The sequence below is a fragment of the Pseudomonas sp. MWU13-2517 genome, assembly GCF_023242545.1.
In the GTDB taxonomy this organism is placed as follows: Bacteria; Pseudomonadota; Gammaproteobacteria; order Pseudomonadales; family Pseudomonadaceae; genus Aquipseudomonas.
Map to the genome: position 1 here is coordinate 1 of NZ_JALMFA010000012.1, position 57,671 is coordinate 57,671.

41 protein-coding genes and 1 riboswitch (1 of these 42 running past the window's edge) are annotated in these 57,671 nt (G+C 60.8%); of the genes, 26 read left to right on the top strand and 15 right to left on the bottom strand.

Translation table 11 applies throughout. The features are described from left to right. The coding region (locus tag M5B97_RS18040) for a methyl-accepting chemotaxis protein (RefSeq protein ID WP_248732222.1) at positions 1-1,460 on the bottom strand (1,460 nt) is incomplete at its 3' end. Between the two features lie 276 nt (positions 1,461-1,736). Between M5B97_RS18040 and M5B97_RS18045 the strand changes: the two genes are divergently transcribed. Together M5B97_RS18045 and M5B97_RS18050 are read left to right on the top strand one after the other, a co-directional pair. Then, positions 1,737-1,967: a hypothetical protein gene (locus M5B97_RS18045; protein WP_123716174.1), complete on the top strand. Its 231-nt coding sequence runs from the start codon at positions 1,737-1,739 to the stop codon at positions 1,965-1,967. Continuing rightward, positions 1,964-2,254: a cell division protein ZapA gene (locus M5B97_RS18050; protein WP_123716173.1), complete on the top strand. Its 291-nt coding sequence runs from the start codon at positions 1,964-1,966 to the stop codon at positions 2,252-2,254. The genes M5B97_RS18045 and M5B97_RS18050 overlap by 4 nt, the downstream gene beginning before the upstream one ends. On the opposite strand, the gene M5B97_RS18055 is transcribed toward M5B97_RS18050, so the two are convergent. Beyond that, positions 2,251-4,053: an acyl-CoA dehydrogenase gene (locus tag M5B97_RS18055; RefSeq protein WP_248732223.1), complete on the bottom strand. Its 1,803-nt coding sequence runs from the start codon at positions 4,051-4,053 to the stop codon at positions 2,251-2,253. The genes M5B97_RS18050 and M5B97_RS18055 overlap by 4 nt on opposite strands. Positions 4,054-4,223: 170 nt before the next feature. Continuing rightward, the gene (gene putA / locus M5B97_RS18060) at positions 4,224-8,177 is read right to left on the bottom strand and encodes a trifunctional transcriptional regulator/proline dehydrogenase/L-glutamate gamma-semialdehyde dehydrogenase (RefSeq protein ID WP_248732224.1); all 3,954 of its coding nucleotides are present in this window, start codon (positions 8,175-8,177) and stop codon (positions 4,224-4,226) included. A gap of 29 nt (positions 8,178-8,206) precedes the next feature. Between putA and M5B97_RS18065 the strand changes: the two genes are divergently transcribed. The 4 genes from M5B97_RS18065 to M5B97_RS18080 all read left to right on the top strand — a co-directional run bounded on the left by M5B97_RS18065 (position 8,207) and on the right by M5B97_RS18080 (position 13,085). After that, on the top strand, positions 8,207-8,545 hold the full coding sequence (locus tag M5B97_RS18065; RefSeq protein WP_248732225.1) for a hypothetical protein: 339 nt from the start codon (positions 8,207-8,209) through the stop codon (positions 8,543-8,545). 93 nt (positions 8,546-8,638) lie between these two features. Next, positions 8,639-10,123: a sodium/proline symporter PutP gene (putP, locus tag M5B97_RS18070; protein ID WP_134661046.1), complete on the top strand. Its 1,485-nt coding sequence runs from the start codon at positions 8,639-8,641 to the stop codon at positions 10,121-10,123. A 203-nt stretch (positions 10,124-10,326) separates the two neighbouring features. Continuing rightward, complete coding sequence (gene tssI, locus M5B97_RS18075; RefSeq protein ID WP_248732226.1) at positions 10,327-12,333, top strand: type VI secretion system tip protein TssI/VgrG; 2,007 nt, start codon at positions 10,327-10,329, stop codon at positions 12,331-12,333. A gap of 26 nt (positions 12,334-12,359) precedes the next feature. After that, complete coding sequence (locus M5B97_RS18080; RefSeq protein WP_248732227.1) at positions 12,360-13,085, top strand: DUF4123 domain-containing protein; 726 nt, start codon at positions 12,360-12,362, stop codon at positions 13,083-13,085. Here M5B97_RS18080 and M5B97_RS18085 read toward each other — a convergent pair. Beyond that, positions 13,071-14,348, bottom strand: a complete 1,278-nt coding sequence (locus tag M5B97_RS18085) for an O-acetylhomoserine aminocarboxypropyltransferase/cysteine synthase family protein (protein WP_248732228.1) — start codon at positions 14,346-14,348, stop codon at positions 13,071-13,073. The genes M5B97_RS18080 and M5B97_RS18085 overlap by 15 nt on opposite strands. A gap of 174 nt (positions 14,349-14,522) precedes the next feature. Between M5B97_RS18085 and rlmJ the strand changes: the two genes are divergently transcribed. Further along, on the top strand, positions 14,523-15,359 hold the full coding sequence (gene rlmJ, locus M5B97_RS18090; RefSeq protein WP_123716165.1) for a 23S rRNA (adenine(2030)-N(6))-methyltransferase RlmJ: 837 nt from the start codon (positions 14,523-14,525) through the stop codon (positions 15,357-15,359). A 181-nt stretch (positions 15,360-15,540) separates the two neighbouring features. Here the strand turns inward: rlmJ and msrA are convergent, their stop codons facing one another. The 4 genes from msrA to aceE all read right to left on the bottom strand — a co-directional run bounded on the left by msrA (position 15,541) and on the right by aceE (position 23,559). Continuing rightward, a complete protein-coding gene (msrA, locus tag M5B97_RS18095) occupies positions 15,541-16,188 on the bottom strand; it encodes a peptide-methionine (S)-S-oxide reductase MsrA (RefSeq protein ID WP_123716164.1) in 648 nt (215 codons plus the stop codon). 72 nt (positions 16,189-16,260) lie between these two features. After that, a complete protein-coding gene (locus M5B97_RS18100) occupies positions 16,261-18,954 on the bottom strand; it encodes a GGDEF and EAL domain-containing protein (protein WP_248732229.1) in 2,694 nt (897 codons plus the stop codon). A gap of 304 nt (positions 18,955-19,258) precedes the next feature. Next, complete coding sequence (gene aceF / locus M5B97_RS18105; protein WP_248732230.1) at positions 19,259-20,902, bottom strand: dihydrolipoyllysine-residue acetyltransferase; 1,644 nt, start codon at positions 20,900-20,902, stop codon at positions 19,259-19,261. A gap of 11 nt (positions 20,903-20,913) precedes the next feature. After that, positions 20,914-23,559, bottom strand: coding sequence for a pyruvate dehydrogenase (acetyl-transferring), homodimeric type (gene aceE / locus M5B97_RS18110; protein WP_134661040.1), 2,646 nt, complete (start codon positions 23,557-23,559; stop codon positions 20,914-20,916). Positions 23,560-23,941: 382 nt separating this feature from the next. Here aceE and glnE point away from each other — a divergent pair, with 382 nt between their 5' ends. The 8 genes from glnE (at position 23,942) to M5B97_RS18150 (ending at position 34,016) form a co-directional block, all read left to right on the top strand. After that, positions 23,942-26,881 carry a bifunctional [glutamate--ammonia ligase]-adenylyl-L-tyrosine phosphorylase/[glutamate--ammonia-ligase] adenylyltransferase gene (gene glnE / locus M5B97_RS18115; RefSeq protein WP_248732231.1) on the top strand — a complete coding sequence of 980 codons (2,940 nt, stop codon included), beginning with the start codon at positions 23,942-23,944 and terminating at the stop codon, positions 26,879-26,881. 188 nt (positions 26,882-27,069) lie between these two features. Next, entirely contained in the window at positions 27,070-28,104 is a 1,035-nt protein-coding gene (gene waaF / locus M5B97_RS18120) for a lipopolysaccharide heptosyltransferase II (protein WP_248732232.1), read from the top strand. Position 28,105: 1 nt separating this feature from the next. Further along, a complete protein-coding gene (waaC, locus tag M5B97_RS18125) occupies positions 28,106-29,167 on the top strand; it encodes a lipopolysaccharide heptosyltransferase I (protein ID WP_248732233.1) in 1,062 nt (353 codons plus the stop codon). Further along, positions 29,167-30,291, top strand: coding sequence for a glycosyltransferase family 4 protein (locus M5B97_RS18130; protein WP_248732234.1), 1,125 nt, complete (start codon positions 29,167-29,169; stop codon positions 30,289-30,291). Before waaC ends, M5B97_RS18130 begins: the two co-directional genes overlap by 1 nt. After that, positions 30,288-31,094 (top strand): lipopolysaccharide core heptose(I) kinase RfaP, encoded by an 807-nt coding sequence (gene rfaP, locus M5B97_RS18135; RefSeq protein ID WP_134661036.1) that lies wholly within the window; start codon positions 30,288-30,290, stop codon positions 31,092-31,094. The genes M5B97_RS18130 and rfaP overlap by 4 nt, the downstream gene beginning before the upstream one ends. Next, entirely contained in the window at positions 31,094-31,828 is a 735-nt protein-coding gene (locus M5B97_RS18140) for a lipopolysaccharide kinase InaA family protein (protein ID WP_123716156.1), read from the top strand. Before rfaP ends, M5B97_RS18140 begins: the two co-directional genes overlap by 1 nt. Further along, positions 31,825-32,577: a lipopolysaccharide kinase InaA family protein gene (locus tag M5B97_RS18145; RefSeq protein WP_134661035.1), complete on the top strand. Its 753-nt coding sequence runs from the start codon at positions 31,825-31,827 to the stop codon at positions 32,575-32,577. Before M5B97_RS18140 ends, M5B97_RS18145 begins: the two co-directional genes overlap by 4 nt. Next, positions 32,577-34,016, top strand: a complete 1,440-nt coding sequence (locus tag M5B97_RS18150; protein WP_248732235.1) for a lipopolysaccharide kinase InaA family protein — start codon at positions 32,577-32,579, stop codon at positions 34,014-34,016. Before M5B97_RS18145 ends, M5B97_RS18150 begins: the two co-directional genes overlap by 1 nt. 248 nt (positions 34,017-34,264) lie before the next feature. On the opposite strand, the gene M5B97_RS18155 is transcribed toward M5B97_RS18150, so the two are convergent. Continuing rightward, positions 34,265-36,346, bottom strand: coding sequence for a TonB-dependent receptor (locus M5B97_RS18155; protein ID WP_248732236.1), 2,082 nt, complete (start codon positions 36,344-36,346; stop codon positions 34,265-34,267). Between the two features lie 173 nt (positions 36,347-36,519). Between M5B97_RS18155 and M5B97_RS18160 the strand changes: the two genes are divergently transcribed. From M5B97_RS18160 to M5B97_RS18185, 6 genes are all read left to right on the top strand, one after another. After that, entirely contained in the window at positions 36,520-36,840 is a 321-nt protein-coding gene (locus M5B97_RS18160; protein WP_248732237.1) for a YceK/YidQ family lipoprotein, read from the top strand. A 144-nt stretch (positions 36,841-36,984) separates the two neighbouring features. Further along, complete coding sequence (locus tag M5B97_RS18165) at positions 36,985-38,742, top strand: carbamoyltransferase (RefSeq protein ID WP_248732238.1); 1,758 nt, start codon at positions 36,985-36,987, stop codon at positions 38,740-38,742. Continuing rightward, positions 38,743-39,639: a GNAT family N-acetyltransferase gene (locus M5B97_RS18170; protein ID WP_248732239.1), complete on the top strand. Its 897-nt coding sequence runs from the start codon at positions 38,743-38,745 to the stop codon at positions 39,637-39,639. It abuts the gene before it with no gap. Next, complete coding sequence (locus M5B97_RS18175; RefSeq protein ID WP_248732240.1) at positions 39,636-41,042, top strand: PIG-L family deacetylase; 1,407 nt, start codon at positions 39,636-39,638, stop codon at positions 41,040-41,042. The genes M5B97_RS18170 and M5B97_RS18175 overlap by 4 nt, the downstream gene beginning before the upstream one ends. 86 nt (positions 41,043-41,128) lie before the next feature. Continuing rightward, positions 41,129-42,277 carry a glycosyltransferase gene (locus M5B97_RS18180; RefSeq protein ID WP_123716149.1) on the top strand — a complete coding sequence of 383 codons (1,149 nt, stop codon included), beginning with the start codon at positions 41,129-41,131 and terminating at the stop codon, positions 42,275-42,277. Continuing rightward, positions 42,274-43,155: a glycosyltransferase gene (locus M5B97_RS18185; RefSeq protein ID WP_248732241.1), complete on the top strand. Its 882-nt coding sequence runs from the start codon at positions 42,274-42,276 to the stop codon at positions 43,153-43,155. The genes M5B97_RS18180 and M5B97_RS18185 overlap by 4 nt, the downstream gene beginning before the upstream one ends. Before the next feature lie 54 nt (positions 43,156-43,209). On the opposite strand, the gene M5B97_RS18190 is transcribed toward M5B97_RS18185, so the two are convergent. Continuing rightward, complete coding sequence (locus M5B97_RS18190) at positions 43,210-45,066, bottom strand: bifunctional O-antigen ligase/aminoglycoside phosphotransferase family protein (protein ID WP_248732242.1); 1,857 nt, start codon at positions 45,064-45,066, stop codon at positions 43,210-43,212. Positions 45,067-45,224: 158 nt separating this feature from the next. Between M5B97_RS18190 and msbA the strand changes: the two genes are divergently transcribed. Together msbA and hldE are read left to right on the top strand one after the other, a co-directional pair. After that, positions 45,225-47,030, top strand: coding sequence for a lipid A export permease/ATP-binding protein MsbA (msbA, locus tag M5B97_RS18195; RefSeq protein WP_134661024.1), 1,806 nt, complete (start codon positions 45,225-45,227; stop codon positions 47,028-47,030). 128 nt (positions 47,031-47,158) lie between these two features. Then, positions 47,159-48,583, top strand: coding sequence for a bifunctional D-glycero-beta-D-manno-heptose-7-phosphate kinase/D-glycero-beta-D-manno-heptose 1-phosphate adenylyltransferase HldE (hldE, locus tag M5B97_RS18200; protein WP_123716147.1), 1,425 nt, complete (start codon positions 47,159-47,161; stop codon positions 48,581-48,583). A 34-nt stretch (positions 48,584-48,617) separates the two neighbouring features. On the opposite strand, the gene M5B97_RS18205 is transcribed toward hldE, so the two are convergent. The 4 genes from M5B97_RS18205 to M5B97_RS18220 form a co-directional block, all read right to left on the bottom strand. Continuing rightward, complete coding sequence (locus tag M5B97_RS18205; protein WP_123716146.1) at positions 48,618-49,583, bottom strand: metal ABC transporter ATPase; 966 nt, start codon at positions 49,581-49,583, stop codon at positions 48,618-48,620. A gap of 41 nt (positions 49,584-49,624) precedes the next feature. Continuing rightward, entirely contained in the window at positions 49,625-50,437 is an 813-nt protein-coding gene (locus M5B97_RS18210) for an aldo/keto reductase (protein ID WP_248732243.1), read from the bottom strand. Beyond that, a complete protein-coding gene (locus tag M5B97_RS18215) occupies positions 50,434-51,603 on the bottom strand; it encodes an FAD-dependent oxidoreductase (protein WP_134661022.1) in 1,170 nt (389 codons plus the stop codon). The genes M5B97_RS18210 and M5B97_RS18215 overlap by 4 nt, the downstream gene beginning before the upstream one ends. A gap of 125 nt (positions 51,604-51,728) precedes the next feature. Continuing rightward, positions 51,729-52,064, bottom strand: coding sequence for a multidrug efflux SMR transporter (locus tag M5B97_RS18220; RefSeq protein WP_123716143.1), 336 nt, complete (start codon positions 52,062-52,064; stop codon positions 51,729-51,731). Positions 52,065-52,167: 103 nt separating this feature from the next. Here M5B97_RS18220 and M5B97_RS18225 point away from each other — a divergent pair, with 103 nt between their 5' ends. Together M5B97_RS18225 and waaA are read left to right on the top strand one after the other, a co-directional pair. Then, positions 52,168-53,058: a LysR family transcriptional regulator gene (locus tag M5B97_RS18225; RefSeq protein WP_123716295.1), complete on the top strand. Its 891-nt coding sequence runs from the start codon at positions 52,168-52,170 to the stop codon at positions 53,056-53,058. A gap of 23 nt (positions 53,059-53,081) precedes the next feature. Beyond that, positions 53,082-54,362, top strand: coding sequence for a lipid IV(A) 3-deoxy-D-manno-octulosonic acid transferase (waaA, locus tag M5B97_RS18230; protein WP_248732244.1), 1,281 nt, complete (start codon positions 53,082-53,084; stop codon positions 54,360-54,362). Between the two features lie 111 nt (positions 54,363-54,473). Here waaA and M5B97_RS18235 read toward each other — a convergent pair whose 3' ends face one another. Beyond that, the gene (locus M5B97_RS18235; RefSeq protein WP_248732245.1) at positions 54,474-55,913 is read right to left on the bottom strand and encodes a TolC family outer membrane protein; all 1,440 of its coding nucleotides are present in this window, start codon (positions 55,911-55,913) and stop codon (positions 54,474-54,476) included. A 196-nt stretch (positions 55,914-56,109) separates the two neighbouring features. Further along, positions 56,110-56,215, top strand: a riboswitch (TPP riboswitch). Between the two features lie 146 nt (positions 56,216-56,361). On the opposite strand from M5B97_RS18235, the gene thiC reads away from it, so the two are divergent. After that, positions 56,362-57,671: the 5' portion of a phosphomethylpyrimidine synthase ThiC gene (gene thiC / locus M5B97_RS18240; RefSeq protein WP_123716140.1), read on the top strand. It continues 595 nt past the right edge of the window; 1,310 of the gene's 1,905 nt are visible here — the first part of the coding sequence; its start codon is at positions 56,362-56,364; its stop codon lies beyond the right edge, outside the window.

Genomic DNA, 57,671 nt, shown 5'->3' on the forward strand with positions numbered 1-57,671 from the left:
GCTGCGCTGGCGATCACCAGGTTGCGCTCGTTGATCTCGATGATCGCCGTGTTGATGGTGTCCAGGGACATTCCTGCACCCTTGGCGATGTTCAACGTGGATTCGGCGCGTTCGGTACTGTTGCGCATTGAGTCCACGGCATGTTCGGTACCGGTCTGAATGCTGCCGATCATGCGTTCGATCTCACTGGTCGATTGCTGGGTGCGATGGGCCAGCGCCCGCACTTCGTCGGCGACCACGGCGAAGCCACGACCGGCTTCACCGGCACGCGCCGCTTCAATCGCCGCGTTCAAGGCCAGCAGGTTGGTCTGGTCGGCCAGGCCGCGGATCACGTCCAGCACCTTGCCGATGTCACGCGATTCGTTGGCCAACTCACCAATCAGTGTGGCGGTGGCTTGCACGTCGCCGCTCATGCGTTCGATGGCACTGACGGTTTCCTGCACCAGATCACGGCCGTCGCCGGCCGACGTGGTGGCGGCGCGCGAGGCTTCGGAGGTGCTGACCGCGTTGCGTGCGACTTCTTCGACGGCGCTGGTCATCTCGTTGACGGCGGTGGCGGCTTGTTCGATTTCGTTGTTCTGCTGGGTCAGGCCGCGAGCGCTCTCGTCGGTGACGGCGTTCAGCTCTTCGGCAGCGGACGCCAGTTGGGTGGCGGAACCGGCAATGCGTTGCAGGGTGTCGCGCAACTTGTCCTGCATCTTGGCCATGGCGGCCAGCAGGCGGCCGGCTTCGTCGTGGCCGTCGACCTTGATAGGGCGCGTCAGGTTACCTTCAGCCACTTCTTCGGCCGCTTCCAGAGCCTGGGAAATCGGCACGGTGATGCTGCGGGTCAGCAACCAGGCGAAGAGCAATGTCAGCCCGGTGGCGATGACCAGCAGGCCCACGACCAGGTCAAAGGCCATGTCGTATTGGTCCTTGGCTTGCTGGTTGGCGGCATTGGCGTCGTTGTTATTGATGTCCAACAGGCGGGTCAACACGGCATTGACCTGCTCGGAGTTGCTCAGCAATTCCGTGTTCAGCAGGTCGCGCAACGCTTCGATTTGATTGGCGCGAGACAGGCTCTTCATGCGCTCTTCAATCTGGTGGTACTGGCCCAGCAGGCGAACGTACTCGTCGTAGGCATTGCGTTCTTCAGTGCTGCTGATCAGTTTTTCGTAGATGGCCTGGGCTGCGCGGATCTGCTGGTTGCGCACTTCGAAGGCATCCAGGGTCTTTTGTTGCACGTCCGGCTCGCGGTTGGTCAGCAGGCGGTACGACAGCACTCGCAGGCGCAGGGTCAGCTGGGTGAACTCGTCCAGTGCGCGAATGCTGGGCACGCTGCTCAGGGTAATGGCTTCGGTGGCTGCACGGATCTTGCTCATCTGATTCAAGGCGAACACACCGAGAAGCAACATCAGCGCGCCAATAAACGCGAAGCCGAGAAAAGCCCTCGGAGCGATATTCATATTACGAAGAGACATGCGGGAATCCTGGGGGAAGCGCGATCCATGCGGCCGTGAGACGGGGTATGTATTCGCTATCGGCCATGCGACTAAAGTCTTAAGGGCGTGCGCGCTTTTGTCGCATCGGACGAGGGGTTGAACGGATTCAGGAACCAGATGGGGGAATTGCAGTCACTAAGGCTCGAAAGTGCGGCCCGCCCCCTAAAAAACGGGCTGTGCGCCAGGGATAAGCCTGGCATCCGAGGTGAATTTTCTTTATCGTCACCGCCCTTTGAAAAAGCCCGAGAAATCAAAATGTTAGAAGCATCTCTCAGCCAATTGGAACAACTGGTCAGCGACCTGGTACAGCAGAACCAGGATCTGCTGGGCAGCAACGAATCCCTCAAGGCGGAACTGGCCCGCGCCAAGGACGAAAACGACAGCCTGCAACTGAGCCTGATGGAGCAGGAAGAAAAGCACGGTGCCACCGCGGCTCGCATCCAGGCGTTGGTTGAGCGTGTGAGCGCAGGGCCTGTCGGCGCATGAGTGAAGGGATAAAGGTCGTTTCGATTCTCGGAGAGGATTACTCGATCAAGGCTCCGGCCGGGGAAGATCAAACCCTGATGCACGCCGTGACCCTGCTCAAGGCATCCTTGGCCACCACCAAGAAAAAGTACCCGACCCTGATCGGTGACAAATTACTGGTGCTGGCTGCGCTGAACCTGTGCGCCGATCAGATCGAAATGCAACAGCGTCACCAGCAGGAACTCGACCGTTACCAAGAGCAAGTCAGCGCCACGGTCGAAGTGATTTCCAAGGCAATCCAGCCTTAGAACCAATCATCCTGCATCCCCAGGCACGTATCGTCGCGTGCCTCCAGAATCGCCAGTTCATGATGGCAGCTCGGCACTTCCCAGGTCAGGAAGTACCGGGCGGCCTGGAGCTTGCCTTTATAGAAGGCGACATCGGCCGCATTCCCCTTGACCAGTCCTTCCTGCGCACGTATTGCCTGCTCCAGCCAGCGCCAGCCGATCACTGTATGCCCGAATACTTTCAAGTACAGCGCCGAGTTCGCCAGGCTGCTGTTGACCTTGCCTTGGGCCAGATCCGTCAGTAGGCCGATCGTCACGCTTTGCAAGCGGTTGACCAGTTGTTCCAGTGGCTCACGCAATGCGGTCAGTGAGGGGTATTCCTGTGCCCGTGCGCCCGTCTCGGCGATCAGCCGGATCAACTGCTTGAGACCTGCACCGCCGTTCTGCGCCAATTTGCGCCCGAGCAAGTCCAGGGACTGAATGCCGTGAGTCCCTTCGTGGATCGGGTTCAGACGGTTGTCGCGGTAATACTGCTCAACCGGGTATTCACGGGTGTAGCCGTGGCCACCCAGAATCTGGATCGCCAGTTCATTGGCCTTGAGGCAAAACTCCGACGGCCAGGATTTGACGATGGGCGTGAGCAAGTCCAGCAGTTCATGGGCTTGTTTGCGCTCGGTTTCGGTGTCCAGTGTGGTGGTGTCGTCGAACACGCGTGCGGCGTAGAGGCCGAGGTCGAAGGCGCCTTCCACGTAGGACTTCTGGGTCAGCAGCATGCGTTTGATATCGGCGTGCTGGATGATCGATACGGGGGCAGTCGTGGGGTCTTTGCTGTCGGGCAAGCGACCTTGCGGACGCTCGCGCGCATAATCCAGTGAATAAAGGTAACCGGCATACCCGAGCATCACGGCACCCATGCCGACGCCGATGCGTGCCTCGTTCATCATCTGAAACATGCAGCTCAGGCCCTGGTGCGGTTTGCCCACCAGATAGCCGACACAGTTGCCGTTATCGCCGAAGTTAAGCGCGGTGGAGGTGGTGCCGCGCCAGCCCATCTTGTGAAACAACCCGGCCAGCAGCACATCGTTGCGCGCGCCCAGGCTGCCATCGTCGTTGACCAGGAACTTGGGCACGATGAACAGCGAAATGCCCTTCACCCCCGGCGGCGCATCCGGCAGCTTGGCCAGCACCATATGCACGATGTTTTCCGACAGCGGGTGGTCGCCGCCGGAGATGAAGATCTTATTGCCCTTGAGTCGATAAGTACCGTCGGCTGCCGGTTCTGCACGTGTACGAATATCCGACAGCGACGAGCCTGCGTGGGGCTCGGTGAGGGCCATGGTGCCGAAGAATCGGCCGTCGATCATCGGTTGCAGAAAGCGCTGTTTCTGTTCCTCGGTGCCGAAGCTTTCGATCAGGTTGGCGGCGCCCATGGTCAGGAACGGGTAGGACGTCGATGCCGCGTTGGCCGCCTGGAAGTGCGCGAAACACGCCTGGGACAGCAGGGTGGGCAGTTGCATGCCTCCGGCGTCGAAACTGCGGGCGGCGTTGAGAAAGCCGGCTTCGAGGAAGGCATCCACGGCGGGCTTCACTTCCGGAATCAGAATCGCCGCGCCGTCTTCATAACGCGGCTCGTTTTCGTCGTTCTTGCGGTTGTGGGGGGCAAAGTACTTTTCAGCGATGTTCCGCGCGGTGCTGATCGCTGCGTCGAACGTCTCGCGATTATGTTCGGCAAACCGCTGGCGCTGGGTCAGGCCCTCGGCATCGAGGACTTCATACAGCTCGAAAGCCAGGTTGCGGGAACTGAGCAGCGACTCGGACATGGCGGCTTACCTTTGAAAAGTATGCCGCAGTCTAGGGTCGCTAATAAAAATGGGGAAGGAAGATAGATAGGGGTGATGGGGCGACACAAGTTGCAAGCTGCAAGCTGCAAGTGAAAGCGAAAGCACACCGCTCTTACTTGCAGCTTGAGGCTCGCAGCTTGCGCCTGCTGTTACCCGATAGTCATGAGGCTGGCGTTACCGCCCGCCGCTGCGGTGTTAACGCTCAACGCGCGTTCGATCACCAGACGCTCCAGGGCTATCGCGGTTTCACCCTGGGACAAGCCCTGGACCCCGACAATCGCCCCACCACGCTGGGCCACTTGCTGGCACACCGCGCGCAGTTGATCGGAATCGCCATGGTGCAGAACCGCGTCGAATGCCACCTCGTCCTTGGTCCAGTCCGCTACACGCTTGATCTTGGCCTGGATCTCCCTAGGCAGGCGTGGGAACAAGGCCTTGGTCAGGTCAGTTTCCGGCCATACCGCCGAACCGCCTACCGCCAGTACCGCCGCCAGTTGAGTGAGCAGATCGCCTTCTACTTCCGCCAGCGACAACACATGCTCGCGAGGCAGGATGGCGTAGCTGTTGCGCTCGCCCGTCGGGCCGGCCAGTTGGCGGGTGATACCACTTTGGGACTGCGCGGCGAATTGCGTACACAGGGCGCTCAGTTCGCTGAACTTATTGCTGTCGGCCCAGGTTTTCAGGGCGGTCAGCGGTTGGCTCATGGCATCGCGCAGGCGCACGTCCGGCGCAGCCAATGCATCGCCACGCACGAAGGATTGCTCGATGGCGTCGGTAGGGCGAGTCGACAGCAGGCGGTACAGGTACAGCGGGCCACCGGCTTTCGGGCCGGTGCCTGACAGGCCTTCGCCGCCGAACGGTTGCACGCCGACCACGGCGCCGACGATGTTGCGGTTTACGTAGACGTTACCGGCATTGACGTTGTCGATCACCTTGGCGATGGTCTCATCGATACGGGTGTGCACGCCCAGGGTCAGGCCGTAGCCCGAAGCATTGATCTGGCCGATGAGCTGGTCGATTTCCTTGCGCTTGTAGCGCACCACATGCAGCACCGGGCCGAAGATCTCGCGTTGCAGTTCGTCGAAGCTTTCCAGCTCGATCAGGGTCGGCATCACGAAGGTGCCGCGCTTGATCTCTTCGCCGTCGGCGATGGCCACTTGGTATACGTTGCGGCCTTTGTCACGCATGGACTGGATGTGTTTCTCGATGCCGGCCTTGGCTTCGGCGTCGATCACCGGGCCAATGTCCACCGACAGGCGCTCCGGGTTGCCCAGGCGACATTCCGCCATGGCACCTTTGAGCATTTCGATGACGCGGTCTGCCGAATCTTCCTGCAGGCACAGTACGCGCAGGGCCGAGCAGCGTTGACCGGCGCTGTCGAAGGCCGAGGACACCACGTCGATGACCACTTGTTCGGTCAGTGCCGAGGAGTCGACGATCATCGCGTTCTGGCCACCGGTTTCGGCGATCAGCGGAATCGGGCGGCCCTGGGCGTCCAGGCGGCCGGCGACATTGCGCTGCAGCAGGCGCGCCACTTCGGTGGAGCCGGTGAACATCACGCCTTTGACGCGATCATCACCCACCAGGCGGGCACCCACGGTTTCGCCCTGGCCCGGCAGCAGTTGCAGCACACCTTCCGGAATACCGGCTTCCAGCAGAATGCGTACGGCTTGTGCCGCCACCAGCGGGGTTTGCTCGGCAGGCTTGGCCAGTACCGGGTTACCGGCCGCCAGCGCAGCAGCAACCTGGCCACTGAAGATGGCCAGCGGGAAGTTCCACGGGCTGATACACACTACCGGGCCCAGAGGGCGGTGGGCGTCGTTGGTGAAATCGTTGCGTGCCTGCACTGCGTAGTAGCGCAGGAAATCCACGGCTTCACGTACTTCGGCGATGGCGTTGGCGAACGTCTTGCCGGCTTCGCGGGCCAGCAGGCCCATCAGTGGCTGGATCTCGCCTTCCATCAGGTCGGCGGCACGCTCCAGGATAGCGGCACGTTCGGCGGGCGGGGTGGCCTGCCAGATCGGACCTGCGTTGATGGCGCACTGGATGGCGTTGTCCACGTCTGCGACGGTGGCGTCCTGTACCTGGCCGACCACGTCGCGCAGGTCGGACGGGTTCAGCACTGGCGTCGTCGCTTGCTCGCTGGGCGCGCAGCCGAGCATCGGCGCCGCTTTCCAGTCGTTGTGGGCCGTGGCCAGCAGGGCGCAGGACAGCGACGCCAGGCGATGTTCGTTGGCCAAGTCGATACCGGCGGAGTTGGCGCGGTCGCGGCCGTACAGGTCACGAGGCAATGGAATACGCGGGTGCGGCAGGCCGAAACCACCTTCCAGCGTGGCCATTTGTTCGATACTGGCCACCGGATCAGCCACCAGCTCCTGAATCGAGATGGACTGGTCGGCAATGCGGTTGACGAAGGAAGTGTTGGCGCCGTTTTCCAGCAGGCGACGTACCAGGTAAGCCAGCAGTGTTTCGTGGGTGCCGACCGGTGCGTACACGCGGCACGGACGGTTCAGTTTGCCATCGGCAACCTTGCCTACAACCTGCTCGTACAGCGGCTCACCCATGCCGTGCAGGCATTGGAACTCGTACTGACCGGGGTAATAGTTCTGACCGGCGATATGGTAAATGGCCGACAGCGTATGAGCATTGTGCGTGGCGAACTGCGGATAGATGGCTTCCGGCACCGACAGCAGTTTGCGTGCACAGGCAATGTAGGACACGTCGGTGTAAACCTTGCGGGTGTACACCGGGTAGCCTTCCAGGCCTTCGACTTGGGCGCGCTTGATCTCGCTGTCCCAGTACGCGCCTTTCACCAGGCGGATCATCAGGCGATGGCGGCTGCGGCGCGCCAGGTCGATGACGTAGTCGATCACATACGGGCAACGCTTCTGGTAGGCCTGGATCACGAAGCCGATGCCGTTCCAGCCGGTCAATTGTGGCTCGAAGCACAGGCGTTCCAGCAGGTCCAGCGACAGCTCCAGGCGGTCGGCTTCTTCGGCGTCGATATTCAGGCCGATATCGTATTGCTTGGCCAGCAGGGTCAGGGACAGCAGGCGCGGGTACAGCTCGTCCATCACGCGCTCGTACTGGGCACGGCTGTAACGTGGGTGCAGGGCCGAAAGCTTGATGGAGATGCCTGGACCTTCATAAATCCCACGGCCGTGAGACGCCTTGCCGATGGAGTGAATGGCTTGTTCGTACGAGGCCAGGTACTTCTGGGCGTCGTGTTCGGTAAGTGCGGCTTCGCCAAGCATGTCGTAGGAATAGCGGAAGCCCTTGGCTTCGAACTTGCTCGCATTGGCCAGCGCTTCAGCGATGGTCTCGCCGGTGACGAACTGCTCGCCCATCAGGCGCATGGCCATGTCGACGCCCTTGCGGATCATCGGTTCGCCGCTTTTGCCGATGATGCGGCTCAGGGACGAAGTCAGGCCGGCTTCGTTGTGGGTGGCGACCAGTTTACCGGTCAGCAGCAGGCCCCAGGTGGCGGCGTTGACGAACAGCGATGGGCTGTTGCCCAGGTGCGGCTGCCAGTTGCCGGTGCTGATCTTGTCGCGGATCAGGGCATCGCGAGTGCCCTTGTCCGGAATGCGCAACAGGGCTTCGGCCAGGCACATCAGCGCCACGCCTTCCTGGGACGAAAGGGAGAATTCTTGCAGCAGGCCTTGAACAATGCCGGCACGGCCGCCGGCGCTCTTCTGATTGCGCAGCTTCTCGGCAATCGAGGCGGCCAGCTTGTTGGTGGCTTCGGCCATCGGGGCCGGCAGGCGGGCCTGTTCGATCAGCATCGGCACCACTTCCGGCTCCGGGCGACGGTAAGCGGCGGTGATGGAGGCGCGCAATACAGACTGCGGCAAGATGCTTTCGGCGAATTCCAGGAAGCACTGGTGGGCATGGTCGGCCTGGACCTCGCCCGCGTCTTCAGCGTCCTTGCCGGCCAAGCCATTAAGCTCGGTCAGGGTTGCACCACCCTCCAGTTTCTCCAGGTAATTGAAAATCGCCTGCTTGATCAGCCAGTGCGGCGTGCGATCAATGGAGGTTGCGGCAGCCTTCAGGCGTTCGCGTGTCGGGTCGTCGAGTTTGACCCCAAGGGTGGTCGTTGCCATCTTTTTATCCTCATGGGTGCCACTACCGAGTGGCATCTGCTGGCGGCAAGATTAGCTTTGCCCATGAAGAGGTGCAACCGGGTGCAACCCTTTTGTTCAGGAATTTTTCGACGGTGTTCGCGAAAAAAATCGACCCTCAGCGGAATCTGCTTTTTCTTGGTGCATTTACTTCTGGCTTCGGCTGTTCTTGCTCCGAAAAGGAGCAAAAACGCGGTGTTTTCTGTAAAACACTTCCGGGTGCAACTTATTCTCAAGAAACTGGTTGCACCTTATTTGCTTTGTTGAATAGCATTCGCGGCCAAGGTGCAACCACCTCATCGGGGTCGGTTCATCGGCTGGCGGCTTTCCTGGGGAAACGCCAGTCATAAATGCGCGGCACGCCGTTTCGTCTACCCGTTCAGCAATGGGTGGCCGTCTGACAGACCGTCGCTACATAAAAACAAAGCCAGGGCGTCACTCTTATGAGCGTTAGCAATCCAACCCTGATCACATTCGTGATCTACATCGCAGCAATGGTGCTGATCGGCTTCATGGCCTATCGCTCCACCAACAACCTTTCCGATTACATCCTTGGCGGTCGCAGCCTCGGCAGCGTGGTGACGGCTCTGTCGGCCGGTGCTTCCGATATGAGCGGCTGGTTGTTGATGGGCTTGCCGGGCGCGATCTACATGTCGGGCCTGTCGGAAAGCTGGATCGCCATCGGCCTGATCGTCGGCGCTTACCTCAACTGGCTGTTCGTGGCCGGACGCCTGCGCGTACAAACCGAGCACAACGGCGACGCCCTGACTCTGCCGGATTATTTTTCCAGCCGTTTCGAAGATAAAAGCGGCTTGCTGCGGATCATCTCCGCCGTGGTGATCCTGGTGTTCTTCACCATCTACTGTGCGTCCGGCATTGTGGCCGGTGCCCGCCTGTTCGAAAGCACCTTTGGCATGTCCTACGAGACCGCGCTGTGGGCCGGTGCCGCGGCGACCATTGCCTACACTTTTGTCGGTGGGTTTCTGGCAGTCAGCTGGACCGACACCGTACAAGCCACACTGATGATTTTCGCGCTGATCCTGACGCCGATCATCGTGCTGCTGGCCACCGGCGGCGTCGACACCACTTTCCTGGCCATCGAAGCCAAGAATCCCGACAACTTCAATATGCTGAAAAACACCACCTTCATTGGCATCATTTCGCTGATGGGTTGGGGGCTGGGCTACTTCGGCCAACCGCATATCCTCGCGCGTTTCATGGCGGCTGATTCGGTGAAGTCGATCGCCAAGGCGCGCCGCATCTCCATGACCTGGATGATCCTGTGCCTGGGTGGCACCGTAGCGGTGGGCTTCTTCGGTATCGCGTACTTCTCGGCGCATCCGGAGGTTGCAGGTCCAGTTACCGAAAACCACGAGCGTGTATTCATCGAACTGGCCAAGCTGCTGTTCAACCCATGGATTGCCGGCGTACTGCTGTCGGCTATCCTGGCGGCGGTGATGAGCACCCTGAGCTGCCAATTGCTGGTGTGCTCCAGCGCCCTGACCGAAGACTTCTACAAGACCTTCCTGCGTAAAAATGCTTCCCAGCTGGAGTTGGTATGGGTCGGCCGTGCCATGGTGCTGCTGGTTGCCCTGATCGCCATCGCCATGGCGGCCAACCCGGACAACCGTGTGCTGGGCCTGGTGAGCTACGCCTGGGCCGGTTTCGGCGCGGCATTCGGCCCTGTGGTACTGATCTCGGTGATCTGGAAAGGCATGACCCGTAACGGCGCGCTGGCCGGTATCCTGGTGGGTGCGATCACCGTCATCGTGTGGAAACACTTCAGCCTGCTGGGCCTGTACGAAATCATTCCGGGCTTCATCTTCGCCAGCCTTGCGATCTACTTCGTGAGCAAGCTGGGCGCACCGACGGCGGGTATGGTCGAGCGTTTTGATGCGGCGGAAAAAGACTACAACCTCAACAAGTAATCTTCGGGTGTTGAACGTCCGCTGAGTTGAAAAACAGGCCCGCTTCCTACGGATGGCGGGCCTTTTTTTGCGTGTGATTTTCGCCGGGCCGAAGAAGATTCTTGCTCACACATGTAGGGCTTTACTGAATTATCCAGGGCGTGCTCAGCGGGTGGGAACAGTGGTGCAGAATCGGCCGCCTATTCCTCGCAGAGAAACACCGGATGTTCGCTCCTGCCAATCAAAGTGCTTTTACCCTCGCCATCGACGGAGAGCCCAGCGGGCTCAAGGTGTTGGAGTTCAAGGGAACTGAAACCATCAGCCAGCCCTACCGTTTCAACCTTGAACTGGTCAGCGAGCAGCCCGATCTCGACCTGGAAAGCCTGCTGCATCGCCAGGCCTATCTCGGTTTTGATGATCAGGGGCATGGTATCCACGGTCTGGTTTACCGGGTGGCACAGGGCGACTCCGGGAGGCGCCTTACGCGTTATCAGATCAGTGTCGTTCCTCACCTGGCTTATTTGAAACACAGCAGCCACCAGCGCATTTTCCAGCACATGACGGTGCCGCAGATCGTTGCGCAAGTGCTTGCGGTGCAGGGAGTCCAGAGCGATCGATTCAAGTTCCTGCTCAGCAATACCTACCTTGAACGCGAGTACTGCGTACAGTTTGGGGAGACCGACCTCATTCAGCGGCTGTGTGCCGAGCAGGGCATTCATTATCACTTCCAGCATTCGGCCGAAGGGCACCTGCTTGTGTTCGGTGATGACCAGACGGTGTTTGCCCAGGCCGAGCGTTCCACGCCTTACACGCCAGGTTCCGGGATGGTAGCGGATACGCCGGTGATCCGGCGCTTCACCGTACGATTGGAAGCCCGCGCCACGGCGGTGAATCTGCGCGATTACGACTTCCGCAAGCCGCGTCTGACGTTGGAGAGTGAAGTCGCTGGCGAACAGCTTCCACGCCTGGAAGAACACGATTATCCCGGCCATTTTTCCGACCGTGCCCATGGCAAGTATCTGGCACAGCATAGGTTGGAACGCCATCGCAGCGATTATCAGGTTGCCCATGGCGAAGGTGACGAGCCGGCGTTGGTCAGCGGCCGTTTTCTCAAACTGAGCGGGCATTCACGTGATGACTGGAACGACCTTTGGCTGGTGACGCGCATCACTCACGAAGGCAAGCAACCCCTGGTGCTTGAAGAAGCTGTGGTCGAGGTTGCAGGTGGGGATTTTCGCCAGGGTTATCGCAACGAATTCATGGCGGCACCGTGGGAGGTGGTTTTCCGGCCGTCGCTGCCGGAGCCGCCGCGCCCGCGTATTTCCGGTTATCAACATGCCGTGGTCACCGGGCCCGAGGACAGTGAAGTCCATTGCGACGAATACGGCCGGGTAAAAGTGCAAATGGCCTGGGATCGCACGGGAGAACACAACGATCATTCCAGTTGCTGGCTGAGGGTGGTCAGTGCCTGGGCGCATGATCAGTATGGCTCGGTGCTGATCCCGCGTGTGGGCATGGAAGTGCTGGTGGGCTTCGTCAATGGCGACCTGGATATGCCGGTGGTCATGGGGTGCCTGCCCAACGCGGCGACACCGGTACCCCTCGAACTGCCCGCGGACAAGACCCGCAGTATCTTGCGCAGCCAAAGCAGTCCGGGTGGGGGTGGCTACAACGAACTGCGTATCGAAGACCGAAAGGGTGCCGAGGAGATCTATCTGCGTGCCCAGCGCGACTGGACCCAACACGTATTGCACGATCAGCAACTGCAAGTGGATAACAGCCGGCGGGTCAGGGTGGGCGGCGAGTCGCACCATGAGTTGCAGGGCGAGGAACAGCGCATTACCCATGGCAACCGCCTGACTGAACTCAAGCAGGATGACCATCTGGTGGTCGGTGGTTCGCAGCACATGCGGGCCGGGCGGACCATTCAGATCGGCGCTGGGCAGAGTGTCGTGATCGATGCGGGTGCCAGCGTGACGATCCAGGCCGGTGGCCAGTCGATCACGGTTTCAGCAGGCGGCATATTCAGCAGTATGCCGATCCAGCTTGGCGGTGCGCCGGTTCCCGCCGTTGCTCCGCTGGTACCAGGCATCAAGGAGAAGTTGCTGGCGGTAATTCCTGCTCCGTTGAGTCGCGTTCAGGTGACCAGCCTGAAACGCAGCGCGCCGTTTTGCGAGGAGTGCGAACGCTGCAAGTACGGCCAGTGTGAACTCCCTCCACACAGTGGCTGAGTCCGACCTGCTAGGAATTGACCTTGATGAAGCAACAGCTGGCTCCCAATGCCTGGATCACCCAATACCCGCTACAGCCTGATGAACAGGTCTTCGCCGTCTTGAGCGGTGCCAGCGATGCCAGGCCCCTTGGCGCATGGCAAGCCAGGGCCGCCGGGATGCTGCCCCGGTCGATCTGGGCAGGCACGCCCTATGCCGAGTGGGATGAGGTCATGCCCTATGCAAGTATCGTTGAACCGGACAGTGCCTTTTTCGATTGGGTCGCAACAACTGACGCCACGGATTGGGGTTGGTTGGCGGTGTCCTCCAGCTCGCCGGAGGTCGTGATTGCACATCTGCAAAGCCTGACCAAGGTGTATCTGCCCGACGGCCAGGTGTCTTTTTTGCGTTTTTGGGATGGCGCTCAATTTCTGTCGATTGTGCAGGGCCTGGGTGATGACACGGCAAAGGTGTTGCCGGTGTTCCAACGGTATCTGATCAATGGCCAGCCGCTGACGGTTGCGACTGGCCCGGTCACTGTCGCCAAGGTTGGCCCCTGGTGGCGAGTGCCTGCACCTCTATTGGAACATTTGGCAGAGCGATCCCCGCAAACCCTGATCGACAATCTGTTGCAATGGCTCGAAGAACAGCGCCCTGACCTGTATGCCGCGTTTACGCCGGCGACCTTGCGGCACAAGGTCGCCTGCTGTGCGCGCCGACCGGGTATCAGTCATGGAGCACTGGCCGACTACCTCGCCTCAGAGTTGAGTTGAGCCCAATGCCTGCTGCAGATCGTCGATCAGGTCTTCAATCGCCTCGATACCCACCGACAGACGGATCATCTCCGGCTTTACTCCGGCCTTGGCTTGCTCGTGTTCGTTCATCTGCCGATGGGTAGTGGATGCCGGATGACAGGCCAGGGACTTGGCATCGCCGATATTCACCAGACGCTTGAAGATCTGCAGCGCGTCGTAGAGGCGCACACCGGCATCAAAGCCGCCCTTCAAGCCGAATGAGAGGATCGCCGAGGGTTTGCCCTGCAGGTACTTCTGCGCCAGCGCGTAATGTGGGTGGTCCGGCAGCCCGGCATAGCTGACCCATTCCACAGCGGCATGGCTCTGCAGGAACTGCGCGATCTTCAAAGCGTTCTCAGTGTGGCGCTCCATGCGCAGGGCCAGTGTTTCCAGGCCTTGCAGCAGCAGGAACGCGTTCATCGGCGCCAGCGCTGCGCCGGTGTTGCGCAGAGGTACGGTGCGAGCGCGGGCGATGAAGGCGGCCGGCCCGAATTTTTCGGTGTAGACCACACCGTGATAGGCCGGCTCAGGGTTGTTGAGCCCGGGGAATTTTTCGGGGTATTGGGTCCAGGGGAAGGTACCGCTGTCGACGATCACGCCGCCCAGGGAATTGCCATGGCCGCCGATGTATTTGGTCACCGAATGCACCACGATGTCGGCACCGAACCGGATCGGCTTGCACAGGATCGGTGTGGCTACAGTGTTATCCACCATCAGTGGAACGCCACGGGCGTGGGCGACCTCTGCAAGGGCTTCGAGGTCGACGATGTTGCCCGCAGGATTGCCGATGCTTTCGCAGTAGACCAGCTTGGTGTTGGCGTCGATCAACTCGGCGATGGCTTCGGCGCTGTCGTCGTGGGCAAACCGTACCTCGACACCAAAGCTCGGCAGCAAGTGGGCGAACAGGGTGTAGGTGCCGCCATAGAGCTGCGGAGTGGTGACGATATTGTCACCGGCGCGGGTCAGGGTCTGGATTGCATAGTGGATCGCTGCGCTGCCGGCGGACACCGCCAATGCCGCGATACCGCCTTCGAGGGCGGCGATCCGTTGCTCCAGCACATCGTTGGTGGGGTTCATGATGCGCGTGTAGATATTGCCGGGCACGTCGAGGTTGAAGAGATCGGCACCGTGCTGGGCGTTGTCGAATTCGAAAGCGACATTCTGATAGATCGGCACGGCGACAGCCTTGGTGGTCGGGTCTGACTTGAAGCCGTGGTGCAGCGCGATGGTGGCGTCTTTCATGATTGTTATTGACCTCCCTGGAGAATGGATCGCCACAATAAATCCGCCCCGGCAATGGCATTTAGATTTTTTTCCGCCCGCCGCCTGTGTTTCCGGCATAAGCACCGCCCGACACGCAGCCCTGCACCTTTATTCGCGTAGAAGGTAAACTTCGCCCCCTGCGCAGGAGCAACCATGAATTATCGTCACGCCTTTCACGCCGGCAATCATGCCGATGTCTTCAAACACCTGACCTTGACCCGCCTCATCGCCCTGATGTCGCGCAAGGAGCAGCCGTTCGCCTACCTCGATACCCACGCCGGTATCGGGCTGTATGACCTGCAGGGCGACCAGGCCAACCGCACCGGTGAATACCTCGAAGGCATCGCCCGCCTGTGGGGCGAAAGCGACCTGCCGGCACTGACCGCCGATTACATGCGCGTGCTGCACGAGATGAACCCGGATGGCCAGTTGCGTTACTACCCGGGTTCGCCGGAGTTGGCACGCCGCCTGACGCGACCCCAGGACCGCGTGTTGCTCAATGAGAAACACCCGGAAGACGGCGTGTTGCTCAAGGACAACATGAAGGGTGATCGCCGGGTCAAAGTGCACCTGGGTGAAGGCTGGCATGTGCCGCGAGCCTTGCTGCCGGTGCCGGAAAAGCGCGCTTTGATGCTGATCGATCCGCCGTTTGAAAAGCTCGATGAGATGCAACGTTGTGCCGCATCCCTCAAGGAAGCGGTAGGCCGTATGCGCCAGACCGTCGCCGCTATCTGGTACCCGGTGAAAGACCAGCGCATGCTGCGCCGCTTCTATCAGGACCTGGCCGGCACCGGCGCGCCGAAGTTACTGCGCGTGGAGTTGCTGGTGCATCCGCTGGACACGCCCAACACCCTGACCGGCTCGGGCCTGGCGATCGCGAACCCGCCATGGGGCCTGGAAGAGGAATTGCGTGAATTGCTGCCGTGGTTGTCCAAGAAGCTCGGACAGACACAGGGAGGGTGGCAGATGGATTGGTTGATTGGTGAGTAGCTTTCAGTTTTAAGCTGCAAGCTGCAAGTAAAAGCGGAACGTGGCACTTGCAGCTTGCAGCTTTGAAGTTGCGCCTTCGATCTTCAGTTGCTGAGTAGGTTTCAGTTTTAAGCTGCAAGCTACAAGTAAAGGCGGAACCCGTCACTTGCAGCTTGTAGCTTAAAACTTGCAGCTTCGATCCTCAGATCGGACACACCACGCCCGTGCCGCCGATCCCGCAATAGCCCTGCGGATTCTTCGCCAGGTACTGCTGGTGATAGGCCTCGGCGAAATACACCGTCGGTGCTTCCTCGATTTCGGTGGTAATCGTACCCAGGCCAGCCTTGGTCAGTTCACCTTGATACGCCTCGGCACTGGCCTTTGCCGCCGCCAGTTGCTCCGGCGTGGTTGCATAGATAACCGAGCGGTACTGGCTGCCGATGTCGTTGCCCTGGCGCATGCCCTGGGTTGGGTTGTGCAATTCCCAGAACATCTTCAGCAAGTCTTCGTATTTCACCTTGGCCTGGTCATACACCACCAATACCACTTCGCTGTGGCCGGTCAGGCCTGAGCAGACTTCTTCATAGGTCGGGTTCGGCGTGTAGCCGCCGGCGTAGCCGACCACGGTGCTGACCACGCCATCGCGCTGCCAGAACTTGCGCTCGGCGCCCCAGAAGCAACCCAGGCCGAAAATCGCGAACCCGACGTCGTCGAGGAATGGGCCCAGCAGCGGGTTGCCGTTGACGAAGTGGGTCTCCGGCAGCGCCATTGGGGTTTCACGGCCAGGCAAAGCTTGTTCTTGAGTGGGCAACACGTTTTTGTTCACCAGAATTTCCGAGCGCAAGACCATGATCAGTCCTCTCAGTCAGATTGAGTTAGGTAAGAGTTCAGACAGCCAGTGTGCCCGAGTGTTACATCGCTGTCAGGCGATTGGCCCGCGCGGGTAGCGTTTAAGCATCTTCATCAGCTCTGATCCGGGGATTGGCCGGTCGAACAGGTAGCCCTGGCCCACATCGCAGCGATGCCGGCGCAGGAACGCCAGTTGTTCGGCAGTCTCGATGCCTTCGGCCACCACCTTGAGCTTGAGGTTGTGGGCCATGGCGATCACCGCCGAGGTGATTTCCATGTCGTCCTGGTTGTCCGGGATTTCATGGATAAAGCTGCGATCAATCTTAATGATGTCGATGGGGAATTTTTTCAAGTAGCTCAGCGACGAGTAACCGGTGCCGAAGTCGTCCATGGCCAGGGTCAAGCCGAAGCTCTTCAGCTGGTCCAGTTGCAGGCGCGTATCTTCGGTGGCCTCCAGCAGGAGGCCCTCGGTCAGTTCCAGCTCCAGCAGGTTCGGCGGCAGCTGTTCTTCCTTGAGGATCGTGGCAATGGACGCCACCAGGTCCGGGTCGGAAAACTGTTTGGGCGACAGGTTGATCGCCACCTGCAGGTTGCCCATGCCGGCGGCGCTCAACTGCTTGCTCATCCGGCAGGCCTGGCGGGCGATCCATTTGCCGATGGGGATGATCAGCCCGGTCTCTTCGGCCACGCTGATGAATTGGTCGGGGCGGATCATGCCCTTTTCCGGGTGGTTCCACCGCAACAGCGCTTCCATACCCAGCAGGCGGCCACTGCGCAGGCACAGTTTGGGCTGGTAGAACACGTCCAGCTCGTTCTGAGTCAGGGCGCGGCGCAGGTTGTTTTCCACGAACAGCTTGTAGCTCGCTTCGGCGTTCAGCGCTTCGGTAAACACCTGTACCTGGTGTTTGCCGTTGGCCTTGGCTTTGTGCAGGGCCAGGCCGGCGTTGCGCATCAGAGTCTGTGGGTCGCGGCCATGCAGGGGCGCACAGGCCAGCCCCACAGAACCGGTGATGCTGATCAACTGGTTGTCGACGAACATCGGCTTGTCGAGGGTCGTCAGCAACTGGCTGGCGACCTGTTGACCCGTCTCGAGGTCGGCATCGTCCAGCAGCACCGCAAACTCATTACTGGCAAAACGCGCCAGGATGCCGCTCGTGCTCAGGCTGTTGCGCAGACGACGGGCCAGGCTGATCAGCAGCTTGTCACCGGTCTGGTGGCCGAGGCTGTCGTTGATCCGCTTGAAGTTGTCGATGTCCACCAGCAGCAGGCTGATAGGGCTATCAGTGTCCCGGGCGAAGCGCTCATCCAGGTTACGGATAAACGCCGGACGGTTGCCCAGGTTCGTCAGGTTATCGGTGTAGGCCAGGCGCTCGATACGTTGTTGTGCCAGCTTGGTCTGGGTGATGTCTTCGTAGATGCCGATGTAGTGGGTCAGTTCGCGGTTGTCGCCATACACCTTGGAAATCGACAGCTGGCCCCAATAGGGCTCGAGGTTCTTGCGCCGGCTCTTGAACTCACCTTGCCAACTGTTGCTCTTGGCCAGGCTCGACGGTGCGTCGAACAGCAACTCGCTGAGGTTCTCCAAGGCCGGCAGTTGCGCCAGGCGATGGCCGTGGACTTCTTCGGCGCTGTACTGGGTAATCGCGGTAAAGCTGGGGTTGACGTACTCCACAACACCATCGCAATTGACCAGCAGGAAAGCGTTGGCACTTTGCTCTACAGCCCGCTGGAATAAATGCAGCGCGCTGGTGGCGGCACGACGGTTGTGGTTGTTGATCACCTGGGCGAACTGGTCCGCCAGCTCTCCGGCGAAGGCGATCTCATCGGATTGCCAGGCGCGCGAGCTGCCCCTTTGTTCCAGGCACAATACGCCGACGACCTGGCCATCAACCCGAATGCTTGCATCGAGCATTGCGTGGATATTCTTGGCGCGCAGGTTTTCGGCCATTTCCCGGGTGCGTGGATCGCGCATCGCATGGGTCGCGTCGATGGCGCGGCTGCTGTGCAGGGCTTCCAGGTAGTCCGGGAAGCTGCTGGCGTCGATCGCTTCAGGTAGGTGGTATTGTTGGTCGGCGCGGTGGTACGCCGAGATCGGCACCAGGCGCATGCCTTCGAGGTGCCAGATACTGGCGCAATCGATCTGGTAGATATCGCACGCGCTGCGCGTGATCAGCTCGGCGGCTTCTTGCAGCGAGTTAGGCGTGCTATAGCGCTGGCGCGCCAGCAACAGGATCAACTCCTGCTGGGCGCGTACCCGCTCCAGGTGCTGCAACTGTTCCTGTTGCGCACGCTGGTTGAGCTCCAGGGCGATCTGCAGGCGGCTGTTCTGGTTTTCCAGGTCGGCAGTCGGGGCAGGGGCGGGGATTTCACTGAACAGGCCGTCGACTACCATGAGGTAGCCGCGCAACAAGTGGCGATTGTGTTGTTTGTAGGCCTCGCCCATTTCCAGCAGGCTCAGCGGCCCGTCCTGGGTGTGCAAGGTGTAGCGCACCAGGTAATGGGGGCTGTGGCTCAGTTGCTGCTGGATCGCATCGTGCAACTGGTAACGCGCCTGAGGTTCCATCAGGCTGGCGTAGGGCGTGCCGATCAGGGCGCATAACTCAACCGCCGACAGGCCGAATTGACGTTCGCAATTGGGGTCGAGGTAAAGCAAGGCCCAGCTTGCCTCATTAAGCCGCTCGAAACGCAGCATACCGAGGCGCGAAGGCACCGGTAATTGCGTCACTACCTCGGCCGCCATACGGGCGACATCGGGTTGGCTTTTCATGGGGAAACTCGCTCGGGAAAATGCGCACTGCGCCGGGGCTCACGCCCTCTTTACTGTCGCCTGCGGCAAGGTTGCATCATGCAGCACGGACTGACAAGAGAGGATGAAGGCTAAGTGCTATATGGCTGTTATCGGCCGCACGGGGGATTTCTGCAATCGGGCTGATAGAAGGCGTGCACGCCGATTCTGACTGCGCGGCGAGCGCCAAAAAAAGCCCCGCCAATTGGCGGGGTTGAGGTACGAGCGTGGCGCTCGGAAATCGGTGCAGCCAGGCCTCCCCGGTGAAAGGGAGGCCCGTTGAGGCTTACAGCAGGATAGTGCGGATGTCGTTCAGCAACTGGCTCAGGCGCTGAGTGAAGCGTGCAGCCGCGGCGCCGTTGATCACACGGTGATCGTAGGACAACGACAGTGGCAGCATCAGCTTCGGTTGGAACGCTTTACCGTCCCATACAGGCTGGATAGTGGCCTTGGACACACCCAGGATCGCCACTTCTGGCGCGTTGACGATTGGCGTGAAGCCGGTGCCGCCAATGTGACCGAGGCTGGAGATGGTGAAGCACGCACCTTGCATGTCGTCTGGAGTGAGCTTCTTGTCGCGGGCCTTGGCGGCCAGCGCAGCCGCTTCAGCAGCAAGCTGCAGCAGGCTCTTCTGGTCGACGTTCTTGATGACCGGTACCAGCAGGCCATCCGGGGTGTCGACGGCAAAGCCGATGTGCACGTATTTCTTGCGGATGATCGCTTTGCCGCTCGGGGCCAGCGAACTGTTGAAGTCCGGCAGTTCCTTGAGCAGGTGCGCGCAGGCCTTGAGCAGCAGCGGCAGCACGGTCAGTTTCACGCCGGCTTTTTCGGCCACGGCTTTCTGCGCAACGCGGAAAGCTTCCAAGTCGGTGATGTCGGCCTGGTCGAACTGAGTCACGTGCGGGATGTTCAGCCAGCTGGCGTGCAGACCCGCCGCGCCGATCTGCATCAGGCGGGTCATCGGCACTTCTTCGACTTCGCCGAAGCGGCTGAAGTCCACGGTGCGGATCGGCGGAATGCCCGAGCCACCTGTGGCGTTGCCTGCAGCCGGCGCTTCCTTGGCTTTCTGCATCATGGCTTTGACGTAAGCCTGCACGTCTTCCTTCAGCACGCGACCGTGAGGACCACTGGCAGCCACTGCGCTCAGCTCGACGCCGAACTCACGGGCCAGTTGACGCACGGCAGGGCCGGCATGAACCTTGGCACCGCTTGGCGCGGGTGCGGCAGCAGGGGCCGGTGCGGCCTCGGCTTTTGCGGCCGGTGCAGCAGCAGGAGCAGCCGGAGCGGCTTCAGCCTTGGCCGCCGGAGCGGCAGCCGGTGCCGACGCGGCAGCAGGCGCAGCGCCTTGTACTTTCAGCTTGAGGATGAAGTCACCGGTGCCGACTTCGTCTTCCAGCTTGACCGCGATGCTTTCCACCACGCCGGCAGCCGGCGATGGGATTTCCATGGAGGCCTTGTCGGACTCCAGGGTGATCAGCGACTGGTCGGCTTCGACGGTGTCGCCGACCTTGACCAGCAGCTCGATGATCTTGGCCTTGCCCGACGAGCCGATGTCCGGGACGTGAATGTCCTGGACAGTAGCGGCGGCAGGTGCAGCGGCCGGGGCTGGAGCAGCCTCGGCAGCGGCAGGCTTCTCAGCGGCCGGTGCGGGTGCAGCGGCGGCAGCAAGAGCCGCCGCAGGGGCCGCATCAGCGGCACCTTCGATTTCCAGCTCCAGCAGTTCGTCGCCTTCTTTCAGGCGGTCGCCCAGCTTCACTTTCAGGCTCTTGACCACGCCGGCCTTGGGAGCAGGGATTTCCATGCTCGCCTTGTCCGATTCCAGGGTCAGGATGCTCTGGTCGGCTTCAACTTTGTCGCCGACCTTCACAAACAGCTCGATTACTTCACCTTCACCGCTGCCGATGTCAGGTACGCGAATGAGTTCGCTCACAAAAAATCTCCTCAGCAGTCCAGTGGGTTACGTTTTTCCGGGTTGATCCCGAACTTGACGATAGCGTCCGCTACCACCTTGGGTTCGATCTCACCACGGTCAGCCAAGGCTTCCAGGGCTGCCAACACCACGAAGTGACGGTCGACTTCGAAGAAGTGACGCAGCTTCTTGCGGCTGTCACTGCGGCCGAAACCGTCGGTGCCCAGGACTTTGAATTCCTTGGACGGGACCCACTGGCGAATTTGTTCAGCAAACAGTTTCATGTAGTCGGTCGAAGCGATTACCGGGCCTTTACGGCCGGTCAGGCACTCTTCAACGAAGGTGCGCTGTGGCTTCTGGCCAGGGTGCAGGCGGTTGTGACGCTCTACGGCCAGGCCGTCGCGACGCAGTTCGTTGAAGCTGGTGACGCTCCACACGTCGGCACCGACGTTGAACTCTTCACGCAGGATCTTCGCCGCTTCACGCACTTCACGCAGGATGGTGCCGGAGCCCATCAGTTGTACGTGGTGCGCTGCTTCCTTGGTGTCTTCTTCGAGCAGGTACATGCCCTTGATGATGCCTTCTTCCACGCCGGCCGGCATGGCTGGCTGCTGGTAGGACTCGTTCATCACGGTGATGTAGTAGAAAACGTCCTGCTGCTCTTCGGTCATTTTCTTCATGCCGTCCTGGATGATCACCGCCAGCTCATAGCCGTAGGTTGGATCGAAGGTGCGGCAGTTCGGGATGGTGGCAGCCAGGATATGGCTGTGACCGTCTTCGTGTTGCAGGCCTTCGCCGTTCAGCGTGGTCCGACCGGCGGTACCGCCGATCAGGAAGCCACGGGTACGGCTGTCGCCGGCTGCCCAAGCCAGGTCGCCAATGCGCTGGAAGCCGAACATCGAGTAGAAGATGTAGAACGGCAGCATCGGCTGGTTGTGGCTGGAGTACGAAGTACCGGCAGCGATGAAGGAGCTCATGGCGCCCGCTTCGTTGATGCCTTCTTCGAGGATCTGGCCCTTCTTGTCTTCCTTGTAGAACATCACCTGGTCTTTATCGACTGGCTCGTAGAGCTGGCCGACGGAGGAGTAGATGCCCAACTGACGGAACATGCCTTCCATACCGAAGGTACGGGCTTCGTCCGGGATGATCGGGACGATGCGCGGGCCGATGTCCTTGTCCTTGACCAGTTGCGCGAGGATACGCACGAAAGCCATGGTGGTGGAAATTTCACGGTCGCCCGAGCCGTCGAGGATGGCCTTGAGGGTGCTCAGGTCCGGCGTCGGTACGCTGAAGCTGTTGGCGCGGCGCTGTGGCACGAAGCCACCCAGTGCGGCGCGGCGTTCGCTCAGGTAACGGGCTTCGGCGCTGTTCGGCTCCGGCTTGAAGAACGGCAGGTTTTCCAGCTCTTCGTCCTTGACCGGGATGTCGAAGCGGTCGCGGAACAGCTTCAGGCTGTCGACATCGACTTTCTTGGTGTTGTGCGCGGTGTTCTTCGCTTCGCCGGCACCGGTGCCATAACCCTTGATGGTCTTGGCCAGGATGACGGTCGGTTGTTCCTTGTGGTTGACCGCTTCGTGGTACGCCGCGTAGACCTTGTACGGGTCATGGCCGCCACGGTTGAGTTTCCAGATCTCGTCGTCGGACAGGTCGGCAACCATCGCCTTGAGTTCAGGCGTGTTGAAGAAGTGTTCACGCACGAACGCGCCGTCTTTGGCTTTGTAGTTCTGGTACTCGCCGTCGATGACTTCGTCCATGCGGCGTTGCAGGATGCCGTCGACGTCCTTGGCCAGCAGTGGGTCCCAGAAGCGGCCCCAGATGACTTTGGTCACGTTCCACTGAGCACCGCGGAACACGCCTTCGAGTTCCTGGATGATCTTGCCGTTGCCGCGAACCGGGCCGTCGAGGCGCTGCAGGTTGCAGTTGATGACGAAGATCAGGTTGTCCAGCTTCTCGCGGCCGGCCAGGGAGATGGCACCCAGGGATTCCGGCTCGTCACACTCGCCGTCGCCCAGGAAGCACCAGACTTTCTGCTTGCCTTCAGGAATGAAGCCACGGGCTTCCAGGTACTTCATGAAACGTGCCTGGTAGATCGCCTGGATCGGGCCCAGGCCCATGGACACAGTCGGGAACTGCCAGAAATCAGGCATCAGCCAAGGGTGCGGGTACGACGACAGGCCGTTACCGTCCACTTCCTGGCGGAAATTGTTCATGTGTTCTTCGGTGATGCGGCCTTCCATGAACGCACGGGCGTAGACGCCTGGGGAAGTGTGGCCCTGGAAGTAGATCAGGTCGCCGCCGTGTTCGTCGGTCGGGGCCTGGAAGAAGTAGTTGAAGCCGATGTCATACAGGGTTGCGCTGGAAGCGAAGCTGGAGATGTGACCGCCCAGGTCCGAATCTTTCAAGTTCGTGCGCATTACCATCGCCATGGCGTTCCAACGTACCAGCGAGCGAATGCGGCGTTCCATGAACAGGTCGCCAGGCATGCGTGCTTCGTGGGTAACGGGGATGGTGTTGCGGTATGGCGTGGTGATGGCGTAGGGCAGTTGCGAGCCGCTGCGGGTCGCGAGTTCGCCCATACGGGTCATCAGGTAGTGAGCACGGTCTTCGCCTTCTTTGTCGAGAACCGATTCCAGGGCGTCCAGCCATTCCTGGGTTTCGACGGGATCGAGGTCTTGCATGGCTTGCTCCAGGGCGGAAAGGCTACCAGAATCGGTTGCCTGAGTTTGCGACTGGCCTTGTGGGCAGACGACATAAATTCTTGGATGGCCGAAGGTTGCTTCGGCGTCCTGTAGTTTTACTACAAATCGTCGGCCATTTCAGCCTTTCGAATGTATATACGAGTAGTAAAACTACACAAGACTGAGCGTATGACTCGGTCTGGCTGGTGAGCATAATCGTTATTGTTGATCTTTTGCGAACAAGAAAAGGTGAATGTTTGATGTTGGCTGCCAAAATGAAATTAATTTCAGCTATTTCTAACCTTTGTTCGACAGTCCTTCACCGAGCGTGGTTCTTGCGTTCACAGCTACACGCCATTCACGCGCCGATCAAGGATAGACCATGACCCTTCCAACGCTCGCCGAACTGCCGGCCATTCTCTTGCCTTTTGCCCAGCGGGCCGAGCAGTCATTTCGTGACGCAGTGGCTGCGCTGGGCGACGATCATGGCCTTTCTGCGTGGACGCCGCAACGGTGGGCCGACTTCGCCCGCGTATGCGCCGCCAGTGATTTCGTCATTGAACAGAGTCTGCGTGACCCTTTGATGTTGCTGGAGCTGGTGGCCTGGGGCGAGCTGGATCGCGGTTTTGCGCCCGGCGAGCTGTGCGGGCAGGTGGCTGGCGCGGTGCAGCAGGCTGAAACAGAAGATGAGCTGGGGCGTGTACTGCGCCGTCAGCGCACCCGGCAGCAGGTGCGGATTATCTGGCGCGACCTGACCCGACAGGCGGACCTGGTGCAAACCTGTCGCGACCTCTCCGACATGGCTGACGCCTGTATCGACCAAGCCTACCAGTGGCTGTATCAGCGCTATTGCGCACAATTCGGCACCCCGACCGGCCGCCGTAGCGGCGAAGCGCAGCACATGGTCATCCTCGGCATGGGCAAGCTCGGTGCGGTGGAGCTGAACCTGTCGTCCGATATCGACCTGATCTTCGCTTATCCCGAAGGTGGTGAGACGGTGGGCGTGAAACGCGCCCTGGATAACCAGGAGTTTTTCATTCGTCTTGGTCAAAAATTGATCAAGGCCCTTGATCCCATGACCGTCGATGGTTTTGTGTTTCGCGTCGATATGCGCCTGCGCCCCTACGGTTCGGCCGGTGCCCTGGTGCTCAGCTTCAATGCGCTGGAGCAATACTACCAGGATCAGGGGCGCGACTGGGAACGCTACGCCATGATCAAGGCGCGCGTCGTGGCCGGCGACCAGGCGGCTGGTGCGCAGTTGCTCGATATGCTGCGACCATTTGTCTATCGCCGCTATCTGGACTTTTCCGCCATCGAAGCGCTGCGCACCATGAAGCAGTTGATCCAGCAGGAAGTGCGGCGCAAAGGCATGGCCGACAATATCAAGCTGGGCTCGGGCGGTATCCGCGAGGTCGAGTTTATCGCCCAGGCGTTCCAGCTGATTCACGGCGGCCGCGACCTCAGCCTGCAACAGCGCCCGCTGCTCAAGGTGCTGGGCACTCTGGAAGGCCAGGGTTACCTGCCCCCGGCGGTGATTGCCGAGCTGCGCGAAGGCTATGAATTCCTGCGTTACACCGAGCATGCCATCCAGGCCATCGCTGATCGGCAGACCCAGATGCTTCCGGACAATCCGAGCGATCAGGCACGCATTGCCTTTATGTTGGGCTTTGCCGATTGGGCGGCTTTTCATGAGCGCTTGATGTATTGGCGCGGTCGGGTGGACTGGCATTTTCGCCAAGTGATCGCTGACCCGGATGAGGAGGAAGGCGAAGAAAGCGAGCTGATGGTAGGCGGTGAGTGGTTGCCATTGTGGGAAGAGTCTCAGGATGAAGAAGCTGCGTGCCGCCAGTTGGCCGAAGGCGGCTTCCTCGACGCCCACAAGGCCCTCAAGGCGCTGGCCGGCCTGCGCGGCAGCCCGCAGTTGCGCGCCATGCAGCGTCTGGGGCGTGAGCGGTTGGATGCGTTTATCCCGCGCCTGCTGGCCCAGGCGGTCGAGCATGCCAATCCGGACCTGGTGTTGGAGCGCGTCCTGCCGCTGGTGGAAGCTGTCGCTCGTCGCTCCGCGTACCTAGTGCTGTTGACCGAAAATCCAGACGCCCTGCGTCGCTTGCTGACGTTGTGCGCCGCCAGCCCCTGGATCGCCGAACAGATCACCCGTTTTCCGTTGCTGCTCGACGAATTGCTCAACGAAGGTCGCCTGTTCAAGCCGCCGTTGGCACCGGAACTGGCCGCCGAATTGCGCGAGCGCCTGACGCGCATCCCCGAGGACGACCTCGAGCAGCAGATGGAAGCGCTACGCCATTTCAAACTGGCTCACCGCCTGCGCGTGGCCGCTTCGGAGATTGCCGGCAGCTTGCCGTTGATGAAGGTCAGCGATTACCTCACCTGGCTTGCCGAAGCCATCCTCGAACAAGTATTGGCCCTGGCCTGGCGCCAGACCGTGGCCCGGCATGGTTCGCCGCAGCGTGTGGACGGCACCTTGTGCGATCCTGGGTTCATCATTGTCGGTTATGGGAAAGTCGGCGGGATCGAACTGGGGCATGGTTCGGACCTGGACCTGGTATTTATCCATGATGGCGACCCGCAGGCGGAAACCGATGGGGCCAAGCCGATTGATGGGGCGCAGTTCTTCACGCGCCTGGGCCAGCGGATCATTCACCTGCTGACCACCCAGACCAACTCGGGCCAGCTGTATGAAGTGGACATGCGCCTGCGACCTTCCGGCGCCTCCGGGCTATTGGTCAGTTCGCTGGGGGCGTTTGATCGCTATCAACAAAATGAAGCCTGGACCTGGGAGCATCAGGCCCTGATCCGCGCTCGGGTGTTGGTGGGCAGTCAGGATGTCGGGCATGCCTTCGAGCAAGTCAGGGCCAGTGTATTGGGCCGTGAGCGGGACCCGGTCAAGCTGCGCCAGGAGGTCAGCGAGATGCGCGCCAAGATGCGCGATAACCTGGGGACCAAGACCACAGCGGCCGGCACCGGCGCCAATGCGTTCGAGGCGACGGCGCTGTTCGATCTCAAGCAGGATGCCGGAGGTATCGTCGATATTGAATTTATGGTGCAATACGCGGCTTTGGCGTGGTCTGCGCAACATCCATCGTTGCTGCGCTACACCGACAATATCCGCATTCTGGAAGGTCTGGAGCAGGTAGGGCTGATGCCCGCCGCCGATGCCCACCTGCTGCGCGAGGTGTATAAGGCCTACCGTTCCGCTGCGCATCGCCAGGCTCTGCAGAATGAGTCCGGCACGGTCGCCGGGGATCAGTTCGCCGACGAACGGCGCCAGGTGATGCGAATCTGGAAAGAACTGGGGTTAAGCTGAAAATTGATTAAATGTGAGTGCGGGCGTGCTCGCGAAAACAGTGGGTCGGCCACTCGATGGGCCGGCTGACAGACCGCTTTCGCGAGCAAGCCCGCTCCCGCACAACGCAGTGACCGGGCCAACCGTGACCTACAGTAATTTTCGAGGCGGGGAGGCATAAGCCTCCCCGCATCGTTTGTGGAAACTACATGAATATTCTGATCGTTGGGCCCAGTTGGGTCGGTGACATGGTGATGGCGCAGACACTGTTCCAGTGCCTGAAACAGCGTCACCCCGACTGCCAAATCGACGTGCTCGCCCCTGAGTGGAGCCGGCCGATCCTTGAGCGCATGCCCGAGGTGCGCAAGGCCTTGAGCTTCCCGCTGGGCCATGGTGCGCTTGAACTGGCGACCCGTCGTCGCATCGGCAGATCCCTGGCCGGCCAGTACGACCAGGCCATCCTGCTGCCCAACTCGCTCAAGTCGGCGCTGGTGCCGTATTTTGCCGGCATCCCCAAACGCACCGGCTGGCGCGGTGAGTTCCGTTATGTATTGCTCAACGATGTGCGCACCCTCGACAAGGCGCGCTACCCGCTGATGATCGAACGGTTCATGGCCCTGGCCTACGAACCGGGTACCGCGTTGCCCACGCCTTACCCGCGCCCCAGTTTGCAGATCGACCCCGTGACCCGCGATGCGGCACTGGCCAAGTTCGGCCTGACCCTGGACCGCCCGGTGTTGGCGCTGTGCCCGGGCGCCGAGTTTGGCGAGTCCAAGCGCTGGCCGTCGGAGCATTACGCCAAAGTCGCCGAGATGAAGATCCGCGAGGGTTGGCAGGTGTGGCTCTTCGGCTCGAAAAACGATCACTCGGTGGGTGAAGACATCCGTCAGCGCCTGATTCCCGGCCTGCGCGAAGAAGCGGTGAACCTCAGTGGCGACACCTCGCTGGCCGAGGCGATCGACCTGCTGTCCTGCGCCGACTCGGTGGTGTCCAATGACTCTGGCCTGATGCACGTGGCCGCCGCGCTGAACCGTCCGTTGGTGGCCGTGTATGGGTCCACTTCGCCCGGTTTCACTCCGCCATTGGCCGACAAGGTCGAAGTGGTGCGCCTGGGCCTGGAGTGCAGCCCGTGCTTTGAGCGCACCTGTCGGTTCGGCCACTACAACTGCCTGCGCCAATTGCTGCCGCAACCGGTGAGCGAGGCTTTGCAGCGGTTGCAGGGCTCAGTGGTCGAGGTTCGTTAGTTTGCGAGTATTGGTAGTCAAGACCTCATCCCTGGGTGATGTGATCCACGCGTTGCCGGCGCTGACCGACGCCGCGCGGGCGATCCCCGGTATTCGTTTCGACTGGGTGGTGGAAGAAGGCTTTGCCGAGATTCCAACCTGGCACCCGGCGGTGGACAAGGTGTTTCCGGTGGCGATCCGTCGCTGGCGCAAGAATCTCTGGCAGACCTTCAAGAGCGGTGAGTGGTGGCGTTTCAAGCAGCGCATCCAGTCGACCAAGTACGACCTGGTGATCGACGCCCAGGGCCTGCTCAAAAGTGCCTGGTTGACCCGTTACGTGCGTGCGCCGGTGGCCGGCTTCGATAAGAACTCCGCCCGCGAACCCATTGCGGCACGCTTTTATTCCCGTCGTCTGGCCGTGGCCCGTGGGCAACATGCCGTGGAGCGCTTGCGCCAGTTGTTCGCTGTGGCGTTGGGTTATGACCTGCCCAAAGCCCTGGGCGACTACGGCTTGAACGTCGACAAGTTGCTCGGCCTGCCGCCGCAAAAGCCCTATGTGCTGTTGCTGCACGGCACCACCTGGGACACCAAGCACTGGCCCGAGGCCTATTGGCGCGAGCTGGCTGAGCGGATGGGGCGCCTGGGTGTGGATGTAAAGCTGCCTTGGGGTAACGCTGCCGAAAAGGCCCGGGCCGAACGCCTGGCCCAGGGCTTGCCCAACGCTGAAGTGCTACCCAAGCTGAACCTCGCCGGCGTCGCCCGCGTTTTGGCCGGCGCCCGCGCCTGTGTGGCAGTAGACACCGGCCTGGGCCACCTGGCCGCGGCGTTGGATGTGCCGACCATTTCACTGTTCGGTCCCACCAACCCCGGCCTCACGGGCGCCTATGGTAAAGGCCAGATTCACTTGGCCAGTGATTTCCCCTGTGCACCCTGCCTGCAAAAGCAATGCACCTATCAGCCTACGGCCGACGACCGGCGTCGGTTCGACATCCCGCGCGAATCGCCGCTGTGCTTTACACGCCTGAACCCTGAACGTGTGGCAAGCCGCCTGACCACGTTGTTACTGGCCGAGGAACTGCACTGATGCAACTGGCTTTCGTGCTCTACAAATACTTCCCCTTCGGCGGCCTGCAGCGCGACTTCATGCGCATCGCTCTGGAGTGCCAGCAGCGTGGTCATCAGATTCGCGTGTACACGTTGATCTGGGAAGGTGATATCCCACCGGGTTTTGAAGTGCTGGTGGCGCCCGTCAAGGCGCTGGTCAACCACCGTCGCAACGAAAAGCTGTATGCCTGGATCCAGGCCGACCTGGCCAAGCGCCAGGTGGACCGCGTGGTGGGCTTCAACAAGATGCCGGGGCTCGATGTGTATTTCGCCGCCGACGGTGTGTTTGAAGACAAGGCCCAAACCCTGCGCAACCCGATGTACCGCTGGTTCGGGCGTTACAAGCACTTCGCGGAGTATGAGCGTGCGGTGTTTGATAAAAGTGCCAGGACGCAAATCATGGTGCTTTCCGAGCATCAGCAAGCCCTGTTCACCCAGTACTACGGAACACAGGCCGAGCGTTTTCACCTGTTGCCGCCGGGTATTGCCCGTGACCGTCGCGCACCGCCGAATGCGGGTGAGATCCGAGCCGAGTTTCGTCGTGAGTTCGGCCTGGCGGACGACGACTTGTTGCTGGTCCAGATCGGTTCGGGCTTCAAGACCAAAGGCGTGGACCGCAGCCTCAAGGCGTTAGCCGCGCTGCCGTCGGCATTGAAGAAACGCACCCGGCTGTTTGTAATTGGCCAGGACGACCCCAAAGTATTCCAATTGCAGAGTGCTGCGTTGGGCTTGGGTGATCAGGTGCAGTTCTTCAAGGGGCGCAGCGATATTCCGCGCTTCCTGTTGGGCGCCGACTTGCTGATCCACCCTGCGTATAACGAGGCGGCGGGCATGGTGCTGGTCGAAGCCGTGGTCGCGGGCCTGCCGGTGCTGGTGAGCAAGGTCTGTGGTTATGCCTTCTATATCGAGCAAGCCCAAAGTGGCCGGGTGTTGGATGAGCCCTTCGAGCAGGCACAGCTCAATCAATACCTGGTTGAGATGCTCGAAGACCCGCTCGCGCGTGCGGCCTGGAGCCGCAATGGTCTGGCCTTCGCCGAGACGGCCGACCTCTATAGCATGCCGCAGCACGCTGCGGACCTGATTCTGGCGGAGCCAAACCGATGAAGTTGTTTCTTGCCGAACCGTTCAAGACCTTGTGGGCCGGGCGTGATGCCTTCGCCGAGGTCGAAAGACTGGAAGGCCAGGTGTTCCGCGAATTGGCCGCTCGCCGTACGTTGCGTACGGTGGTGGATGGCCACCCGTATTTCGTGAAGATCCACCGGGGAATCGGCTGGGCCGAAATCCTCAAGAACCTGGTCACTGCCAAGCTGCCGGTGTTGGGCGCAGGCCAGGAGTGGGTGGCGATCCAGCGCCTGCAGGCGCTTGGCGTACCGACCATGACGGCGGTGGCCTTTGGCGAGAAAGGTAGCAACCCGGCTGATCAGCATTCGTTCATCATCACTGAAGAGCTGACGCCGATTATCAGTCTTGAAGACTTGACCCTCAATTGGGCCAAACAGCCGCCGGTTCCGGCGATCAAGCATGCCTTGACCTTCGAACTGGCACGTACCGTTGGCGCGATGCACCGAGGGGGCGTCAACCACCGCGATTGCTACCTGTGCCACTTCCTGCTGCACACTGACCAGCCCATTACAGCGGGTAACCTCAAGTTGTCGGTGATCGACCTGCACCGTGCCCAGGTGCGCTCGACGATCCCTCGGCGCTGGCGTAACAAGGATCTTGCCGGGCTGTATTACTCCGCACTGGAGATCGGCTTGACCCAGCGGGACAAGCTGCGTTTCCTCAAACATTACTTCCAGCAGCCGTTGCGCCAGATCCTGGCTGAGCAAACGGCGCTGTTGAACGAGTTGGAGCGCATGGCCGCCAAGCTTTACGCACGCAAACAGCGATACGGGGACGCACTCTGATGGCGGGTTGGAACCTCGAACCCGCTTATGCCTCCCTGGCAGATGATTTCGGCAGCCTTGAAGCAGTGTTCGCTCTGCAGGGTGAGCGGTTGACTCGCGATCCATTGTCCGAAGTGATCCGGGTGACACGCGACGGCATCAACTACTACGTCAAGCGCTATGTGGGGGCAGGCAAGGGCTTGCGCCGTTACCTGGGCAAGCCGCGGGTCAAATCCGAGTGGCAGAACCTCAAGCGCTTCGCCAAATGGGGCATCCCGACTGCGGATGTGGTCGCTTGGGGCCTGGATCGCAAGGGGCTGGCATACAACCGTGGGGCGATGATTACCCGCGAGTTGCCGAAAACCGAGGATCTGTCGGTGTTGGCCGAGCGCAAAGACGCGCGTCTGAAGGACGCCGGCTGGGTCGACGCGGTCAGCCGCCAACTCGCCGAATATACCCGCACCATGCACGATCACCGCTTTACCCATAACGATTTGAAGTGGCGCAACCTTTTGGTGGACGACCAGCGAACCCTGTATCTGATCGACTGCCCTAACGGTGATTTCTGGCGGGGCTTCTGGCTCAAATACCGCATCACCAAAGACCTGGCTTGCCTGGACAAGGTCGCCAAGTATCACTTGTCGGCCACGCAGCGCCTGCGTTTCTACATGCAATATCGCCAGCGCACGCACCTGACGGCGTCGGATAAACAGCGAATTCGCCACGTGGTGAAGTTTTTCGAGGGGCGCGAATGAGCGACTTTTTAGCGGCCGAAGACCGTGCGCTGTTGGAGCGTAACGGTCTGGCGACCTTTGACGCCCTGTGGGCCAAGCAACTGGATGCGGTAGACGAACCCAATACCAGCCGTGGTGGTTGGAGCAGCGTGTATCGCCTGGAGCTGGAGGGGCAGGGTTATTACCTCAAGCGCCAGAGCAACTACCTGACTCGTACCTTGTACAGGCCGTTGGGCGAACCAAGTTTTTCCCGTGAGTTTCGCAACATCAGCCTTTACCGCCAGCGGCGCATCCCGGCGTTGCAAGCCGCTTTTTTCGGTGAGCGCAAGGTCAAGGGCGAGCACCGAGCGATGTTGCTGACCCGCGCACTGGATGGTTGGAATGACCTGGATTCGTTGCTGGAGCAGTGGCCGCAATTGAGCGATGACCAGCAGCGCGCAATCCTGCGAGCCTGTGGTCAGCTTGCCCACACGCTGCACGCTGTGGGTCAAGTACATGGTTGTTTTTACCCCAAACATATCTTCCTGCAGGCCACCGCCGACGGTTATGCCGCGCAGTTGATCGACCTGGAGAAAACCCGCCCGCTGTTGTTCGGCTGGCGTGACCGGGTGAAGGATCTGGAGCCGTTGCTGCGCCGTGCCCCGCAGTGGTCTGAAGCCCAGGTGCGCTATTTGCTGGCCGCCTACCTGGAGCAGCCGGAGGACAGCGCGCTGGTCGATACCTGGCATCAGCGTCTGACGGCCCGTCGCAGCCACAAGGAGAACCGTTGATGCGCTTGTCCGAGCTGAAAAATGCCGGCCGTGCGCCCAGCCTGCCGCTGAGCATCGAATTGGCGGATGCGGCCGGCCCCGGGCAATTGCAATTGTTGAGCCTGTTACGGGTGTTGCCGGGGCAGCGCTATGTGGGCGCGGCGGTTTGGCGTGGGCGTCCGGTGCTGGCCAAGTTGTTGGTGGGCAGCAAGGCCGCGCGGCATTTTCAGCGTGAACTCGACGGTGTGCGTCTACTGGCGGAGCAGGGGCTGGTCACGCCGTTGTTGTTGGCCGACGGCTTACAGGAAGGCGAGGGTGGCTGGCTGCTGTTCGAGTTTCTTGAGGGGGCCGAAAGCCTGGCGCAAGCCTGGCGTGCTGTCGAAAATCTGCCGCCGCTGGCGGACGCGCAAACCGCCGTGCTCGCCGAGGCGCTGGGGGTGATTGCCCATATGCACGCCCGTGGGGTTTGGCAGGAAGACCTGCACCTGGACAACCTGCTGCGCCATGACGGCAAGCTGTACCTGATTGATGGTGCCGGGATCTGCGTTGAGCAGGCCGGCAAGCCGTTGTCGCGTGAGCGTGTGCTGGAAAACCTCGGGGTGTTCTTTGCCCAGTTGCCGAAGAATCTCGAACCGTTTACCGAAGAGTTGCTGGTGTACTACCTGCTGGGTAATGGCGAGCACGCACTGCCGTTGGAAGCCCTCGAAAAACAGGTGCGTAAAGTCAGCGCCTGGCGCATGAAGGACTTCATGAGCAAGGTCGGGCGTGAATGCACACTGTTCAGCGTGGTGCGCGGGGCTTTCGCCTTGCGTGCGGCTCGTCGCGAAGAAGAGGCCGCGATGGTGCCGGTGCTGGAGCAGGCGGATGCATTGCTTGAGCAGGGCCATTTGTACAAGACGGGTGGCGCGGCGAGCGTTGCCAAGGTCGAGGTGGCCGGTCGCCCATTGGTGATCAAACGCTACAACATCAAGGGGTTTACCCATTGGCTCAAGCGTTTCTGGCGCCCGAGCCGGGCCTGGCATTCCTGGCGTGAAGGCAACCGCCTGGCGTTCCTGGGCTTTGCCACGCCCAAGCCGCTGGCCGTTCTGGAGAAGCGCTGTTTCTGGTTGCGCAGCCGGGCTTATCTCGTCACCGAATTCTTGCCCGGGCCGGACATCATCGAGCGCTTCGCGCCCTACGTCGAACACGGCGATGCGCCTGAAAACGAACTGTTGGCCCTGGAACAGTTATTCGCCGAACTGATCCGCGAGCGCATCAGCCATGGTGACTTCAAGGGGCACAATCTGTTCTGGAACGACGGCCGCTGGGCGATGATCGATCTGGATGCGATGTGTCAGCACCGTTCCGTTGCCAGCTTTGCCCCGGCCTTTGCCAAGGACCGTGCGCGCTTTATGCGCAACTGGCCGCAAGAGAGTGCGCTGTATCGGCTGATCGACCAGCGCCTGCCCACGCAGGTTTGACGCTCGGTCGATAGGGGGGGCAGGTGGCTAATGCCAGTCAGTCAAGAAGGAGAAAGGCTAAAAAGTAACCTGTGGCGAGGGCGCTTGCTCCGGTTGGACTGCGCAGCAGTCCCATGCTTTGTAAACAAAGAGCGGGGCCGCTTTGCGGCCTAACGGGAGCAAGCTCCCTCGCCACACATACAGCGTTCACCCTTAACGACTGGTATTAGGGCAGGTGGCTTGCTCCCACATTTTGCGTTGTGGTGATCCTAGAACTGGTACTCAGCCCCAGCCCCTGCATACCACGACCGCCCAGGGGCCGCTTCGTAATAGCGGCCGTTGCCATCCCCCACAATGACCGAGCCGACATACTGGCGATCCAGCAAGTTATCCAGGCGCAGTGTCTGGTGAAAGGTCCAGTGCTCCACCTTCTGCTCGAACCGTGCACGCCAGTTGAACACGCTATAGCCTGGCGCTGCGTGTTGCTGGTTGGTGTCTTCGACGTAGACCTTGCTGCGGTACATGCCTTCCAGGGCGGTGCTGACCCAGTCGCGGGGCTTCCAGTTCAGCTCGGCGAACAGGGTGGTTTGTGGGACGCCGGGCAGGTAGTTGCCTTTTTCCACGGGGTTGCCGCCGCCAATGAAGTCGCTGTCATAGGTGGCTTGCAGGCGGGTATAGGCAAGGTTGGTACTCCACTGTTCCGTCAGTTGGCTTTCGATGCCCAATTCGAAGCCTCGGCGCAGGGTACGGCCGGCGTTCTGATAGGTGGTGCGACCACCACTGGACTGTTGCACCACCAACTCGTCTTCGGTGGTGATCTGGAACACCGCTGCGTTAAGCCGGGTGTCCTGTCCGATGCGTGCTTTGAGCCCCATTTCGTACTGGGTGCTGACCGACGGCTTGAGCGCAAAGTTAAAGCCGTTCGAGGTGCTGGAGTAAGCCGATTCGGCCTGGGTAGGCGTTTCGAAGCCTTTGCCCGCACTTACATAGCCGTGTAGGTCGGGCGTAAAGGCGTACATAACGCTCACCGAAGGTGTGTTCTTCTGGTAGGTCTTGTTGCCGCTGTCGTTACCGTCGCTGAGGAAATGGTCGCTTACATCCATCTTCATGGTGCTGTGGCGCAGGCCGGCTTGCAGGGTCCAGTCGCCCAGCAGCCAGTTGGCCTGCACAAACGGGTCGAGGCTGGTGGCGGTGTCGACTTCATCGCGACCCAGGGCACCCTTGACGCCATGTACACCGTTGAGCGTATTGGAATAACCCTGGCGATCATCCTGGCTGCGGTCGTAGTCGAGGCCGGTGATCAGGGTGAGGTCGCCGGGCGCGCTGGTGATGGGTTGCAGCCAGTGGACGGAGCCACCGTAGAGTTTGCGGTCGAAGTCCACGACGCCACCGCGCCTGTCGGGTGGAGTGCCACCTCGAATCGACAAATATTGAATCACGCTCCGGCGGCCCGTGTAGGCATTCACCTGCAGTGTCGCATCGCCGAAATAGCGTTCGTAATTCAGGCCCAGTTGCTGATGATCGATACTTTTGCGCGTGTTGTACTGCAGTGCGGCCGGTGTGACCGAGCGTGGGTCGGCCTTGTACGCCGCCCAGGTCTGCCCCAGCGGGTCCTGCGTGCCGTTTTGCTCCAGGCTGCTGTAGATCAGCGCCAGTTTGCTGTCTTCATCCGGCTGGACGTTGAGCTTGGCGAAGGTCTGGTCGCGGCGCGCGCTGCTGTGGTCGCGGTAGCCATCGGTGTCCATGCGTGAGGCATCGAGCACGAAGCCGGCACCGTTTGCCGCGCCTTCGGCCGTCAGGTGGTTTTTGTTCAGGCCGTCGCTGCCCACCAAGGTTTCCGCGCCGATGCGCGGTGGGCCTTCGCCGTCGCGGGAGAACATCTGGATCACCCCGCCAGCGTTACTGCCGTACAGCGTGGCTGCGGGGCCGCGCAGCACTTCAATACGTTCAGCGGTGTCGAGGTTGAAGGTGGCCGCCTGGCCTTGGCCGTCCGGAGTGCTGGCGGGTATGCCGTCGGCAATCAGTTTGATGCCGCGTACGCCAAACGCCGAGCGCGCACCGAAGCCGCGAGAGGAAACCTGCAGGTCCTGAGCGTAGTTCTGGCGGTTCTGCACCACCAGGCCGGGTACACGGGACAGGGCTTCGGAGGCGTTGATGCCCAGTTGGCCGTCGCTGATCTGCTCGTGGCTGATGCTGTCTACCGAGTACGGCAGGTCGAAGGTCGGGCTGGCGCTGCGCGAGCCGGTGACCACGCTGGGATCGAGGATGATGGCGGTGTCGTCGGCCTTGGCGGTATCGCACAGGGCGAACAGGCCAGGTAGTAGGAAGGTGATGCGAGCGAGGGTTTTCATGAGTCAGCCGGAATGCGGGGCGCCTGGTGTGTAAACGCGCAAAAGGGCGCGAGTTTAGAGGTTTGGCAGATTTTTCGCATTTCGGAAGCCTCCTACGCGTTGTAGCGGTGGGGCTGGGCTGAACCCTGAACAGCTCGGGTGCTAGCGTGGCGGACCCTCACTGGAGTCTCGCCATGAAAATAACAACTGCTGTGGCACTGGGTCTGGTTTCGCTGACGATAAGTGGCTGCGGCACACTTAACACGGTACTGCGTGAAGATGTCGCAGCGACCCGGGAGTTGCGCAAGCAAAAAACCTACTGTGCATCCATTCCTCGTGTCTACAGCGGCGTGGCGTTTGATTTCTGCCTGCTGCACGCTGCGCCGGACCCCACCGGTGTGCTCATACCTGTTGTGCTGGCGGATATCGCCGTGTCGGGGGCGTTTGATACGGTCGTTCTGCCTTACACCCTGTACCGGCAGGTCGAGTACGGCAATATCGATGTGTACCGTTAAGCCTCGCCGATCCTCTTGGCGCTAACAGTCTTGCACTGCTTTTAAGCTATAATCCCGCCCTTTAGCTGTTTCCCGCCGAGGTGGGAGGCACACTTTTTTCAGGCGCAACCCGCCTGCATGCAGACTAAAAGAGGCTAGACCCCTGTGGCATTGACGATTCTTGGCCTGTCCGGCGCCCTTAGCCATGATCCTTCCGCAGCCTTGTATATCGACGGCAAGCTGATCGCGGCCGCCGAAGAAGAGCGCTTCGTACGCGACAAACATGCAAAGAACCGCATGCCTTACGAGTCGGCGAAGTTCTGCCTGGAGCAGGCCGGCATCAAGCCTTCCGACGTTGACGTGGTAGCCATCCCGTTCGCCCCGATCAGCCTGTTCGGTGAGGCACGCTGGCACTACGCCAAGCGTTACTGGTACGCCCCGGACCGCGCGCTTGACGCGATCCTGATGGGCAACCGTCGCTACAAGCGCTATCGCAACAAGATTGTCTGGTGCCTGGAGCAACTGGGTTTCGATCCGAAGAAGATCAAGATCGAGCCGGTTGAACACCACCTGGCCCACGCTTCCAGCGCCTATCACTGCTCGGGCTTCCAGGAGAAAACCGCGATCCTGGGCATCGACGGCAAAGGTGAGTACGCCACCACGTTCTTCGGCTACGGCGAAAACGGCAAGATCCACAAGATCAAGGAGTTCTACGATCCGGACTCCCTGGGCGGCCTGTACGGCGCAATCACCGAGTTCCTCGGTTTCGAGATGCTCGACGGTGAGTTCAAGGTCATGGGCATGGCGCCGTACGGCGACGCCAGCAAATACGACTTCTCGCGCTTGGCGTCTTTCGAAAACGGCGAATTGCTGATCAACACCGACTACGCCAACGTCATTGGCCTGCGTCGCTACAAAGAGAAAGGCAAGGGCTTCTATTTCTCGCCAAAACTGATCGAGTGGCTGGGGCCCAAGCGCGAAGGCGATATTGCCGACGAGCCGTACATCCACTACGCCGCCAGCATGCAAGCGCTGTTCGAGAAACTGGCCCTGCAGATGATCGACCATTACCTGGGCGACATCCTCAAGGAAACCGGCAAGCTGGCCTTCGCCGGCGGCTGCGCGCTGAACGTCAAGCTGAACCAGAAGATCATCGCTCGTGACGATGTGAAAGAGCTGTTCGTGCAACCGGCGTCCGGCGATGCCGGCACTGCGGTTGGCGCGGCGGCCTATGTGTCCCACGCCCGTGGCGTACCGGTCGAGAAGATGGAACACGTCTACCTCGGCCCGTCCTACAGCAACGAAGATGTGATCGCCGCGTGTGCCAGGCACGAGAGCAAGCCGAACTGGCGCAAGATCGAGAACATGCCTGAGCGTATCGCCAGGATCATGGTCGATGGCAACCCGGTGGCCTGGTTCCAGGGCCGCATGGAGTTCGGTCCGCGTGCGTTGGGCGGCCGTTCGATCATCGGCTGTCCAAGCGCCACCGGCGTGGCTGACCGCATCAACCACCAGATCAAGTTCCGCGAACGCTGGAGGCCTTTCTGCCCGTCGATGCTCGACACCGTGGCCCCGCAGATGATCAAGGTCGATCATCCGGCACCCTTCATGACCTTCACCTTTGAAGTGGCGGAAGAGTGGAAGGCCCGTGTGCCGGAAGTGGTCCATGAAGATGGTACCTCCCGTGCCCAGGTGCTCAAGCGCGAATACAACCCGCGCTATTACGACATGATGAAAGAGCTGGAAGTGCTGACCGGCAACGGGGTGTCCCTGAACACGTCGCTCAACCGTCGTGGCGAAGCGATGATCTGCTCGCCGACCGATGCCTTGAACATGTTCTTCGGCTCCGACCTGCAGTACCTGATCATGGAAGACATCCTGGTCGTTAAAGACGGCGTGGACCCTTATGACGCTGTGGTCTGAATGCTGAACCGCTTCCAGGGTTGGCGTGAACGTGGCTGGGCGCCTGTCGAGGCCGAGGTTTACGCCCAAGCCTGGCAGCGTTACGGCGGCAGTGTGGCGACTCATCCACAGGTGATCGAGCGCCTGGCCGGCCTGGCGCAGATTCCGGTGCGTTACCTGGGCTGGGAGCAGGACGGTGAACTCAAGGGGGCGATAGCCACTTGGGGGCGCGACCTGGCCCTGTCCAAGGACGTACTCAAGCGCCGTGGCAAGAAAGGCCTGTTTGACCTGGGCAATGCCGAGATCATTCTGCCGATCGCCGCCCAGGCGCAGGTACCGCTGCGCCATCGTGCGCGCTACCTGTCGTCGCTGAATGAAGGCCGTGTCAGCACGCTCAAGCCCCAGGCCGAGCAGTTGGCCATGGCGCGCACTCCCGAAGACCTGTCGAAGAAGTTTCGCTACAACCAGCGTCGTGAGTTGCGTCTGCTTGAAGAGGCGGGCGGCGTGGTGCGGGCGGTGAGTGAGTTTTCCAGTGAGGAACTGGCGGCGATTTATTGCGACCTGTTCCAGCGCCGCTGGGGGTTCCCGGCCGCGGGTGCGGCGCGTCTGGCCGAGGTGCTTGAGTTGCTCAAGGAGTTTCTGTTCGGCTCGGTGCTGTTCCTCAATGGCGCGCCAATTGCCGTGCAACTGGTGTATCAAGTGCAGTCCACCGAGTGGTTCAGCGCCGAATATGTCAATGGTGGTGTCGACCCTGAGACCCGCGCATTCAGCCCCGGTAGCGTGCTGAGCTTTCTCAACACCCAAAGTGCCTGGGAGCAGGCGCGGGCGGCCGGCAAGGCGCTGCGTTTCTCTTTCGGGCGTTCCGACCGTGAATACAAGGAGCGCTGGTGCAACCCGGTGCCGGTGTTCAGCGTATGAGTCGCAAGCAGCAATTGCTCAAGCGCCATCGGCGCAACAAACGCATTGCCCTGTTGATCGGCCTGTTGGGGTTGATCGCGGCTGGCGTGCTGGTGGCCTGGTGGTTGCCGTTGGTGCTGGCGGTCGTGCTGTGGGCAGCCCACGAAGCGTGGTTTGCCGATCATTTGTTCTACTCGCCCAAAGACGACTATGCGTACGCTTTTCCCGCGGGCAGCGAGCAGCCGGGTTTACGTCTGGAGGCGGGGCGGCTGATGCTGGATACGCCGCTGGAGGCTGATGAAACCCTGATCGTCGGTGTTGAGCTGAAGAGTTCGTGGCTCGGTCGTTTCGTGGATCCGGCGGTGGAGTTGCTGGGCCTGGAAGCGCCTGACCGGCAGGTTTTCGAACGTGGGGTGGCAGGGCGGCGCTACCTCAACCTTACAGGCGCCGGCGAAGCGTTGTCGGCGGGCAAGCTCGAACTGCGCGGGCGCTGGTGTCGGATTAAGGGCCAGCCGACCCTGTGGCGTTTCCGACAGCCGGACTATCGCCAGCAACGCGTCATGGTGATTGCGCCCCACGCCGACGATGCCGAGCTGGCTGCATTCAGCCTTTACAGCCAGGCTGCCGAAAGCTGGATCGTCACCCTGACGGCGGGTGAAATTGAAGCCGAACATTACCGGCAGATGGGTATGCCTGTGGCCCAGGCCGCACGGATCAAAGGGCGCCTGCGCGCCTGGGACAGCGTCGCGGTGCCTCGCTGGGCCGGGGTGCCCGAGGCGCAGTGCGTGCAATTGGGTTACTTCTGCATGCAATTGCAGGCCATGCAGGCGGCGCCGAATGAACCCCAGGCTTCCCGTGAAGCCGACTTGAACGATACGCGGCTGTTTCGTCAGTTCAACGGGTTCACCCTGCCGGGAGATGTGGACGGCGCGCCGACCTGGAGTAACCTGATCGCCGACTTGCGAGCGCTGTTGCTCAAGGCGCGTCCGCAGGTGATCGTGTTGCCGACGCCGCTGCTGGACCCTCACGCGGATCATATCTGCGCCTACGCGGCGATACTCGAGGCTCTGCAAGAGCTGGAGTGGCAGCCCGATACGTTGCTCGGTTACGCCAACCACCTGCATGATAACGACCGCTGGCCCATGGGCGATTCGGGGGCCGGTGTGGCACTGCCGCCGCGCTTCGACTCGGGCGTCGAGCTGGTGCCTTGCAGCTTCACGCTCGCCTTGAGCCAGCAGCAGGACAAGGCCATGGCCTTGGGCATGATGCATGACCTGCAACCGCGAGTGCCGTTCAAGCGTCGCCTGCGCCGGTGGCTGCAGCAACTGTTGGCGGGCCGTGCTCCGTCGCCTTATGGCGAGAACGAGTTCTTTCGCAAGGCCGTGCGTCGTCACGAGCTGCTATGGGTCCTGAAGCAGGACTGAGACCCTATTGAAGGCCGGCGTGAATTCGCCTGTCGCTTTTTTTTACCGGGCCGCGTGCCCGTAGCCAGATCGCTGCATGGAGAGATATGAAGCCTCGTTTCAAGGTTTTGCAGTTACAGCCGGACTACAACGTCAAGACCAATGACTTCGCCGACCTTGGCGAGCAGATCGTCAAGTCTTTGCCGACCGAGCGTTTCGAGGTGACATCGGGGTTCCTCAGCGGCCGTCCGCTGCCTGGGCAGCCCTTGAGCGTGGCTGAGCATTCTCACTATTTCGAGCTGCCGGAGAAGTCCCTCAAGGGTATCCGCTTCGGCGCCATGTGGCAGATCTACAAGTATTGCCGCGAACAGAAATTCGACGTAGTCATCTGTAACCGCTTCAAGTCGGTGAACATGATGCTGTCGCTCAACCGTTGGCTGAAGATCCCACTGTGCATTGGCATCTCCCACGGGTTTGGCGAATATGCGCGTGGCTACCGTCGTCGCCAGACCCGGCGCTGGGTCAGCCCTGCCTGGCGTTTTGTCGGAGTGTCGGAGGCGGTGAAGGATTACCTCGTGGACCTCAACTGCGGGTTCACCCGTGAGAACACCACTTACGTCACCAATGCCATCGATATTCCCCAGGCGGAAGCTCTTCAGCTGAGCCGCGAGGACGCACGCAAGGCCCTTGGCCTGTCCATGGATGCGCGGATGATCGGCGCGCTGGGGCGGCTGGTGCCGATCAAGGGGCACACCCATCTGCTGCAGGCTTTTGCCAACCTCAAGGACAAATACCCCGAAGCTCAGGTGGGCATCATCGGCTCGGGTCGCGCGGAAGCCGACCTGCGTGCCGACATTGAGCGCCTGGGGCTGAACGGCCGCGCGCACCTGCTGGGGTTCCGTGAGGACGGCATGAAGTACGTGCGTGGCTTTGATATCTGGACCATGCCTTCGCTGTTCGAGGGACTGGGCCTGGCGCTGCTGGAAGGTATGAGCGGGCACCTGCCGGTGATTGCGTCCAACGGCCCGGCCATGCTGCCGCTGGTGCAGGGCGCCGGCGGCCTTTCCCATGACCCGGGCAACGTCGAGCAATTGACCGCCGCCCTGGACACTTACCTGGCCTTGAGCGATGAGCAGTTGCGTGCCAAGGGTGAAGAGGTGTTCCGTTATCTGGTGGCCAACCACACGCTCGACGAATTCAAACAGAAGTACCTGACCCTGATTGAAACCGGTTTGCGTGAAGTAGGTCGAGCATGAGTGAGCAACTACCCCTGGTCTCGGTGATCATTGCGTCCTACAACCACGGCCCGTACATCGAGCAGAGCATACTTAGCGTGCTTGAGCAGACCTACCCGCACATCGAGCTGCTGGTGGTGGATGACGGTTCCAAGGATGACAGCGTCGAACGCATCCGACGTTTGCAGGCCGAGCACGGCTTTGATTTCCAAGTGCAGCAGAACCAAGGCCTGACCAACACCCTTAACGGTGCCATCGCCCGCGCCAAGGGCAGCCTGATCGTCCCGTTCGGCTCCGATGACATCATGCTGCCCGAGCGTATTGCGACCCAGGTGGCCTACATGGAAGGCAAGCCGAAGGTCGGTATCTGCGCCGGCAACATCGAGCTGATCGATGGGGACGGTAAGCCGTACCCGGAGAAAAAGCAGCACCGCGACCTGCCGTTTCGCAGCCTGGATTTTGATGATCTGTTCATGGATCGCAAACCCTTTCCCCCGGCGCCAACCCTGATGATCCGCCAGCAGGCGCTGATGGAGGTCGGTGGTTTCGATCCGTTGATTCCTCTGGAAGACCTGCTGATCGAGCTGAAGATCGCCCATGCGGGCTACACCATCGACGTGTTGGGCGTGGTGATGGCGCGCTATCGCCAGCACGCTACCAATACGTACAAGAACCATCGCTACATGATCCAGAACATTCTCAAGACCTATGGCTTGTTCAGCGATCACCCGGCTTATGATCAGGTTCGTTACAACTTCCTGAACTCGATGTTCCTCAAGACCGCCGACCGTGATCGGCCGCTGGCGCGGGAGATTCTCAAGCAGATCCCGTTGAAGTTCTGGGGGCGCAAGACGCTGCGCGGGTTGGTGCGGCTCTATCTGACACCGCTCAGAAGCTGAGACGGCAAGGGACATGAAAAAGGCGACTATCAGCAGTGATAGTCGCCTTTTTTATCAGCTGGCGGGACGGGCCTGGCTGAGCACTTGCTCGCTGATTTTCGCTGTGGCGGCGTGACTGGCAACCGACGCGTACCCTTTGAGCAGTTGTTCGAAATGGGTTTCGAACAGCCAGTTGCGGTCCTGCGGGTAGCGTTGCATATGGCGCAGATTGCGTTGGCGCAGTGCGTGACGCAGTGGCGATGGATAGACGCGCAGGTCTGCTACATCGATCAGGCCGAACTCACCATCGTCCATCAACAACACATTGCCCAAGTGCAACGAACGGAAGTACACGCCGCGCTCGTGCAACTGGGCAATGAATCGTCCGAACCGCTCGATCAGCGATTCGCGCAGGCTGCTGTCCAGGCTTTGCAGCGCCTGGCGCAGGGTCAGCCCGGGCAGGGGCGTGTACGCCACGGCGCTGCTGGCGTCGGGCAAACGGTAGAGCCCGAGGATTTGCGGCGTGGCAACGCCCAGGGTGCGCAATTGCTCGCTGTTACTGGCAAACCGCTCGGAGTACGGGTTGAAGCTACCGGAGGTGTACCAGCGGCGTGCGCGGAATACCTTGAGAAAGCTGCCATCTTCCAGGCGCAGGACTTTTGGCCCCAGGCCGTCCGCCTCAATGACATGGGCATCACTGCATAGCCGATCAAACGTCTCTGTACTGATCGATTGCACCCGCATGCGCAGTACGCTGCGGCGACGCTGAGCGATGCTCAAGCCAGCGATGATTGCCAGCGGAATCCACAGCAGGAACCAATGCTCCTTGGGACGCGACAGAATGCCACCACCTTCGGTCAGGCCGGCGCCGATACCGTAGGCCAGCAGGGACGAGGCCAGGATGAACAATGGCTGTGCGCGCTCCTTGAGGCTCTTGTACAGGCCCCAGCCGAGCATGAATATCCATGGGATAAAACCGATGATGCCGACGTAATACAGCACGCCGAGGGCAAAACTGTGGGGTTCGCGCAGTTGGTAGCCGCCGGCCAGTGTCAGGTACAACTCGGAGTCGTAGCTATGGCCGATCCAGGGATGCTCGGCGATACGTTGCAGCGACATGCTCCACAGTTCAAGGCGTAGCGAGCTGCCACGTCCAGTGATCGCATCGGGGTAAAACAGCAAGAGCCCCATAGCGCCCAGGGTCAGGCCGGCGATAAACAGCGCCGAGCGGCGGTTGCGGCTGATAAAGGTCATCCACAGGATGGCCAGCGTCAACGCAACCAAGGGGGTCCGCGAGCCAGTCGCCAGGACGGCCATGGTCATGATCGCCAGCGCCGGTACGCTGAACCACAAGACCTTCAGGCGCGGCGTCGTCATGCAGACATACAGCCAGTAGACACAGAAAAAACCGAAGACATGGGAGCTGAGTAGCGGATTGTCGAGGGCTCCCCGACCTCCGATCATGCGTGCGCCGGGTTGATAGCCTTTGGCGAATACCACCAGATTGCACAGGCAGACCACCAGCGCGATCACTGCCGCACTGAAGAAGATCGGCTTGAACAACTCGTTGCGGTAATGCAGCAAGAGTCCAAGACCGCCGAACAGCATGAATGTGTTCAACGGCCGTTTGAACAGGTCGGTGTCGTTGGTGGATTCGGGGCTCCAGAGCATGCTGGTCAGCGCCCATGCGGAGAACACCAGAAACGCGATCGCCAGGGGCTCACGCAATAGCTCCTTGAGCTCCCTGGGGCGTATGCACAGCAGGAACAAGGTCGGCACGCTGAACGTAATATAAAAGAACCGGTGCAACACATTGCGGTTGGTGACGAAGAACAGCGAGCTCAGGAGCAGCAACAAGCCAATGGGCAAAATCCATAGGACCAGGAAGTCGAAAACGCGATTTGAGCCATAAGTAAGGCGCTTGGAGTGCATACAGTAAAGCCATTCCAGAAAGAGAAAGCCGACCATCTTAAAATAGTGGCAATGTAATGTCTTCGGCCGGGTCCAGCCCGGAGCAGCGGTAAGCCGGGTGCAAGTACAACAGAGAAGCTGTGCTAAAGTCAGCCTCCTTTTTAAAAACGCCGCGTGATATGACCGACTCCAGTCCGAGCGCAAGCCCTTCGAGCTTGAAAATATACTTCCGCCTGCTCAGTTACGTTAAGCCCTACATGGGCTTGTTCGCGTTGAGTATCGTCGGATTTCTGATTTTCGCGTCAACCCAGCCGATGCTGGGTTACATCCTCAAGTACTTCGTGGATGGCCTTTCCAATCCGCAAGCCGTGTTGTTCCCCTCTGTGCCGTTCCTGCGGGACCTGCAATTACTGCAGGCCGTGCCGTTGCTGATCATATTGATCGCCGCCTGGCAGGGCCTGGGCTCATTCCTGGGTAACTACTTGTTGGCCAAGGTTTCCCTGGGGCTGGTCCATGATCTGCGGGTGCAGTTGTTCAACAACCTGCTGACGCTGCCCAACCGGTACTTCGACAACCACAACTCGGGGCACCTGATTTCCCGCATCACCTTCAACGTGACCATGGTCACGGGGGCGGCCACCGATGCCATCAAGGTGGTCATCCGCGAAGGCATGACGGTGATATTCCTGTTCGCCTCCCTGCTGTTCATGAACTGGCGCCTGACGCTGGTCATGATCGCCATCCTGCCGTTGATTGCAGTAATGGTCAGCACGGCCAGCAAGAAGTTTCGCAAGCAGAGCAAAAAAATCCAGGTGGCGATGGGGGACGTGACCCACGTGGCCTCGGAAACCATTCAGGGCTATCGCGTGGTGCGCAGCTTCGGCGGTGAAGTCTACGAGGAGAAGCGTTTCCTCAAGGCCAGCCAGAGCAACACCAACAAGCAACTGCGCATGACCCGTACAGGTGCGATCTACACGCCGGCGCTGCAATTGGTGATCTACACCGCCATGGCGGTATTGATGTTCCTGGTTCTGTATCTTCGTGGCGATGCGTCCGCCGGTGACATGGTGGCCTACATCACGCTGGCCGGTTTGCTGCCCAAGCCGATCCGCCAACTGTCGGAAGTCAGCTCGACCATCCAGAAAGGTGTAGCCGGCGCCGAAAGCATTTTCGAGCAGTTGGACGAGGCGGTTGAAGTCGACCACGGCACTATCGAGCGCGACAAGGTCAATGGTCGCCTGGAAGTGCGCCATCTGAACTTCACCTACCCTGGCACCGAGCGCCATGTGCTCAAGGACATCAGCTTCACCGCAGAGCCCGGGCAGATGATTGCACTGGTTGGGCGTTCGGGCAGCGGCAAATCGACCCTGGCCAGCCTCATCCCGCGTTTTTACCACCACGAAAGTGGTGAGATTCTGCTCGATGGCGTCGAAATCGAAGACTACAAGCTGCTCAACCTGCGCAAGCATATCGCCCAGGTGACCCAGCATGTGACCCTGTTCAGCGACACCGTGACCAACAACATCGCGTATGGCGACCTGGCCGGTGCACCGAGGGAAGCGGTTGAAGCGGCGGCGGCGGACGCCAACGCCAAGGATTTCATCGACCAATTGCCCAAGGGCTTCGATACCCAGGTTGGCGAAAACGGCGTGTTGTTGTCCGGAGGCCAACGTCAGCGTCTGGCGATTGCCCGTGCACTGCTCAAGAACGCGCCGCTGCTGATTCTCGATGAGGCCACCTCGGCCCTGGACACCGAATCCGAACGCCACATTCAGGCGGCATTGGACAAGGTCATGCAAGGTCGTACGACCCTGGTGATCGCGCACCGCCTGTCGACCATCGAGAAGGCCGACCTGATCCTGGTGATGGACGACGGTCGTATCGTGGAGCGCGGTACCCACGGCGAGCTGCTCGCGCAAAACGGCTACTACGCCCGTCTGCACTCCATGGGCCTGGATACGCCGGTATCGGCCGATATCACCTGACACCCGTGGTGAGGCGGGCAATCCGCCTCACCTGCTGCTCTTGCAACATCTTCTGTCACACCCCCACAAGCCTTCTGTAACCCTGTGCTAATATCGCGCCCCTGTTCATTTTGTATGTGGGTTGCTCCATGAAGTTGTCCATGCCGCGATTCGATCAAGCCCCTGTCTTGGTGGTCGGCGATGTCATGCTCGACCGTTACTGGCATGGTGGTACCTCACGGATTTCCCCTGAGGCACCGGTACCGGTAGTCAAGGTCGAGCAAATCGAAGACCGTCCAGGTGGCGCTGCCAACGTTGCCCTCAATATTGCCGCACTCGGCGCGCCAGCCTCCCTGGTGGGAGTGACCGGTGACGACGAAGCCGCCGACAGCCTGGCCAACAGCCTGCGCGGTGCTGGCGTGCGCGCGGTGTTCCAGCGCATTGCCCATCAGCCGACCATCGTCAAGTTGCGGGTCATGAGCCGGCATCAACAGTTGCTGCGTATCGATTTCGAAGAACCCTTCGCCACCGACGCCTTGGCGCTCGGCAGCCAGGTAGACGAGTTGCTCGAAGGCATCAAGGTGCTGGTGTTGTCCGACTACGGAAAAGGTGCCTTGAGAAACCATCAGGTGCTGATTCAGGCCGCCAAGGCCAAGGGCATTCCGGTGCTGGCCGATCCCAAGGGCAAGGACTTCTCGATTTATCGGGGCGCCAGCCTGATCACGCCAAACCTCAGCGAGTTCGAAGCCATCGTCGGTGGTTGCGCCGATGAGCATGACCTGGTGAACAAGGGCGCCCGCTTGATGGCGGACCTTGATCTGGGCGCCTTGCTGGTGACCCGTGGCGAACACGGTATGACCCTGCTGCGCCCGGACCACCCGGCGATGCACCTGCCGGCGCGTGCCCGTGAAGTATTCGATGTCACCGGTGCCGGTGACACCGTCATTTCTACCTTGGCCGCATCTATCGCGGCAGGTGAAGAGCTGCCTCACGCCGTGGCCCTGGCCAATCTGGCAGCAGGTATTGTGGTCGGCAAGCTGGGTACGGCGGCCATCAGCGCGCCTGAGTTGCGCCGGGCGATCCAGCGTTCCGAAGGTTCCGAGCGTGGCGTACTGAGTATCGAGCAGTTGCTGCTGGCGATTGACGATGCCCGGGCCCACAACGAAAGCATTGTGTTCACCAATGGCTGCTTCGACATTCTGCACGCCGGCCATGTGACTTACCTGGAACAGGCGCGTGCCCAAGGTGATCGCCTGATCGTTGCGGTCAACGACGATGCTTCGGTCAGTCGCTTGAAAGGCCCGGGCCGCCCGATCAACAGCGTGGATCGCCGCATGGCGGTACTGGCAGGGTTGGGCGCGGTGGATTGGGTGATCAGCTTCCCTGAAGGCACCCCGGAAAACCTGCTGGCCCAGGTCAAGCCGGACGTGCTGGTCAAGGGCGGTGATTACTCCGTCGACCAGGTGGTCGGTGCCGACATCGTCAGCGCCTATGGTGGCAAGGTCAAAGTATTGGGCCTGGTTGAAAACAGCTCGACCACCGCAATCGTCGAAAAAATCCGCAATAACGAGTAAGGCTCGGTACGGCTAGGAGCGAGCGTGCTCGCTCCTAGCGGCTGGCCTTTTTCGGCACCATTTTACGCAGCATCTGCCGGGCCTTGCCGGTCAGGCGCTTGAGCTTCGACTCTTTCTCCGGTTCTGCCAGGCCTTGCTGCCTGAGCCAGTCTTTCCAGCGAATTCGCTCATCGCGCACCAACCAGCCTTCCTGTTGGGCGAAGCTTTCCGCCAGGTACAAACCGCGTGTGCTCGCCGGATACAGCTGGTCTTTCTTGACGGTGTACAGCTCGGCCAGCGGTTGGCCGTCTTTCAGAGGCATCAGGTACAGGTCGGGGCGCTGGCGATCCAGGCGGGCGACCAATTGGTCGCCTTCCAGGCGCTCGTCGACATGGAACAGGCTCAGGGACTTGGCTTCCTTCGGTACTTCCAGCCTCAAGTCATAAATCAATTGCAGCGATGCCGTGGGCAGATGCACGTAGGCCCGTGGGCGCTCGATCAACTGAGTGGTCGCGCAACGCACCGGTCGCGCTGCGCCGGACAGCGGGCTGAGGCGAAAGGGCAAGGCTTCGCGGTAGTGCAGGGCGGCGGAATAGGGCGCCGGTAGCCATGTGTCGTTGAAACGCCCGCCGAGCCAGCCTTCCGGGGTTTCGAGCAGGCACTCTTCGGCAATCTCCTGGATCGCGGTGTGCAGCGGCAGGTTCAATTCATGGGCGGGAACGTAACCGGAGATCAGCTTGAGCACCACATCGCCGCGGTCCTGGCGACGTTGACGCACGAGTACCCAGTAGTCCTTGTTTTGCCAATGCAACGTCAGTCGCACCGACACCCCAAGGTTGGCCAGTTCCAGGGCAAAGCGTTCGGCGTTCGGCACGTCTACCGGTTTGCGCCGTTGCAGGGTCTGGGCGAAGTTGAGCGGCATGCCGACGCTCTGGTAGCTCAGGCCTTCGGGGGTGGCTTCGACGTGCAGTGGCAGTGTCTTGAAGTTGCTGGGGTTTTTTCTAATGAGCGTGCGCGGCATGTCGGCTCCTTCTTGCGACGGGGTCGGCCGCGTCGGCGGCATCAGAGTTGACGAATGACCTGGGCAGCGGTCGCCACGTTATGGGCCAGGTGCAGCGGGTTAATGGTCCCGACAATAGCACTGGCGACGCCCGTTTGCGCAAACAACAGCATGAAACTGGCATGAATTGGATCCATTCCGGGCTCAAGGCAAACATGGCCGCTGGCCAGGGCTTTTTTCACCAGGATGCCTTTGCCATGGGCCGCAGCATAATCAATCACGGCCTTCTCGGCCTGCTCGTTCAGATTGTAGGTGACCATCGCGCAATCGCCCTGTTCCAGAGCCTTTACACCGCCTTCAACGGTTTTGCCGGAAAAGCCGAAGCCGCGGATCTTGCCCTCTTTTTTCAGCGTAGCCAGGGTGTGGTAAACCTCACAGTCATTGAGGATGTGCAGGTCATTGCCGTCGGAGTGCACCAGCACCAGGTCGATAAAATCCGTTTCAAGTCTTTTCAAGCTGCGCTCGATCGACAGGCGCGTATGGGCGGCACTGAAGTCATGGTGGGATATGCCATCGGCAAACTCTTCGCCGACCTTGCTGACAATTACCCAATCCTTGCGCTGGCCGCGTAACAACGGCCCCAGGCGTTCCTCGCTGCGCCCGTAGGCGGGGGCGGTATCGATCAGGTTGATGCCCAACTGCCGGGCTTGGCGCAGCAACATCCGTGCTTCGTCATCGTCCGGGATCTGAAAGCCGCTGGGGTACTTCACACCCTGGTCGCGGCCCAGTTTGACGGTGCCCAGGCCCAGCGGCGAGACCATCAGGCCAGTGCTGCCCAGGGGGCGATGCAGGTCGTGCAAGGTGGGCAGGCTCATGGCAACAGTTGCTCCCAGGCTGGGACGCCGATAGGGGGTTTTGGCAGGTCGGGCAGGGGCTCGCTGGCACCCGGACGGATACCGTCGCGCTCCAGGCTGTTGAGCACGCGATCAGCGAAGTCCGGCGCCAGCGCGAGTTTGGTCGGCCAGCCCACCAGCAGGCGGCCCTGTTCGGCGAGGAACGCATTGTCGGGACGGGTCAGGCCCGATTGCAGTGGCTCGGCGCGGTCGACACGCAGGGTGGCCCACTCGGTCTTGCTCATGTCGATCCACGGCAGCAGGTGCGCCAGTTCCTTTTGTGCGGTGGCGATCTGTGCTTCAGGGGTACGCGCCACGCCGTCGGCTTCGGCGATATCACCGCCCATGTACCACACCCAATTGCCATCCGCTGCCGGGTGGGTGGTGACGGTGATGCGCGGCTTGGTACCGCCACCCAGGCAGTGCGCATACAACGGCTTCAGGCCAGGACCTTTGGCGATGATCATATGCAGCGGGCGTTTCTGCATGGCCGGTTGGCTGAGGCCCAGGGCGCTGAGCAAGTCAGCGGTGCCGGCGCCGGCACTCAGCACTATACGTTGTGCGCGGATCTCGCGGCCGTCGACCTTCAAGCCCACCAGGTTGTCGCCTTCCAGCAGCGGTTCGATCTGTTTTCCGGCGAGCAAGCTGTCACCGCCCAGTTGGGCGAGGCGTTGGATCACACTCGGCACATCCACCACCAGTTCGGCCAGGCGATAGACCTTGCCCTTGAAGCGGCGATCCTGCAGGGCAAGGGGCAACTCGTCTCCTTTGACCTGGTCCACGCGTCCGCGCACGGCCTTGCTGGCAAAGAAGCTGGTGAGGTTGCCGGCGAGAGTGCCGGGGGACCATAGATAGTGGGCTTCGGACAGCAGGCGTACACCGGACAAATCCAGCTCGCCCGTGCCTGCCAGGGCTTCACGCCAGCGGCGCGGCATATCGGCAATGGCTTCGGAGGCGCCGGTGAGTGCGCCGTGCAGGGCATATTTTGCCCCGCCGTGAATGATCCCCTGCGACTTCACGCTTTGCCCGCCGCCCAAGGTGGCGCTTTCCACCAGTACCGTGGAAAACCCCTGGCGGCGCAGGCGCGCATTGAGCCAGAGGCCGGCAACCCCGGCGCCGACAATCAGAACGTCGGTGGAAATAGGCATGCGCGTGGGACCTCCAGCGTAGAAAAGGGGCAGCAGTATAGCTTGCAGCGGCAAGTTATCAGCTGCAAGCGGCAAGTTAGCGCCGCTCTTTCTTGCAGCTTGAAGCTTGCCGCTTGCCGCTGCTCCTAATGCCCCCCCGTTTTCGAGAACAACTGAATCACCACCACGCCCAATACGATCAGGCCCATCCCCAGCATTGCCGGGACATCCAGTTTCTGGCCGTAGATAAACAACGCCGCGACACTGACCATTACGATCCCCAGCCCCGCCCACACCGCATAGGCCACGCCCACCGGTACGGTGCGCACCACCAGGGTGAGCATCCAGAACGCCACGCCATAACCCACAATCATCAGCATCAGCGGGATAGGTGTGCTCAAGCCCTTGACCGCTTTCATGGAGACGGTCGCGATCACTTCCGAACAAATGGCAATGGCCAGGTAGAGATAGGCGACATTCATGGGGTAATCCTCGGTGTGTTGCGTGCTAAGTCAGGTCGGCATTCTAGCGACTGGCGAGATGGGGTAAAGTCATTACCTATCTGAATCAGAGATGGGTTATGCCATGAGCGTGCAGTGGAACCTTGAGCAAATGCGTCTGTTTGTGAGTGTTGCCGAACAGCATTCGTTTTCGGCGGTAGCCCGTGACCAGCGCAAGGCACAATCGGCGGTGAGCAATGGGATTGCCCTGCTTGAGGCGGATTTGGGGCTGAGCCTGTTTGATCGCAGCAGCGGCCGCCAGCCACGCCTGACCGAGGCCGGCAGTGTATTGCTGGAGGAGGCGCGTGAAGTGTTGCGTCAGTGCGAGCGGCTCAATGGCCGGGCGCTGTCATTGACCCGCGGTGAAGAACCCTGCCTGCGTCTGGCCCAGGATGAAGCCATGTTGTTCAAGCCTGTGCTCGACAGCCTTGAAGCGTTGGCCGTGCAATACCCGCTGCTGGAAGTGCAGTTGTCCAGCGCCGCCCAGGGCGATGTGGCGCGTAAGTTGGTGGAGCGTAAAGCCGACCTGGGCCTGCTGTTCTATCACGACCAAATCCCCGAGGCCCTTGAACGGCGGGTGGTGGGCCGTGTGGAGATGGTCACGGTGTGCGGCGTGAACCATCCGCTCGCCAAGGAACCGTATGTGGATTGCCAGCGCCTGGCACAGTTTCGCCAACTGTTGATGTCGACCCAGACCAGTGTCTACCCCGGCAGTGAGGCCGCCAGCCCCTTGGTGTGGCGCGCCGACAGTTTCTATGTGCTGGCCGAATGGTTGATGAGTGGTCTGGGCTGGGCGTGGCTGCCTCGGCATATCGTGCAGTACCCGACTTATCAGCAACAAATGGTCGAGTTGGACAGCGAATGGACGCCACCGGCCTTGGTGGTGGAACTCGTCTGGCGTCGTGATGAGCCCCTCGGGCCTGCTGCACGCTTCCTGGCTAAACGATTTGCCGAGTGCTTGCAGGCGATCGACTGAAAAAGCCGATAAACTCCGCCGCCATGAATAGAACTCTCTACAGCTGTCTGTTTTACCTGGCGCTGCCGTTGGTGGCTTTACGTCTGTGGCTGCGCGCGCGTAAGGCGCCGGCTTATGCCAGGCGCGTAGGCGAGAGGTTTTCCTACGGCCTGCCGACGATGCAACCGGGCGGAATCTGGGTGCATGCCGTGTCGGTGGGCGAAAGCATCGCTGCCGCGCCGATGATACGCGGGCTGATGGCGCGCTACCCGACGCTGCCGATCACCGTGACCTGCATGACGCCCACCGGCTCCGAGCGTATCCAGGCGTTGTTCGTCAATGAACCGCGCATTCAGCACTGTTACTTGCCATATGACTTGCCGTGCGCCGCCAAGCGTTTTCTTGATCGCGTGCAGCCGAAACTGGCGGTGATCATGGAGACGGAGTTGTGGCCCAACCACATCCACGCCTGCGCCCAGCGTGGCATTCCGGTGGCGTTGGCCAATGCGCGACTGTCGGCCCGCTCGGCCAGGGGGTATGGGCGTTTTGCCAAACTGAGCGCACCCATGCTGGCTGAAATGAGCCTGTTCGCCGTGCAGACACGCACCGAGGCTGAGCGTTTCCTGAGCCTTGGTGCGCGCCCGGAAACCGTTGAAGTCACGGGTTCGATCAAGTTCGACCTGACGATCGACCCTGAGCTACCGCTGCGTGCCGCCGCCCTGCGCGAGCAGTGGGGCGCCCGTGAACGCCCAGTGTGGATAGCCGCCAGTACCCATGAAGGCGAAGACGAAGTGGTGCTGGCCGCCCACCGTCAGTTGCTCGAAAGCTATCCCAACGCGTTGCTGATTCTGGTGCCGCGCCATCAGGAGCGCTTCGGCCCGATGTTTGAGCTGTGCCAGCAGCGGGGATTCGCCACGGTGCGGCGTTCCAGCGGCGACCCCGTGACCGCGCAAACCTCAGTGTTGCTGGGCGACACCATGGGCGAGCTGCTGTTTCTTTACGCCCTGGCCGACAGTGCTTTTGTCGGTGGCAGCCTGGTGCCGACCGGTGGCCACAACCCGCTGGAACCGGCAGCGCTGGCCCTGCCTGTGATCATGGGGCCGCACCTGTTCAACTTCCTCGAAATCAGCGCGATGATGCGCGAGGCCGGGGCGTTGCGCGAAGTAGATGACGCCGAAGGCCTGGCCGAAGCCGTGCGACAGTTGTTCGAGTTGCCACAGGATGCGCGCAAGATGGCGCAGGCGGGGCTCAAGGTGATGCAGGCCAACCAGGGCGCGCTCGAGCGCTTGCTGGATGGCCTGGGCAGGCTCCTGAATCAACACTGAACCCAATAGGCAAGGGGCTTGCGCCCAATGGCAGTGGTCTCGTCACCTATGCAGTGATTGACACCCCGCTATCGGGCGCAAGCCCCTTACCATGTTGATTATGTGATGTGCTTAATAACCCGGACGGGCCTTCAGCTGTTCGGCGGCGGCCTTGGCCAGGTCCGGCGGCAGGAAGTCCTTGTCCGGGTTGTAGTCCGCCTTGAGGTAGCGCGCCAGGTCCTGCAAGTCCCCTGGGTTCAACGTGCCGGCCGCCTGCTTCAGACGCAGGTTGTCGAGGATATAGTCGTAGCGGCTGTTGTTGTAGTTGCGCACCGACGCGTAAAGCTGGCGCTGGGAGTCCAGCACGTCGACGATGTTGCGCGTACCCACCTGATAACCGATTTCCGTGGCTTCCACCGCGCTCTGGTTGGAAATGATCGACTGGCGGCGTGCCTGTACCTGTTCCACGTCGGTGTTCACCGCGCGGTGCAGGTTGCGGGTGTTTTCCACCACTTGGCGTCGCAAGCCTTCACGTTGTTGCTCGGTCTGGTCGAGGCGTGAGTAGGATTCGCGCACTTGGGAACTGGTGAGGCCGCCGCTGTAGAGCGGGATATTCAACTGCAAGCCGATGGTTCTGCGTGACGCATCACCGTGATAGTCCTGCCCGAAAGGGGTGGGGTTACTGGCGCCCAAGGCATCGTTGTCACCCTTCTGGTACTGCGCCACGGCGTCCAGGGTCGGCGCATGCCCGGCCTTGCGTTGCTTGAGGGTTTCTTCGGCAGCGGTGACGGCGTAGTTGCTGGCCAGGAGGTTGAGGTTCTGGCGCCCGGCTGTTTCGACCCAGGCCTTGGCGTCGTTTGGCGCCGGTGGCAGCACCGGCAGCGTGTGGACGATGCCCTGGATCGAATTGTACTGACGGTTGGTCAGGGTGATCAGCGCTTCGAAGGCATCCTCCACTTGGCGCTGGGCCACGATGCGGTTGGCGCGCGCGGTGTCATAGCTGGCCTGGGATTGCAGCACGTCGGTCTTGTCCGACAGGCCAACGTCGAAACGTTCGTTGGACTGGTCCAACTGGCGCTTGAACGCCGCTTCTTCGGCTTTGGTTGTCGCCAGGTTGTCCTGAGCCCGTAGTACGTTGAAGTAGCTTTCGGCGCTTTGCATGATCAGGTTTTGTTCGGTCGCCGAGAGTTGCAGGGCCGCCTGTTCGTTGACTGCTTCGGCCGCTTGCAACTGGAACCAGCGATCGGCCCGAAACAGCGGCTGGCTCAAGGTTGCCTGCCAAGAGTGAGCATCACGGTTGAGCGTGGCCGCCGGTTGGTCGAATTGGTTGCGCACATTGTTGGAGTCGGCTCGCGCTGACAGGTTCGGCAGCAGCCCGGCGCGGGCCTGGGGTACCACTTCTTTTTGTGCACCATATTGGGCGCGTGCGGCTGCCAGGTCGGCGTTGTTGTCCACCGCTTCCTGATAAACGCTGACCAGGTCGGTTTTGGTCGTCAGGGGCGCTTCAGCTGCCCAGACCATTCCGTTGGTTGCACAAGACACGGCAAGCGCCAGTGAAAGTTTGCGCAGCATGAGGCGATCCCTAGATTAAATATTACATTTATAATTTGGCGTCCAAGGCTAAGACCAGTAATCCATACCGTCAAGCGCTCGGGTGGTAGCCGAGTGTAGTGGTGACATCACGGCACAACAATCCTGTAATTGCGCCATTCATCACGCTGAGCGCACCGCTATTGGCAATTTGCCCACGCCATGGTCTAGACTGCCAGCGTTCTTGTCGGGGTGCCTTGTTGGAAGGCTGAGATCGGTAAATACCGGATCCCGTTGAACCTGATCAGGTTAGCGCCTGCGTAGGGAACAAGATTTCTCGTCACCCGGCGAGTCCTCTTGTGCTTCGTCCGGGATGCTGTTCGACAATCGAACAGCCCTCGTGCATAGCACAGCACTGGTTTCAGTGCGTCCATCCGTCACAGGTTCGCTCCGACAAAAATCCACCGCCTGGATAGTTGGAGAGCCCGTGATGAGCACCGAATTAAAAAGCCAAAAATCAAAAAGTACCGTGCACCTGAGTGAATCGGCCAAGGTCGACTCCGGCTCCGTGCAACCCTTTACCCGCTCGCAAAAAATCTATGTGCAGGGCACCCGCCCGGACATTCGCGTGCCGATGCGCGAAATCAGCCTGGACGTAACGCCCACCGACTTCGGCGGTGAAATCAATGCGCCGGTCACCGTGTACGACACTTCCGGTCCCTACACCGACCCGAATGTGATCATCGACGTGCGCAAAGGCCTGGGCGATGTGCGCTCGCCGTGGATCGAGTCCCGCGGCGACACCGAGCGCCTGCCAGGCCTCAGCTCGCACTTCGGCCAGCAGCGCCTCAGTGATGCCGAACTGACCGCGCTGCGCTTCGCCCATGTGAAGAACCCGCGCCGTGCCAAGGCCGGCGCCAACGTTACCCAGATGCACTACGCGCGCAAAGGCATCATCACCGCCGAGATGGAATACGTTGCCATCCGCGAAAATATGAAGCTTGAAGAGGCCCGCGCCAGTGGCTTGCTCGACCAGCAACACGCCGGTCACAGCTTCGGCGCCAGCGTGCCGAAAATCATCACTCCGGAATTCGTGCGCGAGGAGATCGCGCGCGGTCGCGCAATCATCCCGGCCAACATCAACCACACCGAACTGGAACCGATGATCATCGGGCGTAACTTCCTGGTGAAGATCAACGGCAACATCGGCAACAGCGCGCTGGGTTCTTCCATCGAGGAAGAAGTGGCGAAACTGACCTGGGGCATTCGCTGGGGCTCGGACACGGTGATGGACCTGTCCACCGGCAAGCATATCCATGAAACCCGCGAGTGGATCATCCGCAACTCGCCGGTGCCGATCGGTACTGTGCCGATCTACCAGGCGTTGGAAAAAGTCGGTGGCGTCGCCGAGGACCTGACGTGGGAGTTGTTCCGCGACACCCTGATCGAGCAGGCCGAGCAGGGCGTCGACTACTTCACCATCCACGCCGGCGTCCTGCTGCGCTACGTGCCGCTGACCGCCAAGCGGGTGACTGGCATCGTGTCCCGTGGCGGCTCGATCATGGCCAAGTGGTGCCTGGCGCACCACAAAGAGAACTTCACCTACACGCATTTCGACGAAATCTGCGAAATCATGAAGGCCTATGACGTCAGTTTCTCTCTCGGCGACGGCCTGCGTCCGGGCTCGATTGCCGACGCCAATGACGCTGCGCAATTCGGCGAGCTGGAAACCCTCGGCGAGCTGACCAAGACTGCCTGGAAACATGACGTGCAAACCATGATCGAAGGCCCGGGCCATGT

Excerpts from the sequence above, each read along its gene's own strand:
- M5B97_RS18045 (WP_123716174.1), top strand. The coding sequence starts at position 1,737 with ATGTTAGAAGCATCTCTCAGCCAATTGGAACAACTGGTCAGCGACCTG.
- M5B97_RS18050 (WP_123716173.1), top strand. The coding sequence starts at position 1,964 with ATGAGTGAAGGGATAAAGGTCGTTTCGATTCTCGGAGAGGATTACTCG.
- M5B97_RS18055 (WP_248732223.1), bottom strand. The coding sequence starts at position 4,053 with ATGTCCGAGTCGCTGCTCAGTTCCCGCAACCTGGCTTTCGAGCTGTAT.
- putA (WP_248732224.1), bottom strand. The coding sequence starts at position 8,177 with ATGGCAACGACCACCCTTGGGGTCAAACTCGACGACCCGACACGCGAA.
- putP (WP_134661046.1), top strand. The coding sequence starts at position 8,639 with ATGAGCGTTAGCAATCCAACCCTGATCACATTCGTGATCTACATCGCA.
- tssI (WP_248732226.1), top strand. The coding sequence starts at position 10,327 with ATGTTCGCTCCTGCCAATCAAAGTGCTTTTACCCTCGCCATCGACGGA.
- M5B97_RS18080 (WP_248732227.1), top strand. The coding sequence starts at position 12,360 with ATGAAGCAACAGCTGGCTCCCAATGCCTGGATCACCCAATACCCGCTA.
- M5B97_RS18085 (WP_248732228.1), bottom strand. The coding sequence starts at position 14,348 with ATGAAAGACGCCACCATCGCGCTGCACCACGGCTTCAAGTCAGACCCG.
- rlmJ (WP_123716165.1), top strand. The coding sequence starts at position 14,523 with ATGAATTATCGTCACGCCTTTCACGCCGGCAATCATGCCGATGTCTTC.
- msrA (WP_123716164.1), bottom strand. The coding sequence starts at position 16,188 with ATGGTCTTGCGCTCGGAAATTCTGGTGAACAAAAACGTGTTGCCCACT.
- M5B97_RS18100 (WP_248732229.1), bottom strand. The coding sequence starts at position 18,954 with ATGAAAAGCCAACCCGATGTCGCCCGTATGGCGGCCGAGGTAGTGACG.
- aceE (WP_134661040.1), bottom strand. The coding sequence starts at position 23,559 with ATGCAAGACCTCGATCCCGTCGAAACCCAGGAATGGCTGGACGCCCTG.
- glnE (WP_248732231.1), top strand. The coding sequence starts at position 23,942 with ATGACCCTTCCAACGCTCGCCGAACTGCCGGCCATTCTCTTGCCTTTT.
- waaF (WP_248732232.1), top strand. The coding sequence starts at position 27,070 with ATGAATATTCTGATCGTTGGGCCCAGTTGGGTCGGTGACATGGTGATG.
- M5B97_RS18130 (WP_248732234.1), top strand. The coding sequence starts at position 29,167 with ATGCAACTGGCTTTCGTGCTCTACAAATACTTCCCCTTCGGCGGCCTG.
- rfaP (WP_134661036.1), top strand. The coding sequence starts at position 30,288 with ATGAAGTTGTTTCTTGCCGAACCGTTCAAGACCTTGTGGGCCGGGCGT.
- M5B97_RS18140 (WP_123716156.1), top strand. The coding sequence starts at position 31,094 with ATGGCGGGTTGGAACCTCGAACCCGCTTATGCCTCCCTGGCAGATGAT.
- M5B97_RS18145 (WP_134661035.1), top strand. The coding sequence starts at position 31,825 with ATGAGCGACTTTTTAGCGGCCGAAGACCGTGCGCTGTTGGAGCGTAAC.
- M5B97_RS18150 (WP_248732235.1), top strand. The coding sequence starts at position 32,577 with ATGCGCTTGTCCGAGCTGAAAAATGCCGGCCGTGCGCCCAGCCTGCCG.
- M5B97_RS18155 (WP_248732236.1), bottom strand. The coding sequence starts at position 36,346 with ATGAAAACCCTCGCTCGCATCACCTTCCTACTACCTGGCCTGTTCGCC.
- M5B97_RS18160 (WP_248732237.1), top strand. The coding sequence starts at position 36,520 with ATGAAAATAACAACTGCTGTGGCACTGGGTCTGGTTTCGCTGACGATA.
- M5B97_RS18170 (WP_248732239.1), top strand. The coding sequence starts at position 38,743 with ATGCTGAACCGCTTCCAGGGTTGGCGTGAACGTGGCTGGGCGCCTGTC.
- M5B97_RS18175 (WP_248732240.1), top strand. The coding sequence starts at position 39,636 with ATGAGTCGCAAGCAGCAATTGCTCAAGCGCCATCGGCGCAACAAACGC.
- M5B97_RS18180 (WP_123716149.1), top strand. The coding sequence starts at position 41,129 with ATGAAGCCTCGTTTCAAGGTTTTGCAGTTACAGCCGGACTACAACGTC.
- M5B97_RS18185 (WP_248732241.1), top strand. The coding sequence starts at position 42,274 with ATGAGTGAGCAACTACCCCTGGTCTCGGTGATCATTGCGTCCTACAAC.
- M5B97_RS18190 (WP_248732242.1), bottom strand. The coding sequence starts at position 45,066 with ATGCACTCCAAGCGCCTTACTTATGGCTCAAATCGCGTTTTCGACTTC.
- msbA (WP_134661024.1), top strand. The coding sequence starts at position 45,225 with ATGACCGACTCCAGTCCGAGCGCAAGCCCTTCGAGCTTGAAAATATAC.
- hldE (WP_123716147.1), top strand. The coding sequence starts at position 47,159 with ATGAAGTTGTCCATGCCGCGATTCGATCAAGCCCCTGTCTTGGTGGTC.
- M5B97_RS18205 (WP_123716146.1), bottom strand. The coding sequence starts at position 49,583 with ATGCCGCGCACGCTCATTAGAAAAAACCCCAGCAACTTCAAGACACTG.
- M5B97_RS18210 (WP_248732243.1), bottom strand. The coding sequence starts at position 50,437 with ATGAGCCTGCCCACCTTGCACGACCTGCATCGCCCCCTGGGCAGCACT.
- M5B97_RS18215 (WP_134661022.1), bottom strand. The coding sequence starts at position 51,603 with ATGCCTATTTCCACCGACGTTCTGATTGTCGGCGCCGGGGTTGCCGGC.
- M5B97_RS18220 (WP_123716143.1), bottom strand. The coding sequence starts at position 52,064 with ATGAATGTCGCCTATCTCTACCTGGCCATTGCCATTTGTTCGGAAGTG.
- M5B97_RS18225 (WP_123716295.1), top strand. The coding sequence starts at position 52,168 with ATGAGCGTGCAGTGGAACCTTGAGCAAATGCGTCTGTTTGTGAGTGTT.
- waaA (WP_248732244.1), top strand. The coding sequence starts at position 53,082 with ATGAATAGAACTCTCTACAGCTGTCTGTTTTACCTGGCGCTGCCGTTG.
- M5B97_RS18235 (WP_248732245.1), bottom strand. The coding sequence starts at position 55,913 with ATGCTGCGCAAACTTTCACTGGCGCTTGCCGTGTCTTGTGCAACCAAC.